Consider the following 55,056-nt stretch of genomic DNA (forward strand, 5'->3'; position numbering starts at 1 on the left):
ACCCCACACACCCCCTCAAAAAACAACCTAAAAAACCCCCCCCCCCCCCCCCCCCGCGGGCGCCGCGGGGGGGGCGGGGGGCGCCCCCCCCCGGGCCGTGGGCCGGTCGCGGGCGACGCACTACCGCCAACACCCGCGGTCGCCAAGACCACCGTCATCGCCGCGGCCCCGGCCGGAGCCGGCGAAGCAGCCGCGCGCGCTGACCGAGCTGGAGTGCGCCGCTGTTCTGGAGATGCTGCGGTCCAAGCGGTTCGTGGATAAGGCGCCGGCGGAGATCCAGGCGATCCTCCTCGACGAGGGCACATACCTGTGCTCAGTGGCGACGATGTATCGTCTGCTCCGCGCCCACGGCGAGACCGGGGAGCGTCGTGCTCAGGCCGAGCACCCGGCACGCATCAAGCCCGAACTCATCGCGACGGGACCCAACATGACCTGGTCGTGGGACATCTCGAAGCTCAAGGGTCCGGCCAAATGGTCGTACTTCCACTTGTATACGATTATCGACATTTACTCGCGGTACGTCGTCGGGTGGATGGTCGCCACCAGGGAATCCGCCGAGCTGGCTGAGCGGCTCCTGCTCGACACGATCGAGAAGCAGAACATTCGCCGTGATCAGCTGACGATCCACTCCGACAACGGGTCCTCGATGGCGTCGAAACCCGTCGCGTTTCTGCTTGCCGACCTGGGCGTGACCACGTCGCACTCCCGCCCACATACGAGTAATGACAATCCATTTTCCGAGTCGCATTTCACGATTGTGAAGTATCGGCCCGAGTTCCCCGATCGGTTCTACACCCTCGCCGAGGCACGCTCATTCTGCACCGAATTCTACGACTGGTACAACGGTGAACATCGCCATTCGGGCATTGGAATGCACACCCCGTTCAACGTCCACCACGGCCGCGCACCCGCCATCCAGCACGCCCGCGCCCGCGTTCTGACGACCGCCTATGCCAAGCACCCCGAACGCTTCGTTCGGAAGCTCCCGCAGCCGCCAACATTCCCGACGAAGACGTGGATCAACGAACCCGAAAAGGAAGGAACGAACTCAATGACCGGCTAAAGAAACTGACTCATAAAGGTTGACATCTTCCGCAGCGGCAGGCGAATTACTGGCTCGATCTGGGGGTTGACGACGCCGGTCCGAGGCTGGAACTGTAAGCGTGTCTACACTCCGCAGCCGAGTACCTAGGGGAAGAAATTGTTGGATTCACGTCGCAATAAATCTACGTTGTTGAGCGCTTTTTTACCCAGGCTGAACCCAGCCCCCCGTGTCACAGCGCTTCTGGCGGTGCTCGCCCTCGCTGCGGGCCTGGGGCTGGTGGCCCCAACAGCCGCGGTCGCGGAGAGCATCGGGACCGGAGCGGTCTCGATCAAGGGCCAAAGTTCCGAACTCGTCCCCGGGACGACCGTCGAGATCCGTCAGGGCGACTGTACCGGGGCGGCCGTGTGGCGCACCACAACCGGGAGCACCCCGAGCGCCTACGGCGCGTTCGGCATCGGCCTCACGCCAGGCCAATACTGCATCGTCACCCTCGCTGTTCCAGCCCCGTACGGCATGCCGACCGGCAACACGCTGTTTCAGATGAGCTCGGGAAACGGCAATTGGGTCACGGTCTGGCTTCCCGGACCGATCTCCGGAGCCCTTGTCGCCAAGAACTCGCTGGGATACGGCGTCAACGGCGTGACCGCCCTCATCCGCCAGGGTTCCTGCGTGTCCCAAGGTCAGGGCGTGTGGCAGAACTCGACTGCGACCAACCAATGGTCTGACGGCGGCTTTGGAATCTCCCTACTTCCCGGAACATACTGCACGACCGTCGTCGGGGCCCCGTGGGACTACTCGATTCCCGCGCCGACGGAGACGGTCGTATCCGCTCCTGGACCCATTTGGATCACCGTGTGGATGCCCTCCAAGGTTGTACAAGGACAAGGCGACGCCGTCATTCCTGTGTCCATGACATCGGATCAGAAGATCGTGGAGTTCACGTGTTCCGACTGCGACTCCAACGTGATCGTCAACGCCCAGGGACCCAATTCGAGTTATGACCTGCTCATCAACAAGATCGGGCCGTACCCGGTTGGTCGAATGCTCGTCGGTTTCCTGGACTGGGACAGTCAGAAATACGACCAGATTGTCGTCCACGCCAGCGGGCATTGGACACTGTCGATTCTAGACCTCGACATGATCAGGTCCGCTGAGTCAAGCATTTCGGGAACAGGAGATGACGTCGTTTTTCTTACGAATCCTGGAACGTTTGCCACCATATCGAACCACGGATCATCTAATTTCGTAGTGTGGGCAACGGATCCGGTTTCCGGAATTGACCTTTTCGTGAACACAATCGGCGATTACTGGGGCACAACACCGATCTCGTCTCCGTCGATAATCCAGATCACCTCTAACGGATCCTGGTCGATCACCACAGGCTAGATCACGCTTCGAGTGGGGCCGGCGCCCCCGACTCCACTCGGGGACAGCGGTCCGGACTTGGCCAGGTGCGAATTACTGACGTGTGTCAGTGACGGTTGAATTCCCTTCAGAGTCGACGGTTGAAAACTAGTCCACTCGCAGCAGCATCGGGCGCCGTAAGAATGGAAACGTTTCGAACGCCAGGCCCGAACGACCGCTGGCAGATCGACGGCACGATGGCCGCTCGGGGCGACGGTTCGAAGGTGTGGATCCGTTAACCTGCTCGATGACCACGCCCGGTACGCGATCGGCGCGACAGAGGTCAGACGCTTCACCGCGCACGCAGCTTGGAAGGCGATGGAGACAGCGATCGCTGAGCATGGCGAACCACGGCAGCGTATCAGCGACAACGGGCTGCAGTTCAACTCGAGAAAAGGGCAGAAGTCGGTGTTCCGCCCGGAGAGCCTCACCGGGTTGAACATGCACCAACTGAACTCGTGGCCCCGGCACCCGCAGACGTACGGAAAGCTTGAGCGTTTCCACTGCGCGTTTGAAGAGTTCTATGTTTACCGCGGCACCACCGCCGCGATAGTCGAGATGCAGATGCTGTGCAATGAGTTCCACTGGCACTACAACCACGAAGGACCCCCCCCGCTCCCTCGACCAGCAGACCCCCCGCAGTCGTCTATGTCACTTCACGGAAGATGACACCCCGGACGTGCGCCGTTGCGGCAACACGGGACCGCGGGTGCGGACCGTCTCGAAAAGCGGCTCGATCAAATCCCGGCAGAATAAGATCAACCTCGGAATTCGTTGTCGGGCCAGATAGTACATGTCACCGAAGCGAAAGGCTTCGTCACCGTGCACCTCGTCGTCGACGACGATCGACTGCTCCGCGAGATCGTCGACCTCGGCCCCGTCGGCACGGACCACGGTAATGGCAACATACGCGGTCGGCCACGGAGCAACCCGCAGACCAAAGCACAACAGAGGGAATATTAAGCTGCGAGGCATGTCCTGACGACGAAGTGTCATGGAATTCCCCGGGCCAAACAGTTCGCCAACTGCAATCCTGGGCAGTTCTTCGCGCAGTCCTAGCGGACCAATCTCAGACTGCGACGAGCCCGTTGAGGTACTTGCCATAGCCGCTCTTCTGCAACGGGGCCGCGAGAACGGCGAGCTGCTTGGAGTCGATCCAGCCGGCGCGCCAAGCGATCTCCTCGATGCAGCCGACCTTGTAGCCCTGCCGGTCCTCAATCACGCGCACGTACTCCGAGGCCTGCATCATCGACTTGAAGGTTCCGGTGTCGAGCCACGCGGTGCCGCGGTCGAGCACCTGCACCTGCAGCTTGCCATCGGCCAGGTACCGTTCATTAACGGTGCTGATTTCCAGTTCGCCACGCTCGCTCGGTTCGATGGACTTGGCGATCTCGATGACCGAGTTGTCGTAGAAGTAGAGGCCGGGAACGGCATAGTTGCTCTTCGGCTTGGCCGGCTTCTCCTCGATGGAGATGGCGGTCCCGTTATCGTCGAACTCGACGACACCATAGGCCTTGGGATTACTGACGTGGTAGGCGAAGATTCGCGCACCCTCCAGTTCATAGTTTCCCCGCAGGGCTGAACCGAGGCCGGCGCCATGGAAGATGTTGTCGCCGAGCACGAGGGCGACGCTGTCGTCGCCGATAAAGTCCTCGCCGATGATGAACGCCTGGGCGAGGCCGTCCGGGGACGGCTGAACAGCGTACTCAATGCGGATGCCTATGTCAGATCCGTCGCCGAGCAGCGCGCGGAACTGATCGTTGTATTCGGGGGTCGTGATGACGAGAATCTCTTTTATTCCCGCCATCATGAGCGTCGACAAGGGATAGTAGATCATCGGCTTGTCATAGATTGGCATAAGCTGCTTCGAAATGCCCTTGGTGATCGGCCACAGGCGTGTGCCTGAACCGCCGGCGAGAATAATTCCGCGCATAGTGGGTTATTTCCTGTCGTTGAGGATGTCATAGTAGGCGCGGGCTGCCGCCCACGTGGGGAGCAGGCCGCTTGCCACGGCCTCGGCCAGGCTCGGGGCATCCGTGTCTTTTGGTGAGAGCAGCAGTTCGCCGGCTTGGGGCGGAAAGACCAAGCCAACCTCGGGGTCGACGGGGTTGATGCCGTGCTCGCGGCCCGGGCTAAACGTGCTGTTGACCAGGTAGCTGACGGTGGCGTTGTCGGTCAGCGCCACGAAGCAGTGCCCAAGGCCCTCGGCAATATAGACGGCGCGGCGGTCGGTGTCGTCGAGCAGCACACTGTCCCACTGGCCAAACGTTGGCGAACCGACCCGAATATCAATGATGTAGTCGAGAACGGCGCCGTGCACGGCGGTGACGTATTTGGCTTGGCTCGGGGGAACATCCGCGAAGTGGATGCCGCGCACCGAGCCACGCTTGGAGACCGACGTGTTGGCCTGAGCCAGGTCGAGTTTGTGTCCGACCTTCTCTTCGAGCTTGTCGAAGCGGTACCACTCGAGGAACGTTCCCCGGTCGTCACAGAATTGCTTCGGGGTGATCTCGTAGGAATCGGGGATAGAGAGCTCTCGAATCTGCACGTTTGGCAGTCTACCAATTTGGGTCCGGTAGAATCACGGAGGCCACTGAAGCGAACAGAACGGTTACTCCTCTATGAAGATTCTCGTCACCGGCGGCGCCGGTTTTATCGGCTCCAACTTTGTTCGACGCACGATTGAAGACAAATATCCGGGCCTCGAGGGCGCCGAGGTCGTCGTGCTCGACGCACTGACATACTCGGGCAACCTTGAAAACCTCGCTCCGATCGCCGAGTCACCGCGCTACTCCTTTGTGCACGGCGACATTCGCGACGGCAAGCTGCTCGACACCCTGTTTCCTGGGCTCGACGCGGTTGTGCACTTCGCCGCCGAAAGCCACGTGGACCGTTCCGTGATGGACTCGACGATCTTTGTGGAAACCAACGTGCTGGGCACGCAGCAGCTGCTCGATGCCGCGCTGCGCCACAAACTGGCCCGGTTCGTTCACGTCTCCACCGACGAGGTCTACGGCTCGATTGCCGAAGGCTCCTGGAACGAAGAACGCGCGCTCGAGCCCAACTCCCCCTACTCCGCCTCGAAGGCCGGCAGCGACCTGCTCGCCCGCAGCTACCACCGCACCCACGGCCTCAACGTGTCGATCACCCGTTGCAGCAACAACTACGGCCCGTACCACTTTCCCGAAAAGGTCATTCCGCTGTTCGTGAGCAACCTGATCGACGATTTGCACGTTCCCCTCTACGGCGAGGGCAACAACATTCGGGACTGGCTGCACGTTGACGACCACACCCGCGCTATCGCCATGGTGCTCGTCGGCGGCCGCGCCGGCGAGATCTACAACATTGGCGGCGGCACCGAGCTGACCAACAGGGAGCTCACCCAGCTGCTGCTCGACTCGACCGACAAGGACTGGTCATACGTTGACCGCGTCGCTGACCGTCTCGGCCACGACCTGCGCTACTCGGTGGATATCTCAAAGATTCAGGCCGAACTCGGCTACGCCCCCGAGGTTTCGTTCGAGCAGGGCCTCGCCGACGTCGTGCAGTGGTACCGCGACAACCGCCAGTGGTGGGAACCGCTCAAGGCCCGTGCGGCGCTGAACTAGCATGACCCGCTATCTGATTACCGGCGCGACCGGCATGCTGGGGCGCGACCTGCAGACGGCGTTGGCTGGCCGCGAGGTGACGGCTCTCGGCCGCGACGACCTCGACGTGACCGACCTTGACGCGGTACGGGCCGCCGCCCTGGGCCACGACGTGATCATCAACGCCGCCGCGTACACCAAGGTCGACGACGCCGAAACGAACGAAGACGAGGCCTACCAGGTGAACGCGGTGGGGCCGCGTAACCTCGCGGCGGCGGCATCCGCTCTGCATGCAAAGCTCGTGCAGATTTCGACGGACTATGTCTTTGACGGCAGCGCCACCACGCCCTACACCGAGAACACTCCGCACAGCCCGATCTCGGCCTATGGCCGCACCAAGGCCGCCGGCGAAGACTTCGTGCTGGCGGAGACCGGCGCGCGCAGCTACATCGTGCGCACCGCCTGGCTGTATGGCAAGAACGGCCCGAACTTCGCCAAGACCATGCTGAAGCTCGCTGCCGCGCGGGACAGCCTGAGCGTCGTCAACGACCAGGTCGGCCAGCCCACCTGGACGGTGGATCTCGCCGCGCAGATCGTGCTGCTGCTCGACTCCGATGCGCCCGCCGGCACCTACCACGGCACGAATTCCGGCGTCGCGTCGAAGTTCGACCAGGCCCGCGACGTGTTTGCCCTGGCCGGACTCGACCCGGAACGCGTACTGCCCACCGATAGCTCGGCCTTTGTGCTGCCCGCGCCGCGGCCGGCCTATTCGGTGCTCGGCCACGCCTCCTGGGCTGCCGCCGGCCTCGCGCCGATGCGCAGCTGGCAGGACGCCCAGGCCGCCGCCTTCGCTGCGGGGGTCTTCGAGACAGCATGATCACTCTGCGGGTAATCGTCGACCAGATGGTCGCCCCGGTTCCGGGCGGCGTCGGGCGTTACACCGAGGAACTCACCCGCGCGCTGATTGCGACCGCGCCGGCCGAGTGCAACGTTGAGGGTATCGTCTCGTCGTCGCCGCCCGCACAGTATGAACTGATTGAGGCCGCGCTGCCCGGCCTGGCCAACCTGCACAAGACGACGCTGGCCCGCCGCGAGCTGGCCGCGGCGTGGGCCCTCGGCGTGACCGCGTCGTCGGGCACCGGCCTGATTCATGCGCCGGGATTACTCGCCCCGCTGCGCCGTCACAACCGTGCTGAGGACGGCACCCAGATTGCGGTGACCCTGCACGATGTGCTGGCCTGGACGCATCCGTCGTCGTTGACCCCAGCAACCGTGGCGTGGACCAAAGGCATGCTCAAACGCGCCCGCAAGCACGCCGACGCGATTGTCGTACCGAGCCACGCCGTGGCGCGGCAGCTGACCGAGATCATGGACCTGGGCGACCGGGTACGCGTGATCGGCGGCGCCGTGGGCCGCGGGCTCATGCTGCCGGCTATTCCCCTCGTGGAAGAGCGCCTGCAGGCTCTGGGGCTTCCGTCGCAATACATTCTGACCTCGGGGTCGCTGGACCCGCGCAAGGCCGTGACGGCGCTGATCACGGCGCTCGGGCTGCCGGGCGCGCCGGACCTGCCGTTGATCGTGCTCGGGCCGGATACCTGGGGTGAGCTGGACCTGGCCTCGGTCGCCGATGAAGCCGGGCTGACGCCGGGGCGCGTGCGCGCGTTGTCGGGGCTGAGCGACTCGGATCTGGCGGTGGTGATTGCCCGGGCAAGCGTGTTCGTCTATCCGAGCCTGGAAGAAGGCTTCGCGCTGCCGATCATTGAAGCATTCCTACTTGGCACACCGGTCGTTCACTCTGACGCCCCGGCTTTGGTCGAAGCGGCGGGTGACGCCGGCGTCGCGGTGGAGCGCTCGAACGGGAAGGATTACCCGGCGCGGCTCGTTGAGGCGGTGAACCGGGTGCTCGGCGACAGCGTGCTGCGCAACCGCATGAGCATCTTCGGTGGAGACAGGGCACGGGCGTTCAGCTGGCGGGACTCCGCCGAACGGGTCTGGCAGCTGCACGCGGATCTGTAGCCCATGCGCACCGTCATCGGCCGACTTGTGGGAGACCAGCGCGTTCGGTTTCTCGCGGTCGGCGCCACGAACACGATCGTGGGGTATCTGGTCTTTTCAGCCTTCACGCTGTGGATTTTTGCGGGGGTGCACCTCGGCTATCTGCTGAGCCTCGCCCTGTCGTACGTGGTTGGCATCACCCTCGCCTTCGTGCTGTACCGGCGGTTCGTATTTCCCGTGCACGGCCACCTGCTGCGAGACTTTGCCCGGTTCGTGAGCGTCTACCTGGTGGCGATCGGCATCAACGCGGCCGCGCTGCCGCTGCTGGTTGAAGTGGCCCACGTACCGCCGCTGATCGCGCAGCTGATTATTCTCGTGGTGACGACGGTGCTGAGCTTCTTCGGGCACAAGAAGTTCTCTTTTCGCCGAAGTGGTGCAGAGCAACCCCTTCCGGCATCGAACGCCGAATGAAACCCAGCGCGGCCAAGCAGCGTGGGTGAACCTCACGCGGTGGCCGATGCGGCGGGCAGTCCGAGGAGAAGTACGGACTGCTCACGCATCAGGTACTTCTGCACTTTGCCGGTGATCGTCATCTGAAAAGCGTCGGTGACGTGCACGTAACGGGGAATCTTGTAGTGGGCGATTTGATCGTGGCAGAACGCGCGCAGCTCCTCGGTTTCGAGCGAGGCTCCCTCACGCAGAATCACCCAGGCCATGACCTCTTCGCCGTAATGCGCGTCGGGCACACCGATCACCTGAACATCAAGAATGTCGGGGTGAGTGTACAGAAATTCTTCGATCTCACTCGGGTAGACGTTCTCGCCACCGCGAATGATGACGTCTTTGATGCGCCCGACAATGTTCAGATACCCCTCGTCATCGAGCGTGGCCAGGTCGCCGGTGTGCATCCACCCTGCGGCATCAATGGCATCCGCTGTCTTGGTCGGTTCGTTCCAATAGCCGAGCATGACCGAGTAGCCGCGTGTGCACAGCTCCCCCGGCTCACCCCGGGGCACGAGCAGGGCCGTCTCGGGGTTGATCACCTTCACCTCGATATGCGGGTGGATGCGCCCTACCGAGCCGACCCTCTTGGCCAGGGGGTCATCGACGGCGGTCTGCGCCGACACCGGCGCGGTCTCGGTCATGCCGTAACAAATCGTGACCTCGTTCATGTTCATCTCGTCGATGCAGCGCCGCATCACGTCAACCGGGCACGGCGAACCGGCCATGATTCCCGTGCGCAACGTCGATAGGTCAAAACTCGCGAGGTTCGGCAGGGCGAGTTCGGAGATGAACATCGACGGAACGCCGTAGAGCGAGGTGCACTTCTCCAGCTCAACCGCGCGCAGCGTCGCCTCCGCGTCGAACGATGCAGCCGGTATCACGATCGTGGCACCGTGCGTCGTACAGGCCAGATTCCCGAGGACCATGCCGAAACAGTGGTAGAACGGCACCGGGATACAGACCCGATCCTGCGCGGTGTATCGGGTGCCTTCACCGACAAAGAAGCCGTTGTTGAGAATGTTGTGGTGGGTCAGCGTCGCACCCTTTGGAAACCCGGTCGTTCCCGAGGTGTACTGAATATTGATCGGGTCGTCGAAGGTCAACTGGGCTTCGCGAGCGGCCAGGTCGTGCCCCCGACCCTGCTCCACCAGCTCAGGCCAGTCGCTCGTGCCGATGAACACCAAACGAGTCAGCGCGGGCAGCTGCCCACCGACCGCACGGATCATCTCCCGGTAGTCGCTGCCCTTGAACTCTTCGACGGTGAACAGCCAGCGGCAGCCGGACTGCTCCAGCGCATAGCGGAGCTCATGGGAACGATAGGCGGGGTTGATGTTCACCAGAATGACGCCGGCTCGGGCGGTCGCGTACTGCAGAACCACCCATTCCAGGGTGTTCGGCGACCAGATTCCGACCCGGTCACCGCGGTGCAGTCCGCCGGCGATGAGAGCGCGTGCGAGGTCATCGACGGCGCGATCAAATTCGTGATAAGTCAGGCGTGTCGCTGAGGGAACGTCGACGACGGCATCCGTTTCTGGCCAGCGGGCAGCGATACGGCGCAGGTTTTGGCCGATTGTCTCGCCGAGCAGCGGCACGGTTGAGACACCCTGACTGTACGAGAGTGACGAGCGGGCGGTTGTCGTGCTCGGCTGGCTGGTCTGCAACACAGTGGCCATGGGGGCTCCGTCTTTCGGGGCAGAGCGCAGGCGAACGACTTCAGGTTGCACAGCGCTGTGCCGATGAGGTTTGGGTACAGGCTGGCGCAGTCGGCGCCGGCCGGGCACCCTCCCAAGTAGGTATCAGGGCAGCAGGCCTTGCTGTCGAGCCGCACGCACCGCTTCGTAGCGGGTGTTGGACTGCAGTTTCTGCATGATCGTTCTCATGTAGCTCTTGACCGTATTCGGCGCCAGGCCCAGGCGCTCGGCGATGTCGGCATTCGACCGTCCGAGCGCTACCTCAGCCACGACGTCGACCTCGCGGGCCGTGAGAACGGATGTCGCGCCCTCACGCCCGATCATGCGCCCGCAGGCCCGCAGCACCGCGGCCCGCGTGGGCGCGTCGGCGATCGAGGCTGCCAGCACGCGCAACTCGCTGTAGATCTCCTCGATTGCCACCCCGTGTGGCGCCTCGGCCAGAATGATCGCCTCCTCGGCTCGCTCCGCGAGCGCCGCATCAACGGCGATGCGCTGTTCGAGTGCACGCGCCTCGGCGACCATGACGTCAAAGACTTTCGAGCCGAATGTCTCTTGGGCGTGCGAGGCGCCGTAGATGATGGCGACTGGGCGCCGCGCGACGATGACGGGAACGGCGACCATGGCGTGGAGGTTCTCGGCCGCGACAAAGCGGTCATACCGGTGCCGGAATCGACCGGTTGTGAGGTAATCGTCGACGGCCATCGGCTGATTGACCGCGAGTACGTGGCCGCCGAGCCCGGTCCCCGAGTCGACCTGCACACCCGACAGTGCGCCGACAGTTGCCCCGGCGAAATATTGCAACTGCAGTCGACTGCGGTGTTGCACGATGCCGCCAAACACGAGCGGCACCCCGGCCAACGAGTGGATTCGCCGCACCGTGGCAGCGACACGCGCGTCCAAATCGGCGTTCGTCATCGATGCCTCCCTGCACAGACTCACTTTTTCAGTGTATCCACACACTAGCTTTCTCAGCAGGAAACGCCGGCTTACGCGAGGCACGCAGTGATCGGCCGAGCTCGAGACCACGGTCGCGCGAGGGCTGGTCTCGACAGCTCGACCAACGAAGATGGGCTCGACCAACGGGTGTGAGGGCTCGAACGAGGCTGCTACGGGGCCGGAGTGGCGGTGGGCGGTGGGGCCAGGGCCGCGGCGACCATGGCCGAGATGGCGACGTAGTCGGGGTTTTCGGGGTCGACGCCGTTCTCGGGAATCATCGGCACCGAGATGACCGGGAGTTTTTTGGTCTTGGCGGCGAGGTTCACGAAGTAGCCGAGCATGCCCTGGGGCACATCGGTTTTCACGACGCGGGTGCCGGCGGCGGCTACACCCTGAAACTTTGCGAGCACATTCGCCGGGCTGGCCTGCGCGAGCAGGGCCTCCTGCATCTGGGTCTGGCGTTGCATGCGGTCGTAGTCGCTCGTGCCGTGCCGGGAACGGGCGAACCAGAGGGCGTGGTAGCCGTCCATGTGCTGCATGCCCGGTTCAAACCAGAACAACACCTTGGTGAAAGTCTCGTCGGTGTGCACCGGAACCCGGTTCTTCACGTCGATGTCAACGCCGCCGAGGGCATCGATGAGGTCGGAGAAGCCCTGCATGTCGATGAGCACGAAGTATTGAATGGTGAGTCCGGTGATGCCTTGCGCCGCCTCGAGCGTCGCCTGAATGCCCGGGTTACTCCCCTGCGCGACAGCGTCAGGGTAGAGGAACGACCGTTTCAACTCGGCCTCCGTATAAATGGAGTTGAGCATGCACGCCGACACGTCGCATCCGTCGATGGAGCCATAGCCCTTGGGGTACAGCTTGCCGAGCGCCGACCCTTTCGAGAACGGCACGTCTTCGAGGTTACGCGGCAGGCTGATCGTCGTGGCCTGGCCGGTCGACGCGTCGATGCTGACCACCGAGATGCTGTCGGGGCGCAGGCCGTCACGGTCGGCGCCGGCATCACCGCCGAGCAACAGAATGTTGTAGCGGCCGTCGACCGGAGGTTCACTCGGCCCGGCGACGAAGACGGAGGAGAGAAATCCGCTCGCCGATGTGGCGACGAACGCGCCATAGCCGGCGGTGCCGCAGACGATGACCATGAGCGCCGCCGAGAACGCGGCAATGAGCGGACGGGCGCCGGGCGCGGCCTTGATCAGGTTGATCAGGCTGAGGGTGTTGATAGTGAGCACGAGCCAGGTGATGGCGTAGAACGCAAACACGGCGGCGGCGGCCCACAAACCAATGCTGTTGGTGAACACGGTGAGCACGACTTCGGGCCAGAACAGGTAGCCGGCGCCGGCGGTGATCGCGAGGACCACGAGAGTGAGGGTGGCGCCAAGGCCAAAGCGGCCGAGCCGTCGGTTGCCGGCGAGGACCTGGGCCGAACCGGGGAGAACAAAATTCAGAACCACAAGCCACCACGCACGCGTCGTCATAATGCGTGCGGAGCCCACATTCGGGTGCCGGATCGGGTCTGTCACCCTGCCCTGGTTTGTCGCACTGCCCCGGCTTGTCGCGCTACTCATAATCGCGTTTGCAGGTTTCGGTTCTTCTGCTCGACCAGGTCTGCGAGCTGTACGGAATATTCTTCGAGCTTCAGCCGCAGGGTGTCATCGCTCGTGGCGAGAATTTTGATCGCGATGAGCGCGGCATTCGTCGCCCCGCCGATGGAGACGGTCGCGACCGGCACACCGGCCGGCATCTGCACTATCGACAGCAGCGAGTCGAGGCCATCGAGCAGCCCGAGCGGAACGGGCACCCCGACCACGGGCAGCGTGGTCATGGCAGCGAGCATGCCGGGCAGGTGCGCGGCTCCCCCGGCTCCGGCGATGATCACCTTGAGCCCGCGAGCCTGTGCGCTGCGACCATAGGAGAGCATCTTTTCGGGGGTGCGGTGCGCGGAGACAACCTGCACCTCGTGCGCCACCCCGAAGTCCTTCAGGGTTTGCGCGGCGGCGCTCATGACGGTGAAGTCGGAGTCGCTGCCCATGACCAGGCCGACGAGCGGCGCGCTCAGCGTCGTGGGCACGCTGAATGTCACGGCGTTTTCGGGCATGGTGTTCTCTGGCACGCAGTCGATCCTATTGCTCAGTCCTGAAAGATTTGTGCAGTGGCGCGCGCCTGGTAGGCAACTTCGTCGAGATCGTCGCCGCCCACGGTGACGTGGCCAACCTTACGACCGGGCCGGCTGGCCTTGCCGTAATTGTGCACCTTCACGAGCGGATGCTCCGCGAGAGCAGCCGGATACCGGTCGGCCAGCGAGCCTGACGCGGGTCCGCCGAAGATGTTCACCATGACCGTCCACGGGTCACGGGCACCGGTCGCGCCGAGCGGCAGGTCAAGCACGGCCCGCAGGTGCTGCTCGAACTGGCTCGTCGTGGACCCGTCAATCGACCAGTGACCGCTGTTGTGCGGGCGCATCGCGAGCTCGTTGATGAGGAGGCGCTCATCCGTTGTCTCAAACAGCTCAACGGCCAGCACCCCGGTGACGCCGATGCCCTCGGCCACGGCGATGGCGATGTCGGTGGCGACCTCGGCGAGACGCCCCATGGATTGGGGGGCCGGCGCGATGACCTCGGCGCAGACGCCGTCACGTTGCACGGTCTCCACGACCGGCCAGACCGCGATTTCGCCGCTCGGGCGACGGGCGACAACCTGGGCGAGCTCACGACTGAAGTGCACGAGCTCTTCGACCAGCAGGGCGCCGCCGTTGCCGTCTTCGGCGAGCGCCAGAAACCAGTCGTCGACGTCGTGTTCGTGGCTGACCACGCGCACGCCCTTACCGTCGTAGCCGCCGCGGGCGGTCTTGACAACGGCGCAGCCGCCGTGGTCGCTCAAAAAGTCGGCCAGGCCGGCGACATCGGTGATGCGCGCCCAGTCCGGCACGGGCAGGCCGAGTTCGGCGAGCTTGTCGCGCATGAGCAGTTTGTCTTGGGCGTAGAGCAGGGCGTCGGGGCCGGGATGCACGGTGGCACCTTCCCGCACGAGCTCACGCAGAATCTCCTGCGGCACGTGTTCGTGGTCGAAGGTGATCACGTCGACGGTCTTCGCGAAGGCGAGTACGGTGGGCAGGTCGCGGTAATCACCCACGCTGACGGCGGCCAGCCCGGCGGACATACCGTCGGCTTCGGCGAGAACCTTCAGCTCAATACCGAGGCTCACGGCCGCGGGGATCATCATGCGGGCCAGCTGGCCTGCGCCAATCACACCGACGGTCAGAGCCATCTGTTCACCATTTTCTATGCAAGCGTTCAGCAAAACGTATGTGGATACTCAGCCCGGGAATTTTCGCACGCCGTAGACTGCGAGACTTCAGTGCTTTCCTACTTTACCCACACGTCGGACGGATGCATGTCGATCACCCTGAAGCAGCGCCTGCTCAGCTTTCTGAGTCAGGGCCTCAAGTTCGGCGCCGTCGGTGCGCTGGGCTTCGTGGTGGACTTCACCGTCTTCAACCTGCTGCGCACCACCGTGCTGGATTCGGCCGACGTGCACGCCGGCCCGATCTACGCCAAGGTCATCTCCACGGTGCTGGCCATTCTGGTGAACTGGCTGGGCAACCGCTACTGGACTTTCAGCAAGAACCGGCAGAACCACACCGCTCGCGAGGGGCTGGAGTTTCTCGCGGTGAGCCTCGTTGGCATGGGCATCGGCATCGCCTGCCTGTGGTTCAGCCACTATGTGCTCGGCTACACGAGTGTTCTCGCCGACAATATCTCGGGCAACGTCGTGGGCCTGCTGCTCGGCGCGGTGTTCCGCTTCACGCTGTACCGCTACTGGGTGTTCGCACCGAGCCGGAACGGTGCGCCCGTCGCGGGCGGGGCATCCGCTGGCATCGGTGTTCCTGTTGTCACCGGTGCGGCGACCACTCGTACCGGTGCTATTCGGCTAGCGGCGACCCCAGAACGCTGACTCGCGGGCGGGGGCCGACTGCTCCTGCCGGCGCGAACCCATGACGGTACTCGCCTTCTCCATGAGGTCGTGCAGCACGCTCTGCACGAGGTCGGCGTTGGGCACGTCTTTCAAGACGAGCGGATGCTCCAGCCCCGAATTGATCAGCACCGTGCCCGAGTGGAACCCGGTCTGCAACCAGTTCTGCCGCACGCTCACGTCGTAGCCACGGCTGTGCAGCAGCTCCTGGCGGGTGCGCACGAAGAATCCGTGGCGAAAGATGATGCGGCGGGTGGTGATCGTATAGCGCTTGGTGAGCCAGGCGGCGAGCGGCAGCAGCCAGCCGAGAATGGCGAGCACGACGGCGCCGGCGAGTAGGGCCGCGTTCTGCCACGGCTCGGGCAGGTTGCCAAAAAAGTAGCCGGTGGCGCCGGCCAGGGCGAACAGAAGCAGCGTCGGCCAGGCCAACACCCGGGCATGCGGGCGCAGGCGGGCGACCACCTTCTCGGGCCGGCTCTCACGGGCATAGCCGGAGGGCTCGGTCTCGTGCGGGTCGTTCTGCTCGCTCGGCTTCTGTTTCTTCTTCATTAGATCTATTAATACCGCAGGTGGGTGACATCCCCGGCGGCGACAGACCGGTCTTCGCCATCGTCCTGGTTGACGACGTTCAGGCGGCCCTCGGCGTCGATGCCCGTGGCGGTGCCGACCAGGTCGGTGCCGCCGGGCAGTTGCACCCGCACGACGCTGCCGAGGGTGCCGCAGAGCGCGGAGACATCGGCGTGCAGGCCGCTTCGTTGTGCGTCGCCGTTGGCGCCGACGAAGGCCCGGTACAGCGCGACGAGTTCGTGCAGGTAGGCGGCGAGCACTTTATCGGGGTCGGGCGCGGTTCGGGTGACCAGCAGCAGTGAGGTGGAGGTGAGGGTGGGCAGGTCGTGTTCGTCGAGGGAGAGGTTGAGGCCGGCGCCGATAATGATTCCGGAGGCGTCGGGCAGCAGCTCACACAGAATGCCGCACACCTTGTAGCCGTCGATGAGTACATCGTTGGGCCACTTGAGGGTGACATCATGGCGGGGATCCTCGGCCTCTTTCACGCCCTCGACCGGCTGCATGCTGGCCTCGACCACGCCGCGCACGGCCCGCGTCATGGCGGCGCCGGCCAACAGGGGAAACCAGCCCAGCTGATGCGGTGCCAACGAGTCCCCGGCGGGGGTGCGCGGACGCAGGAGCACGGAGATCGCCAGGGCTTTGCCGGTCGGGGCCAGCCAGACACGGCCGAGCCGGCCACGCCCCTGAGTCTGGTTGTCGGTGACGACCGCTGAGAGGTCGGGCCAGGCGGCGGCATCCGCTACGGCACGTTCTTTGAGCACGTCGTTGGTGGAGGCGGCCTCGGAACGGTATTCGAACCGGCTCACCTCGGTGCGGCTGAGCGAAAACTCCATCGTGGGTACCCTCTCGTGGTGTGTCTCCTGCAATTCTCCCGAATCTGGCCGCAAATCACGCATTGAGGGCCGTTTTTGGCCAGGCTGCAGGAGTGAGGCCCGCACAAGCGGGCATTCAGAGGGGGAAACGTGCAGTGTCACGGGGCAAAGTTGTTAAACATCGTCAACGGGGAGCGGCCCAAGGGTGCCGGTAGAGTGAAACGGTGATTGACAAGACGCCCGCCGCGGCACCCGACCTGTATACGACGGCGGGAAAACTCGCCGACCTCAAGCTGCGCTATCACGAAGCCGTGACCGCCAGCGGGGCCACCGCCATCGAGAAGCAGCACGCCAAGGGCAAGATGACCGCTCGCGAGCGCGTCGATCTGTTGCTCGACCAGGGTTCCTTCGTGGAGCTGGACGAGTTCGTGCGGCACCGCACCGTGGCTTTCGGCATGGAGAAGAAGCGGCCGTACGGCGACGCCGTTGTCACCGGAACCGGCACCATTCACGGCCGCCAGGTGGCCGTATACTCGCAGGACTTCACCATCTTCGGCGGTTCGCTCGGCGAGGTCGCCGGCGAAAAGATCATCAAGGTGATGGATCTGGCCCTCAAAACCGGTGTGCCCATCATCGGTATTCTCGACTCCGGCGGAGCGCGCATTCAGGAGGGCGTCGTCGCCCTCGGCAAGTATGGCGAGATCTTTCGCCGCAACACGGCTGCATCCGGCGTCATTCCGCAGATCTCCATCATCTGCGGCCCGGCCGCCGGCGGCGCGGTCTACTCCCCCGCCCTGACTGACTTCGTAATCATGGTCGACAAGACCAGCCAGATGTTTGTCACCGGCCCCGACGTGATCAAGACCGTCACGGGCGAGGACGTGGGCATGGAAGAGCTCGGCGGTGCCCTCACCCACAACAAGGTGTCGGGCGTGTCGCACTACCTCGCGAGCGACGAGCCCGACGCGCTCGACTTCGCCCGCGCCCTGCTCAGCTACCTGCCCGACAATAACCTGGCCGAGCTGCCCGTGTTCGACAGCGAGGTGGAGCTCGAAACAACGGATGCCGACCGCGGGTTGAACACGATCATCCCCGATTCGCCCAACCAGCCCTACGACGTGAAAACGGTCATCGAGCACATCGTTGACCACGGCGACTTTCTCGAGACGCAGCCGTTGTATGCACCGAACATCGTCGTCGGGTTTGCCCGGGTCGAGGGTCGCTCGATCGGCATCGTCGCCAACCAGCCCAACGCCATGGCCGGCACGCTGAACATTGAGGCGGGCGAGAAAGCCTCGCGCTTCGTGCGGTTCTGCGACGCATTCTCCATCCCCATTCTCACCCTCGTCGACGTGCCCGGTTTTCTGCCCGGCACGGACCAGGAGTGGACCGGCATCATCCGTCGTGGCGCCAAGCTGCTGTACGCCTACGCCGAGGCCACCGTGCCGCTCGTCACCGTCATTCTGCGCAAGGCCTATGGCGGCGCGTACATTGTGATGGGCTCCAAGCAGCTCGGCGCCGACATCAACCTGGCCTGGCCGACCGCGGAGATCGCCGTCATGGGCGGCCAGGGTGCCGTGAACATTCTCTACCGCGCCGAGATCAAGGCGGCCGAGCAGGCCGGCGAAGATGTTGCCGCCGTGCGCACGCGCCTCGCCAACGAGTACACCTACAACGTGGCCAGCCCGTTTCTCGCCGCGGAACGCGGAGAGCTCGACGGGATCATCGAGCCGGCCGCCACGCGAGTGTCGATCATCAAGGCGTTGCGGGCCCTGCGCACCAAGCGGGCGACCCTGCCCGCCAAGAAACACGGAAACATTCCCCTCTAATGACGACCAAACCCTCAGAGTTCGACCCGTCGGAGCTGGTTTTTGTGACCACCCGCGTGAGTGACACCGAAGTGTCGGCGGTGAGCGCGCTCATCCGGGGTCTGTTGCGGGAGGAATCCGACGAGCGTCGGGCCGCGCCCGAACACCACCAGAGTGCGTGGCAGCAGAACCAGCGCTCCATTCGCCGGCCGGTGCACCCGGGCGCCGGGCGCTGGCGCGGCTTCAGCGGCTAGGCCCCCGGTTTCGCCCCGTCTTCTTGTTCCGGGCCCGGGCCTGGAAACAGGGCGGCTGAACGGGGTGGGGGCAGGGTGGGTGCAACCACAGGTCGGTCTGTCCTCGTAAATGCCGACTGTGCGGGCGGGAACGGTGGTACAGACTGTAAGTGCTCGGTGACGCTCCTGGAGTGTCACCACCAATCATTCGCTGACTAGGGTAAGCGAGCGAATGTTTTTGGGGGCGAGAACGGATGGCATTCGGGTTGTCGTCCTTTCTCGAAAAGTCGTTAGGGGATCAGCTTCGGCTGATCCCCTTTCGCGTTCCTGCAGGCGTCAGGCGACGGGCGCGCCCTGCCGGGGGATTTCCATCCACAGGTCCACCTCCTCACCGGAGGAGTCCGGCCCCAGGGCGCTCACGGCCGGGTCAGGGCTGCTCAGGCCCACCACGGTGACCGCAATGGTCGCACTGTCGGCAGACGTGCGGGCGATGATCTTGTCGGCGCTCGTGCGGCCAATGGCAATCGCGAGGGTGTTGAGCACGATCGCCAGGTCGGCCCCGTTGAGATCGTCGATACCACCCTCGTCGAGCAGGGTGACGCTCGCGCCACGTCGTCGGGCGGCCATGACCTGTTCGCGCACCGCGTCGTTGAGCAGGCGCCGTCCGCGAATCTCATCACGAATGGCCGCTTCGAGCAGCCGGCACTCCCGACGTTCGGCCTCAGTGAGCTGCCCGTTGCTCTCGCTGATGCGTCGCAGCATCGGCATGGCCAGGCGCATGGTCTGCGTCAGCCGCACCTGGCGCTCGTATAGGTGGGCCTCCTGGGCGGCGTGCCATCCGCTCGCCTCCCGCTCTGCTCGCGAATACTGGCGGGCATCGCGGCTGGCCTTCACGAGAGCACGCGAGAGCAGCCCGGCGGCCACCACCCAGACGACGCTGCCAATGACGCCCATGTTCCCCAGCTCGCCCACGCCGGCCCACAGCACGCTGTGCACCACGAGGGCGCCGACACCCAGCAGCGCCAGCTGCAGGCGTTTGCGGGTAGCCGTGATCGTCATCAGGGTACCGATGGCGGCGACGTACCATGTTTCGTAGCCGAGGTTGCCCGAAGAACCGTCGAGCTGGCTGCCCACGATCAGCGGAATCGCAACGGCGACCGCCACGTTGAACAGGGCCAACGGCAACGCCATGCGCATGGGGCTGGAGGGCCACAGGCTCGCGACCGTCGCCACAATGTACAGCCCCATGGCCATCAGGATCGGCACCGATGAGTGCGGCTCGTTGAGCGAATACACACCGAGCAGCACGTGGTAGCCCGAGAAGAAGGTGGCCACGACGAGGATCAGGGCGCGGGAGACGACCACGACGCCGGTCATCGTCGACCACCCACGGGGTTGCCGTCGAGCCCGGACCGTGTGCCGTCGCCGTCGCCGGCGGTGGCCAGGCCGGCGCTCGAATCGCGGTCTGCGTCCGGATGCGGCCAGGTGAGGGTGATGGTGGTGCCGTGGCCGGGGCTCGTGCGTAGCACCGCGATACCGCCGGCGCTGGCGACCCGGTCATGGATGGATACCCGCAAGCCCAGCCGTGCACTGCCGACGCTGGCGTCGAAACCGCGGCCGGTGTCGCTGATTTCGATGGTGCATCCGCTCTGGTCGTTGCCGCCCACCGTGAGCCGGCGTGATTGTGCGGGGCCGGCGTGCTGCACACTGTTGACCATGGCCTGCACGCTGGCCGAGTAGAGCGCCTCAGCGGCGTGCTCCGGAATACTGAGGCCCTCGACGCACCGTTCGGTCACGGTGAACACTCCGGTCGCGGTCGCCGCCGTGCGAATGCGCGCGGTCAGTTTACTGACGGCGACCATGGCATCGTCGAGGTTACGTTCGCCACTGGCTTGCTGCAAGCGGATGATGGCGCTGCGAGCCATCATCGCCGCCAGTTCAGCACCCTTGGCATTGCGCACCCCGGCCGCGGAGAGCAGCGTGGCGAGCACAGTGTCGTGCACGATGGAGTCGACCTCGACCCGTTCCACTTCGGTGGCGTGATGGCGTACCGCCACGGAGTACTGGGAGAGTGCATTGGACTGGGCGGTGTCGACCTTGGCCGTGGCCTCGCGCAGCACGTAGATGATGATGAGCACGACACCGCCGAGCAGCATGGCGTAGCAGGTGTCGAGCACGGCGAGCAGGTTCTCGGCGCTACCGCCGGAGGGGAGTACCCGAACAAGCCCGAAGGCGACCGGGGCGATCACGGTGTAGACGGCGGCCGAGACCAGCGGCAGGGCGATGGCCGCGCACGAGGTGGCAACGGTGCAGAGATACCAGAGCCACGGCTTGCTCGCGAGCACCAGCGTGGAATCAATCATGAGCAGCGGCCAGATCAGCAGCGCAATCAGGTAGAGGCCGCTCACGACGGCGGCGGCAGTGCGGATGCCGCGCCGGATGAGCGTACTGACCACGAACACCAGAATCGAGAGGGCGAGCAGGCTCGCGACGAGGATGGCCGCCTCGGTTTTGCGGTTTGACAGCTGCTCCAGCATGAGCGGCAGGGTCTGCACGGCGAAGATCACCGCGACTCCGGCCACCGATCGGGACAGCACAATTTCGATCTGCGCGTGGCTGATCGGATTGCGCGGCTGCCGGGCGCGGCCAAACGGGCTGCCCTCGGGCTCACGATCATCGTCACGGACGGTGGCAAACGGCTGGGTTATGGTGGACACCGGGATGCCCGGGATGCTGCTGCGGTCGCCCCTGCGGGCGGCCCGTTTAGACACCACGGTCAGCTTCGGTGGCGTCGAGCCCGGGCAGAATTCCGTCTTCGACGGCACGGCGCAACAGGTCGACCTTGGTTGGCGCGGGGCGGCCGACCTCGACGTACTTCACCCGAATGCGGTCGAGGTATTCGCGGGCGGTGGAGTGCGCAATGCCGAGCTGCATGGCGACCATTTTGAGCGGAAGGCCCGAGGCGTAGAGGTGCAGCACGTCGCGTTCGCGCCGCCCGAGCTGCGCCTTGGCGAAGTCCCGGTCGGCGTCGATGGCGGTGGCCCATTCGAGGTTGTTGAGTACGTCGCCGCGGGCGACGGAGGCGACGGCGGCCATCACCGTGGTGGTCGGCGACGACTTGGGAATGACCCCGGCCGCTCCGGCGGCGAGGGCCTCCCGCACCGAGGCGACGCGGTCGGCGATGCTGTGCACGAGCACGGCGGAGCCGGTGGTCTGCACGAGGTGCACGTTGTCGGTCACGAGCGAGCCGTCGCCGAGCGAGAGGTCGAGCACGATCACGTCGCACTGACGACCAGCGAGGCCGTCGACGAGGGCTTGCGCCGTCGCGGCCGCGAACAGGACCTCGTAGCCGGCGTTCTCGCAGGCGGCCTGCAAGCCCAGTCGTACCGACTCGTGGTCGTCGACGATACCGACGCGAACGGGGGTCTTTGCGGGGGTGGATGGTACGGAATCAGTTGCTGCGTGGCTCACGATGTGGCTACCTTCGGGTTGTCTGGTGTCAACGATAGCTATTTACACAGCAGTGCGACGGCTTCGACGTGATGGGTATTGGGGAACAGGTCGAAGGCGCGCAGGGTGCGCAGCTCGTACCCCTGTTTCTGGAACAGCGCGATGTCGCGAGCCAGAGCCACCGGGTCGCAGGCCACATAGACGATTTGTTGCGGCGCGAGGGCAACGAGCTGGTCAACGACGGCCTTGCCGGCCCCCGAGCGCGGCGGGTCGAGTACGACGGTGGCGGCGGCGAGACGGGCGCGCTCCGCGGAATCCGCTTCGCGCAGCAGGCGCTGCAGAAAACGGTCGACGCGGTCGGCTTCGACGGTTGCGCCGGCCCATTCCCTGAGGTTGCGGGCGGCGAAGGCGACCGCTTCGGCGTCGCTTTCCACCGAGGTGATGCGGGTCGACCGGCCGAACGTGTCGCCGACGGCCGCGGCGAGCAGGCCGACGCCGCCGTACAGGTCGAGGTTGGCGGCGCGCGGGTCGAACGTGGCTGGATCGATGATGTTCTGCACCGCGTGGTAGAGGGTGTCGGCAGCCCTGGAGTGCACCTGCCAGAATCCGGAGCGGTCGAGTTCGAACTCGCGGTCGGCGACGATCTCGTGAATCAGGCCGTGCGGCACCCGCTTGGGCTTACCGTTGGCGTCTTTGGCCGAGACCAGCACCTGCACGTCGCCCTTGCTCGGCGCGACCAGGTCAACCGAGGCGGCGTTGTGAAACAGGGTGTCGAGCGGGGCGCGCAGTTCGAGCTCGTGCTCGGCGAGCGGCAGGTCATCGACGGGAATCACCCGGTGGCTGCGCGCGGCGTAGGGGCCGATGGTTCCATCGTCGGCCACGTGCAGGCTCACCCGGGTGCGCCATCCGGTGCCGTCCATCGCATCGCCGGGGCTGGCCTTCGCGCTGACCGCGACCGGTTCAACCACAACGCCGACATCGAGTCCGGCCATGCGCTGCAGCGCGTCGGCGAGCACCTGGCGCTTGAGTTCGCGTTGAAAGCTGAGTTCGATGTGGCCGAATTCGGCGCCGCCGGCCCGGTCTTCGGGGGCGCGATCAAGGGATGCCGCACTCCAGATATGTGGTTGCCGTTCGGGGGCGGCGTCGATGACGGCGACGGTTTCGGCGCGCCAGAAGCTCTTGTGGTTGGCCTCGGTGAGGCGGGCGCGCACGCGTTCGCCGGGCAGGGTGTCGCTGACGAAGATGACGCGGCCCTCGTGGCGGGCGACGAAGATTCCGCCGTGGGCGACGTTGGTGATGTCCAGCTCAAGCTCGTCGCCGACCATCGCGGAGGTTGTCGGTGCGGGGGCCTGGGGCTGATGACTCGCGTTGCTCATCTAACGATGATCCCACACCCCCTCGCCGGCTACCGCCTGCGCGCCTGATTGGCAGGGTGGGCCTGCTTGAATGGATGCATCCGCTCCCGTTCAGCCCCGTCCCGAAGGACAGCATGCGCCTCTATTTGGCTTCCACGTCTCCGGCCCGCCTCGCACTGCTGCGCGCGGCCGGCATTGAACCGGTACTGATCAACCCCGACGTCGACGAGAAACGGGTCGTCGCCGAGACCGAGGCATTGCGCGGTGAGGCACTTGAACCGCGAGTTCTCGTGGAACTGTTGGCGCGCGCGAAAGCGGAGGCGGCGGCATCCGCTCTGCTGGCGGAGCCGCTCGATGGCCTGCTTCTGGAGAGTTTGTTGCTGGGCGGCGACTCGGTTTTCGTGCTCGACGATATCATTTATGGCAAGCCGCATACCGCCGAAGCGGCCCGCGAGCGGTGGGAACGCCAGCGCGGGCGCACCGGCACGCTGTACTCGGGCCACTGGTTGATCGAGGTCGGCGGCGGCACTCCCGGCCGGGCGATCGGGGCGGTCGCTGTGGCCGAGGTGACCTTTGCCGACGACCTCGACGACGCCGAGCTCGACGCGTATATCGCGACCGGTGAGCCCTTGTTTGTGGCGGGTGCGTTCACGATTGACAGTCTCGGCGCTCCTTTTATCACGAGCATTGTCGGCGATCCATCGACCGTGGTGGGGCTGTCGCTGCCGACGCTGCGGCGGCTGGTGCGCGGTCTCGGACACGAGTGGCCGACCCTGTGGAATCGCCCCGGGGCACTGTAGTTGTAGGGATCCGCAAGAATCTACCCAGTCTTTTTGTGGGACAGAACCAAAAGGGATCTGGGGGTGGGCAATAGGCTATGTGATTGTGTCACTCATAACGAAGGTCCTCATCGCCAACCGAGGCGAGATCGCCGTTCGGGTCATCCGTGCCGCGAAAGACAGTGGAATTCTCTCTGTCGCCGTCTACGCCGACCAGGATCGCGACTCCCTGCACGCCCGCCTCGCCGACGAGGCGTACGGTCTCGACGGCACCAGCGGCGCCGAAACCTACCTCGTCATCGACAAGATCATGTCGATTGCCCGTCGAAGCGGCGCTGACGCCGTGCACCCCGGCTACGGCTTTCTGGCCGAAAACGCCGACTTCGCCCGTGCCGTGATCGGTGCCGGACTTATCTGGATCGGGCCGTCGCCCGAAGCGATCGAGCAGCTCGGCGACAAGGTGTCGGCCCGGCACATCGCCGAAAAGGTCAACGCACCCATGGCGCCCGGCACCCTGAACCCCTGCCTTGACGCGGCCGAGGTGCTCGCCTTCGTTGACGTGCACGGCCTGCCCGTGGCCATCAAGGCTGCCTTCGGTGGCGGCGGACGCGGCCTCAAGGTCGCCCGCACCCGCGACGAGGTTGCCGAGATGTTCGACTCCGCCACCCGTGAGGCCATCACCGCCTTCGGTCGCGGCGAATGCTTCGTCGAGAAGTACCTCGACTCCCCCCGACACGTCGAAACCCAGTGCCTCGCCGATATGCACGGCAACGTCGTCGTCGTGTCGACCCGCGACTGCTCTCTGCAGCGTCGGCACCAGAAGCTCGTGGAAGAGGCGCCCGCGCCTTTTCTCACCGAAGCTCAAACCACCGAACTGTATCGGGCGTCCAAGGCCATCCTCAAAGAGGTCGGCTACCTCGGCGCCGGCACCTGCGAGTTTCTCATCGGCCAAGACGGAACGGTGTCGTTCCTCGAGATCAACACCCGGCTGCAGGTCGAGCACACCGTCTCCGAAGAGGTCACCGGCATCGACCTGGTGCGCGAACAGTTCCGCCTCGCCGAGGGTGGCGAGCTGACCTACGGCGACCCCGTCGCATCCGCTCACTCCTTTGAGTTTCGTATCAACGGAGAGGATGCCGGCCGCGGCTTTCTGCCCGCGCCCGGCCCGATCCACGTGTTCAAGCCGTCGGGCGGCCCCGGCGTGCGCGTCGACACCGGCGTGCAGTCCGGCGACGTCATCAGCGGTTCGTTCGATTCGCTCATTGCCAAGCTCATCGTCACCGGCGCGACCCGCGAAGAAGCCCTTGAGCGCTCGCGCCGGGCCCTCGACGAGTTCGAGGTCGCCGGCCTGCCGACCGTGCTGCCCTTTCACCGCAAGGTCGTGCGCGACCCCGCCTTCGCGCCGACCAATGGTAAGCCCTTCACCGTCTTCACCCGTTGGATCGAGACCGAGTTCGAGAACGACATCGAACCGTGGAGCGGCAGCATGGAAGACGCCGTCGGCCCGCAGAAACGCCACAGCATCGTCGTCGAAGTGGAGGGACGCCGCATCGAGGTGACCCTGCCCACCCGACTGCTGCCCGGCGGCGCGAGCGCCCGGTCGGTCGGTCCCGCCCCCAAACGTCGCGGCGGCCTGCACTCCGTCGATACCGCCACCGGAGACGCCATCAAGGCGCCGATGCAGGCGACCATCGTCAAACTGCTCGTCGCCGAGGGTGACCTCGTCGTCAAGGGTGACCTGCTGCTCGTGCTCGAGGCCATGAAAATGGAGCAGCCGCTCGTCGCACACCGCGACGGCACGGTCGGCAACGTCAGCGCCGTCGTCGGCGAGACGGTCTCCTCCGGCTCCATTTTGCTGACGGTCTCCGACGCCGCCGCATAGTCTCAACAGTGGGGCTGGGGACAGGGCATTCGCTCCTCAGCTCGAACACTGGGGGTTTCCGCGGCCCACCTCGAGAACGAAAGCTAGAGAACGACGTGCATCGCCCGGGCCGCATCGGTGATCGAACCGGTGAGCGAGGGGTAGACCGGAAACGTGCGAGCAACCTCGTCGACCGTGAGCCGGTGTTCCACCGCGAGCGCGAGCGGAAAGATGAGCTCGCTCGCCTTCGGGGCCACGATGACGCCGCCGATGACCGTGCCGCTGCCGGTGCGGGCGAACAGTTTGACGAAGCCATCCCTGATCCCCATCATTTTTGCCCGCGGGTTCGACGACAGCGGCAGCTTGTAGATGTCGCCCTGGGCGAGGCCGTCTTCGATCTGCTTCTGGGTGTAGCCGACGGTGGCGATTTCGGGCTGGGTGAAGATGTTCGCGGCCACGTTGCGAATCTCAATCGGGTTGACGGTGTCCCCCATGGCGTGGAACACCGCGGTGCGGCCCATCATCGAGGCAACGGATGCCAGTGGAATCTCGGTCGTGCAGTCACCGGCCGCGTAGATGTTCGGAATCGAGGTGCGGGCGACCCGGTTGACCTGGATATGACCGGAGTCGGTGATCTGCACGCCGGCCTGTTCGAGGCCGATGTTGGCGGTGTTGGGAACGGAGCCGACGGCGATGAGGCAGTGGCTGCCCTCGACCGTACGACCGTCTTCGAGGGTCGCGACGACGCCGGTCGTGGTGCGCTCCACCGAGGAGGCCCGCGATTTGGAGAGCACGGTCATGCCGTTGCGCTTGAAGACGTTCTCGATCACGTTGGCGGCGTCGGCATCTTCCCCGGGCAGAACCTGGTCGCGGCTGGAGATGAGGGTGACCTTCGCGCCGAGGGCGCGGTAGGCGGAGGCGAACTCGGCCCCCGTGACACCGGAGCCGACCACGATGAGGTGTTCGGGAATCGCCTTGAGGTTGTACAGCTGGGTCCAGGTGAGAATGTGCTCACCGTCGGGCAGCGCGGAGGACAGCACGCGAGGACTCGCCCCGACCGAGACGACGAGGGTGTCGGCGTCGATGCGATCGAAGTCGGTGGCCGTCGCGTCGCCGGAGGTGGCGACGATGATACCGGTAGTGCCGTCGAGGCGGCCGTGGCCCTGCACGTAGCGCACGCCGGCACGAATGAGTGAGGCCTTCATGTCTTCGGACTGCTGGCGGGCGAGGGCAAGCAGACGTTTGTTCACGGCGGCCAGGTTGATGGCCACCTCCGGGCGCAGCGGCTTGCCGGTTTCGCCGCGCACGAAGAACTGCACACCGAGATCGGTCGCTTCGCCGATCGAGTTCGAGGCCTCGGCCGTGGCGATGAGGGATTTGGAGGGAACGACATCCGTTATCACGGCGGAACCGCCGACACCGACGCTCTCGATGAGGGTGACATCGGCACCCTGTTGTGCTCCGGCGATGGCCGCTTCATATCCGCCGGGCCCACCGCCCAGTACTGCGATGCGCTGCTTGCGTTCGAACTCATAGGCCATGTACTCCATTCTCTCAACCCGCGCAGCCCCCGCCAAACCGCTTCCGTGCCCGCACAGCCCGGTTCGTAGCCGAAATGAGCAAATTCGAGCCGAATGGCCGTCTCGGCGCCCGTTCGGCGCGCCGATGAGCAGAATTCGCGCAGAATCTCCGCACCGTTGGTGGGGGTTCTAGAGTAGTGAAATGTTCACGAACGAGATCAACCCGTTAGACCTGCCCGGCACTGATCCGTTTGAGGCAGCACGGTCGGCCGCCGCGGAGATCGCCGGCATCACGGGCGTACCCCGGCACGACATCGCGCTCACGCTCGGCAGCGGCTGGGCCAAGGCAGCCGACCTGATCGGCGAGACTACCCACACCGTGACCGCCGCGGACATCACCGGGTTCAGCGCCCCCGCACTGGTCGGCCATGCCGGCACACTGCGCTCCATTCTGCTGCCCGGCGGCAAGCGCGCGCTCGTGATCGGCGCACGCACGCACTACTACGAGGGCCACGGCGTGCGCCGGGTCGTGCACAGTGTGCGCACGGCGGCGGCGACCGGAGCGACGACGATGATCCTGACCAACGGGGCTGGCGGCATCCGCGAATCGTGGACGCCGGGCACCCCGGTGCTGATCAGCGACCACATCAACCTGACCTTTGATTCCCCGCTCGAGGGTGCGACCTTCGTCGACCTGACCGACCTGTACTCGAAGCGGCTGCGCGATCTCGCGCGCGGCATCGACCCGACACTCGACGAGGGCGTGTACTGCCAGTTTCGCGGGCCGCACTACGAGACGCCGGCCGAGGTGCAGATGGCCAAGGCCATCGGCGGCCACATCGTGGGCATGTCGACCGCGCTCGAAGCCATCGCGGCCCGGCAGGCCGGCATGGAGGTGCTGGGACTCTCGCTCATCACCAACCTCGCCGCCGGCATTCAGAAGACTCCGCTCAGCCACGACGAAGTCATCGAGGCCGGCGCGCTGGCCGAACCGGTGATCAGCGCGCTCCTCGCGCGGATCGTGGCCGCACTGTGACCGGCACCGACCGCCACGACGAGAGCGGCGCCGACCATCACCACGCGAGCGGTTCCGAGCATCACGACGAGACCGGTTCCGAGGTCCACGACGGGATCGGTTCCGAGCATCACGACGAGACCGGTTCCGAGGTCCACGACGGGACCGGCGAGCAGCCGGTCGAGCGCACCGGCGGTCGCCACTCCGGCCCGCCAGTGGATGCCGCTGCGCCCGTCACCCCGCCCGTCACCCCGCCCGTCACCCCGCCCGTCACCTCGCCCGTCACCTCGCCCGTCACCGACACCGATCTGACCGACGAGATCCAGACTCCTACCCAGGCCCTGCCGGTCGTGCAGGACACCGACGATGCCGCCTCCGAACCGACGGTCGCCATTCAGACGATCACTCCCGATGGTGCGGTCATCGACGACGACGACCTCGCGACCGCGCCGGTCGCCCAGGAGACCCCGAACGTCCCGACCGACCGCACCGCGGCGCTCCTGCAGGCCGCCCGGGCGTGGCTGAACCAGGATCCCGACCCGGAGACGCAGGCGCAGCTGCGCGTGCTCATCAACGCCGTCGACGACGGCGACACCGCGGCCCTGTCCAACCTGCACTCGCGGTTCGATACCCGGCTCGCCTTCGGCACGGCCGGGCTGCGCGGCGAAATCGCCGCCGGGCCGAACCGCATGAACCGCGTGCTCGTCTCGCAGGCCGCGGCCGGCCTGGCCACCTACCTGCGTCGGCATGCCGCGCCCGGGGTGACGCCGTCGGTGGTCATCGGTTACGACGGACGCAAGAACTCGCACGTCTTCGCGACCGACACGGCGGCGATCATGGCGGGCGCGGGGGTGCGAGCCATCCTCTTGCCGCGTCTGCTGCCGACGCCGGTGCTCGCCTTCGCGGTGCGGCACCTCGACGCGAGCTGCGGTGTGATGGTGACCGCCTCGCACAACCCGCCCAACGACAACGGCTACAAGGTATATCTGGGCGGCGCGAACAATGGTGCCCAGATCGTCTCCCCCGATGACAAAAACATCTCGGATGAGATTCTGCGCGTCGCCGCCGACGAACACGTGCCGCACCTGCCGCGCGGCAGCTACGAGACCGCCGACGAAGACGTCGTGCACGCCTACATCAAAGCGACCGCCGGCATTGCCCACACGCCGCGCGCGCAGGTGAACGCGGTGTACACCGCCATGCACGGCGTCGGCTGGGACACCACCCGCCGGGTGCTCGAGAAGGCAGGATTCGACCTGCCGACCCTCGTCGACGCGCAGATCGCCCCGGACGCCGCCTTTCCGACCGTCGCGTTCCCGAACCCGGAAGAGCCTGGCGCGATGGACCTCGCCTACGAGACCGCGCGTGAGGTGAGCGCCGAGCTCATCATCGCGAACGATCCGGATGCCGACCGCCTCGCCGTGGCCATCCCCGACTTGTCCAGCGCGAGCGGGTACCGCCGGCTGAGCGGCAACGAGGTCGGCGCTATTCTCGGGTGGCGGGCGGCCGCGCTGGCTCCCTCCCCCGATCTCGACGCTCCTCTGACCGACAGCACCGGCACGCTGGCCTGCTCGATCGTGTCGTCGCCGGCCTTGCACGCGGTAGCGGATGCCTACGGCCTGCGTTTCACAGAAACCCTCACCGGCTTCAAGTGGGTGTCCCGGGTGCCGAACCTGGTTTATGGCTTCGAGGAGGCGCTCGGCTATCTGGTGAATCCGGGCACCGTGCGCGACAAGGACGGCATCTCAGCCGCCGTCGCGCTGCTCTCGCTCGTGAGCGACCTCAAGTCGGAGGGGACGACCCTCGCCGGGTATCTGGACCTCTTCAGCGAGAAGTTCGGACACTTCGCGTCGGGGCAGATCTCGGTGCGGGTGAGCGAACTGTCCACGATTGCGCTGGTCATGACTCGCCTCCGGGAGTCGCCGCCGACGCACGTGGGCCGCATTCGGGTCGATGAGATCGATGACTTTCGCTGGGGGTTGGGTGAACTGCCTCCGAGTGACGTGTTGCGCATCCGCTTGACCGATGGATCACGCGTCATGGTGCGTCCGAGCGGAACCGAGCCGAAGCTCAAGGTGTACATCGACACCCGCAGCACGGTCGGTACCCTGGTGGAGCGTCGTGCGGCCGCGCAGGCCGCCCTGGACGAGCTCGACCGCGGTATGCGCGCCCTGATCGCCTAGCGGGCGGCATCCGCTTCACCGAGCCGTGAGTTTGAGCCCCTTTTTTAGCGGAATAGCGCTCAAAACTCACGGCTCGGCGAGCGGGGCAGCCCACGATCTGACCTGGGCCCGCTTTCCGGGCCCGGAGAGCTTCGGACGACGGGGCTACGAACCCAGAGCGATTTCGAGCTTGGCGAACAGTTCGTCGACGTCGAAGTAGTTGTTGATGACGATCACGTCGGCGTTGGTCTTGCCGATCGCATCGACGAGTTCCGACGACGTCAAAATAACCTGGGCGTCGGCTGCGGCGGCGCGCACGCCGGCGACATTCGTGGCCTGCACGCTCGCCTCGATGTCGAGGCGTTCCAGGGCGCGCTCGGCGTTGACCTTGAGGATGGCCGAGGTGCCCAGGCCGATGCCGCACATCACGACGATCTTCATGAGGCGGTCTGACCGAACACGCTCTGCACGAATTCTGCGGTGGTCGCGCCGGCCAGGGCGGGAATCACCGCGGGGTCATTGAACACGTTGGCGAGTTCGGCGACGAAATGCAGGTGGGCGGCGGCGCCAGCCACGGCCAGGCCGACGATCACACTGACCGGGTCGTTGTGCGGGTGTCCGAAGGCCACCGGCTCGGCGAGGGTGACGACGCAGAGTCCGTCGGCGAGAACATCCGCTCCGGGGCGGGCATGCGCGAGCGCCAGTCCCGGCGCGATCACGATGTAGGCGCCGAATTCGCGGACCACCGCGATCATGCGGTCGGTGTAAGCGGATGTGGCGGCGCCGGAACGCACGAGGGCGTCTCCGGCGGCCGTGATGGCAGCTGGCCAGTGGTCGACGTGCGCGCCGATCGTGATGGCGTCAAGCGGGAGATGCGGCAGTGGCATGGTCACTTTCAGTTCTACGGGGTCGAACGGGGTGAACCTGCACGGGTGTCAGCCGACTCGTCGAGCCAGCCCCGCCCAGCAGACCGGCGTCAGGCGTCGCCGAAGCCGGCTTCGATGGCTTCGACGAGCTCTTCGCGATCCTCCAGCGGCAGGAACGCGGCGTGGGCTGCGTTGAGCTGGAAGGTCTCGAGATCGCCGAGGTCGTAGCCGAAGGCATCGGAGAGCAGGGCGAGCTCCTGGGTCAGGGTTGTGTCGCTCATCAGCCGGTTGTCGGTGTTGACGGTGACCTTGAAGCCGAGCTGGTAGAGCAGGTCGAACGGGTGGTCGAACAGTTCCTCACCCCAGGCGGCGACCGCTCCGGTCTGCAGGTTCGAGGAGGGGCTCAGTTCGAGCGTGATCTCACGGTCACGCACCCACTGGGCCACCGGGCCGAGGGTGACGAAGGTGTTGTCGTCGTCCTGGCGTTCGATGGTGACGTCCTCGGCGAGGCGCACACCGTGGCCGAGGCGCAGCGCGCGGCCGTCGAACAGGGCGCCGCGGATGCTGTCGAGCCCGTCGGCCTCGCCGGCGTGCACGGTGACCGGCATGAATTCCCGGGCGAGCAGGTCGAAGGCGGCGCGGTGTTTACCGGCCGGAAAGCCGGCCTCGGCGCCGGCGATGTCGAAGCCGACAACACCGTCGAAGCGGTAGCGCACGGCGAGTTCGGCGATTTCGAGACCGCGGTTCGCGTGACGCATGGCGGTGATGAGCTGACCGATGCGGATGCTGCGGCCCGACTTCTCGACGTTTTCGATACCGGCTTCGATGCCGTCCTGTACGGCTTCAACGACCTCGTTGAGGGTGAGGCCGCGGGCCAGGTGCTGCTCGGGAGCCCAGCGAATCTCGCCGTAGATGACACCGTCGTCGGCGAGGTCTTCGACGAATTCGCGGGCGACCCGGCTGAGGCCCTCACGGGTCTGCATGACGGCGGTGGTGACATCGAAGGTCTTGAGGTATTCCACGAGCGAGCCGGCATTGGCCTGGTCGGCGAACCATTCGCCGAGCGCGTCGGCATCCGTTGTGGGAAGCATAAATCCGATGGAGTCGGCCAGCTCGATGATGGACTGCGGGCGCAGGCCGCCGTCCAGGTGGTCGTGCAGGGAGATCTTGGGCAGTGTATTGATGCTCGTGCCGCCGCCGGGCATGAGGAATTCCTCGATCAAAGTCATACGAACAAACTCCTCGGTACGGGGGCGGGTGTGAACTACAACCGCGCGATCAGCTTATCGGAGCCGCTCTGGACGGGCCATGAGAAGGTCTGCCTTTATGCACCGTCACGCGCCGGGCCCGGGAGCGGGGGCGCGGGCCGAGGACCTACCCTGAAGCGTGCCCACCAAAATCATTCTTGACTGCGACCCCGGCCACGACGACGCGATCGCGTTGTTGCTGGCCCACGGCAATCCGAACATTGAGCTCGTCGCCGTGACCACCGTGATGGGCAACCAGACCCTCGCCAAGGTCACCCGTAACGCCCGGTCCGTCGCCCGGGTGGCCGGCATCACCGGAGTACCGTTTGCGGCCGGATGCCCCCGCCCGCTGGTGCGGCAGCTCGAGACGGCGCCATCGATTCACGGTGAGTCGGGCCTGGACGGCCAGGTGCTGCCCGAACCGACGCTTGAACTGGACAATCGCCACGCCGTCGACCTCATCATCGACACGATCATGGCGCACGAGCCGGGCGAGATCACGCTCGTGCCCACCGGCGCCCTGACCAACATCGCACTGGCCGCGCGCAAGGAGCCGCGCATCGTCGAACGGGTCAAGCAGGTCGTGCTCATGGGCGGCGGCTATCACGTGGGCAACTGGTCGGCCACGGCCGAGTTCAACATTGTCATCGACCCCGAAGCCGCCCACATCGTGTTCAACGAGAAGTGGCCGCTCACCATGATCGGGCTGGATCTGACCCACCAGGCCCTCGCCACCCCCGACATCGTCGCCCGCATCGCCTCCGTCGGTACGGCTCCGTCCCGGTTCGTCGGCGAACTGCTCGCGTTCTTCGCAAAGACCTATCGGGATGCCCAGGGTTTCGACCATCCGCCGGTGCACGACCCGTGCGCCGTCGCCTATGTGATCGACCCGACCGTGATCACGGTGCGCAAGGCTCCGCTCGACGTGGAATTGGCCGGTACCCTCACGCTCGGCATGACCGTGGCCGACTTTCGAGCGCCGGCTCCGGCCGATTGCACGACGCAGGTGGCCGTCGATCTGGATCATGAGAAGTTCTGGGCGCTCATCGTCGACGCGCTCGAGCGCATCGGCGACCCGGCGCAGGAATAGGAGCTCGGGCCTGGAGAGAACTCCCGCGCAACGCGAAATCGCAGCCCCGCCACGAGCTGGCCGGCCCGGTCGCGAATCGGAAATGGCGATGCAGCCGTAACCGGCGGTGACCCCATCAACCTGGCTGGCGTATCCGCTCCCCCGAATCTGCCCGAGCAGGCGCGTACTCGAGCCTGCGGGCGCAAACGGGTCGGTCAGGCCAGAAGCCGACCCGTGCGCGGCTGAACCGTGCGAAATGAAACCCTGTGCAGAAACCGACCCGAGCGAAACGGATGCCGCGGCGCGGCTCCGCTCCGACACGAGCAGCCGCCCCATCGCCGAGGATTCGAGCCGGGCGAGGATCACGACCCGAGTGCTCGGCAAAAAATCCGGGTCGGGATCGATCACGCGCAGACCGTCCTGCTCGAACCGTACGAGGTGGATACCGCCCCAGATACCGCCCCGCAGGCGATCAAGAATCGCGCGCACAGCCTCGGGCGGGCGGGCGGCGGGTGGTGTGACGAGGTTGGCCAGTTCGACGACCCGGCCCCGGCGAGCGCGAACATTGCGATGAAGCCGTACCCGAGTAGTAGGGCTACCCCGGTGACAAAGGAGGCCAAAGGAGGCCGTTCGGCCCAACCCACGGGCACAAAGGTGTACAGCGAGCCGGTCGCGGCGATGCGTTTGGTGAACTGGTCCACGGTCGACGCGACGAGGAGGGCGATCAGCAGGCCGCTCGCGAGCGCCCAGACCGGCGCGCCACCGGCCGAGGCGATCAACAGGGGGATGGTTGTGGCGGCTGCCGAGGGAGCCACCGTCGACACTGATTGCCCGAGCACGTCGAGAAACTCGACGCGGCACCGGTCCAGGCCGTCCACCCGGGAACGGTCGGCGAATCCGCGTACCGGTTCGGGGTGCCGAATCGCTCGCTGCAGGTCGGTCATGGGCCCTCCGGGTGAAATTTGTCGACCGAGGCATCCGCTGGCGTGGCTAGGGATGCGCCGAGGCTACCGGGCAGTCGTTGCCGCACTGATTCGGGTATGTTTCCGGCTCGTGCCGCCCGAATGAGACGAAAATTCGCGCTGGTCTCATTCGGCGGCGTGCGGCCCTCAGCGCAGAGAGACCGCCCGGCACCAGGGCGTCGACAGAATTACCACACAGCGCCAACCCTCGACTCACCACCCTGGAGCTGCCATGACCGCCACCCAACGCTCCGCGACCCGCGCGGGCACCGCCCCGGCCGCACGGTCACTGACCGGAACCCTCGGCACCACCGCGATCGTAATGATGGTCGTCGCGGGGCCGCACCGCTCACCGTCGTCGGCGGAGCCGCACCGCTGGGTATCCTGCTCGGTGACGGTGTCGGCTTTTCGGCCATGTACGCCATCTCCGGACTCGTTCTCTTTCTCTTCGCCGTGGGACTGTCGGCAATGACCCGGCACGTTCCCAAACCGGATGCCTTCTTCACCGTTGTCGGCTACGGCTCGGCAAACCGGCCGGCCTTGCGACCGCGTTTCTCGCCCTGCTCACCTACCCGGCCATCCAGGTGTCGGTGCACGGTTACGTCGGCTACATTCTGAGCGTCACCGTCACCGTCACCGTCGCCGGACTCGGCGGCCCCGACCTGCCCCGGTACCGGTACTCACCACTGACCATCGCACTCGTCGGCTTTCTCGGCTACCGCCACATCGACGTGAGTTCCACGGTGCTCGGGGTTCTTCTCGTCGCCGAGGTCGCCATCGTGCTCGCGCAAGCCGCCGAGGATCCGGGTGCGATGATTCTCATCACCACGCTGACGTACCTCGGCCCGATCGGCGAGATCATCATGAACGTGCTGCCGATCACGAGCATGTCCGCCTGCGTGCTCTCGTTTCACAGTGTGAACACCCGCTACCAGCACTCCATGTCGAACGCGAAGGTACTGCCGAACGTTCTCGGCTCGGTGCACCACAAGCATGTCGCCCCGTACGTGTCGTCGGTCGTGCAGACGATGACGGCGGTCGTTCTCATCGTGAACTTCGCCGTACTCGGCCTGGCCGGTTCGGCCGTCGTCATCGCGGCAAACTTTCCGATGCTCGTCAGCGACGTGAATGCCCGGGGCCTGCCGGTCTTCGGCACCATCAGTGCCGTGCTGCTCGGCCTGATCATGCTCTTTCCGGCGGTCGGCCTCGTGCAGGCTGCCGTCCTCAAGCGCACCGACCGGGCCGCCTACGACAACATGACGGATGCCATCAGCGGCTAACCGAGACTGCTCACCCCCACCTGCCCCACAACCACCTGCCCCACAGCCACCTGCCCCACACCCACCCCTCTCCGTTTCCGTTTCCGGAGGAACAATGACCAGCACCGGCCGGGATCTGCCCGCTGCCACTTCCACGCCGGGCGAGCCGGCGCATCCGCTCTCGAGCCTGAACGCCGCCGAATTCACGGCCGTGCGCGACATTGTCACCGCGTCGTCGACCTTCACCGACAGCGCCCGGTTCGTCTCTGTCGGCCTCGAAGAACCGCGCCAGCGCGGCGTGCTCGCCCGGCAGGCCCGCACCGGACCGCTGCCGGCATCGTCGCTGAAGACCCACGTTGGATCGCCGCTCTCGAAGCCCGCGGCACGAGCGTCGCCGAGGTCGTCGTCGTGCCGCTCTCGGCCGGCTTCTACGACTATCCCGAAGAGGTCGGCCGCCGCATCGTGCGGGTGCTCGCCCTTCGCCAGGATTACCCCGAGGACCACCCATGGGCACACCCGGTCAACGGCGAATGGGTGACCTGGGCGAACGGGAAGTTTCCGGTGGGCTTTGACACCCGCGAGGGTCTCGTGCTGCGCCAGCTGTCCTTCTCGGACGAGGGCGAGGAACGCCCGATCATCTACCGCGCCTCGATCAACGAGATGCTCGTGCCCTACGGCGACCCGTCGCCTGTGCGGTTCTGGCAGAACTACTTCGATACCGGCGAATACCTCTATGGCCGGTTCAGCAACTCGCTCGCCCTCGGCTGCGACTGCGTCGGCGAGATCAAATACTTCGACGCCGTGCTGGCCGACGAACTGGGTAACCCGTTCACCATCAAGAACGGCATCTGTATGCACGAGGAAGACGTGGGCACCCTCTGGAAGCACGGCGACATGTTCACCGGCAGCAACGAGGTGCGCCGTCAGCGCCGCCGGATGATCAGCTTCTTCACCACCGTCGGCAACGACGACTACGGCCTCTACTGGTATCTCTCGCTCGACGGAACCATCGAGTGTGGGGCCAAGCTCACCGGCATTCTCTTCACCTCCGCCTACCCGGAGGCGGCGCCGAGCCTCATGGCCGATACCGGTTCGGGCGTTGCGTAGCGGGCCGAGTTCGCCACGAAGCACCTGTTCGTCACGCCGTACGACCCGGCCGAGCAGTGTGCTGCCGGCGATTTCGTGCACCAGGATCCGGGCGGGACGGCGTGACCAAGTACCTCGCGGGCGACCGGTCGATCGATGGTGCGGACATCGTGCTCTGGCACACCTTCGGACCGACGCATTTTCCGCGCGTTGAGGACAGGCCGGTGATGCCCGTGGATTCTGCCAAGTTCACGCTCAAGCCCTACGGCTTCTTCGGCAAGAACCCGGCCATGAACGCGCCGGGGGACGCCCTGCACCTGTGCCACGCGCTCGGGCTCGTCGTGCTCGCCGCGTCGCGCGGGACCTGCGCCGCTGCGCCCGAGTTGCGCATCCCGCGCAGCGGCGCAACTCCCGCCCGGCGTGAGATCACCGCCGTGGTCAACCGTGAATCTGCCCGGGGCCGCCGCCCGCGGCGTGACTTCCACAGACCGAGCGGGTTGGATAGAGCTCCACGACCAACCGGGAGCCCCATGTCGAAGACCACCCGCGCCAGCAGGAGCAAAACCCTTCCCGACATCCATGTTCCCGATCTGCACGGCAAACTCGCCGTCGTCACCGGCGCCAACAGCGGCCTCGGATTCGGCCTCACCGGGCGCCTCGCCCGGGCCGGCGCCGAGGTGATCCTCGCCGTGCGCAATGAGCAGAAGGGGGCCGAAGCCGTGGCGCGCATTCTGGAGCAGATCCCGGAGGCGTCCCTCAGCATCCGTCACCTCGATCTGGCCTCGCTCTCCAGCGTCGCCGGTTTCGGCGAGGAGCTCGCCCGCGAGGGGCGGCCGATCGACATTCTGCTCAACAACGCCGGCATCATGATGCCGCCGGTGCGTGACGAGACCGAAGACGGGTTTGAGCTGCAATTCGGGACCAACCACCTCGGCCATTTCGCGCTCACCGCGCACCTGCTGACACTGCTGCGCGCGGCCGGAACGAGCCGGGTCGTGAGCCTCTCGAGCCTGATCGCCCGCACCGCACGCCTCGACTTCGACGACCTGCACAGCCTGCGCTACCGCGCACACCGCGCCTACGGAATCTCCAAACTCGCCACACTCATGTTCGCGCGCGAACTCAACCGGCGCAGCGTCACCGGAGGATGGGGCGTGCGCAGCGTCGCCGCGCACCCGGGCGCGACCGTGACGAACCTGCAGATCACCGGCCCCACGCACAACGGCGCGTCGGCGCGGGTCTTTCTCGCCGCGAACGAGGCCTCCCACCGCATCGGCTGGATATGGCAGCAGATCGACCAGGGCATCCTGCCCGCACTCTACGCGGCGACGAGCCCCGCGGCGGGCGGCGGCGGCTATTACGGCCCGGGCGGATTCGGCGAGTTCACCGGCGCCCCCGCTCCCGCCACGTTGCCGCCGCGATCGCTCGATGAAGCGGATGCCCGCCGCCTCTGGTCGATCTCCGAGGAGCTCACGGGCGTGACCTACCCGGCCGTGTAGCTCAGCTGTCGATGACCTTCACGAGCACCCGGGCCAACCGCTTACGAATGATGTGGTCGTTGGCCTCGACGCGGTGCATCGTGACGTGGCGCATCCGCTCGATGACGGTCATGCTGCCCTGCGCGATGAACGCGTCGAGCGCGCCGTAGATCACGTCGACCGGCACCGTGAGGCTCGCAATGTCGCTCACCACGGTCTGGGATTCGATGCAGTGTTCCATCGACTTGATGAACGGCGTCCAGGTCTTCTCGGTCAGTTCGAAGATGCCCTTGGGCAGCAGGCGCGACATGATCGCGGCGTTGGCGAGCGTGAACTCCTTGTTGGCGCGCAGAAAATCGCAGGCGCGCAGGTAGGCGCTGACCCGCGCCCGCACCCGCGGATCGCCGATATCACCCGGCGTGAGATACACCGGCGGCCCCACGAGCACCATGCGCGAGACCGGTCCTCGGCCGGTCAGCCGGCGCCACGCGGTCGCCAGTCGACTGTGCCGTTCCATGGCTGCGTAGCGGGTGCTGATCAGGCTGCCGAGCGAATGCCCCACCAGCACAAACGGTTCCCGCAGCTTCAACGAGCGGATGGTCCCGGCCAGCGCCCCGACATGATCCTCCAGCCGGTACTCACAGCCGTCCGGTGCCGGGGACTGCCCGAACCCGAGAATGTCAACCGCGATCACGCGGTGATGCGGGGTCAGCATCGGAATCACCTCGTAGAAGGTGACCGAGGACGAGGCGATGCCGTGCACGAGAATCACGACCGGACCGGTACCGGCATCCGTTGCGACATGCAGAAGCGGCGGGCGTCGCCGATGCGTCATGCGCATCAGCTCCGCCCACCAGGTCATACGCTAATTATCGTTGCGCAGGGTGGCCTTGAAATCATTCTTGGCCTCGGTGGTGGTGCGCTCGGCTTCGGCGTGTTTCACGTCTGCCTCGGCCTTCTTCACCTTGGCGTCGGCCTGGGCCTCGTCGGCCTTGTCTTCGACGCGGTCTTTGGCGTCATCCACCGCCCGGCCGATCTTTTTGCCGGTGGCGCCGAGTGCATCCTTGGCATCGTCGATGAATCCCATGCTGTCCTCCTGGTCGTGATGAGTCGGGTTGAACCTCCAACTCCACGACCTTACTTCGGGGGGCAGACTTCGAGTCCCAATTGTGATCCGACTCCCAGACTGCCTCCAGTCAGCGACACCGGCGGGCCCATACAGTGAGGCATGAGACGAACGTGGGCTGTGATCGCGGTTCTTCTGACGTCGGTGCTGATGGCGGGGTGCACGGCGAACAGCAATGGTTCGGGGAGCACCGACTCGTCGGGGAGCGTGTCGGGCGGTGTCGTTCCGGCCGAGGGTGGCAAGGCCGTCGTCGGCACCACCGGCGACGTGAACACGGCAAACCGTGATGTCATCACCACCGGATCCCTCTCGATCACGGCGACCGACCCGGTCGCGGCGAGCGAAACCGCCGTCACGATCACCGAACAGGCCGGTGGCCGGGTTGACAGTCGCAGCGAAAACCCGGCCACCGACATCAAACCGGCGAGCGCGAGCCTCACCCTGCGCATTCCCTCCGATGAACTCGACCGCACCCTGGCCCAGATCAAGAAGCTCGGCCGAGTCAACGTCGTCTCGCTGACCGCGCAGGACGTGACCCAGCAAAGCCAGGACCTCGACGCCCGCATCACCGCCCTGACCACCTCGGTCGACCGGCTGCTCGCCCTGATGGCCTCGGCCACGACCACGGCCGACCTGATCAGTATCGAAAGCGCCCTGTCGAGCCGGCAGAGCGAGCTCGAAAGTATGCAGTCCCAGCGGGACTACCTCGCTGACCAGATCGACTACTCGACCGTACAACTCGAACTCGTCGCGGAGGGCACCGTCGCCGCGGGCGGCCCCGACAGCTTCTGGAGCGGCATTGTGACCGGCTGGACCGCGCTCGTGACCGCGCTCGGCGGCCTGCTGGTCGGACTCGGCGTGGCCCTGCCCTGGCTGGTCGCACTGGCTATTTTCGGAGCAATTGTGCTCCTGACCGTGCGGTTGTTCGCGCGGCGTCGCAAGGCTGCATAGGCTTGTCGGTGTGACCGAGTTTCTCCCTGCTGCAGCCCTGCCCGATACGTCTCCGGCAGCGCCCGTTTTTGCACCCGCAACCGATAAAAACGAGGCGGTGGGAGCCCCCGAACAGACCCAGCAGCTGCTGTCTGACGAGCTGCTGGCGGGCATCCGCTCGCGGGCCGCCGGGTATGACCAGGCCAACTCGTTCTTCACCGACGACCTCGACGAGCTCGTCGCCGCCGGCTACCTGCGCGCCCTGGTGCCCACACACTTCGGCGGACTCGGCCGCACCCTGCAGCAGACGGCGCGCGAGCAGACGCGGCTCGCCGCGCACGCCCCGGCCACCGCCCTCGCCGTCTGCATGCACCTGATCTGGACCGGCGTCGCCACGAGCCTGCACGCGCAGGGTGATCACACGCTCGATTTTCTGCTCGAAGAGGCCGGCCGCGGCGAAATCTTCGGCTTCGGCGTGAGCGAACCCGGCAACGACCTCGTCTTGTTCGGCTCGAGAACGGATGCCCTCCCCCAGCCCGACGGCGGCTACCGGTTCACCGGTACCAAGGTCTTCACCTCGCTCTCCCCCGCCTGGACCCGGCTCGGAGTGCTCGGCCTGGACCAGGCGAACCCGGCAGAGCCCGCGATCGTCTGGGCGTTTCTCGACCGAGCGGATGCCGGAATCCGCGTACTCGAGGACTGGAACACCCTCGGGATGCGCGCCAGCCAGAGCCAGAGCACCGTGCTGGAGGGAGCACGGGCCCGCCCCGACCGCGTCGTTAGGCGCCTGCCCGTCGGCCCGAACGCCGACCCCCTCGTGGCCGGCATCTTCGCCAACTTTGAGATTTTGCTCTCCGCCGTCTACACCGGCCTCGGCCAGCGTGCGCTCGAACTCGCCGTCGAGGGCGCACACCGGCGCACGTCGCGGAAGAACGACGGGCGCACGCACGCGCACGATCCGGTCGCGCGCTGGCGGGTAGGCGATCTCGTCATAACGATGGACGGTATCTACCCGCAGATCGACGCGCTCGCTCGCGCGGTCGACGAGCAGAGCTGGCAGGTCGGGCCGGCCTGGTTCGCCCAGTTGTCGGGGCTCAAGTATCGGGCCACGCAGAACGCCAAGTTCGTCGTCGACACGGCCGTGCAGGTCGTCGGCGGTTCCGCCTACAATGCGAACTCTGAACTCGCGCGGCTCTACCGCGACGTGCTCGCGGGTTTCTTCAACCCCTCCGACGCGGACTCCGCGCACGCGACCGCCGCAACATCCGTTTTGGGGCCACTCGATGTTTAGCAAGACCACCGCCATCTCCCTCGACCACGCCGGCTACACCCGCGCCGTGCTCGATTTGACCATGCGCCTCGCCGAGGTCATCTTCACGGCCGGCGCCGGCGCCGAAGACGCGACCGCAGCGATGGTCGCGCTCACCCGCGCCTACGGGCTCAAGGGCACCGACGCGAACATCACCCACACCATCATCACGCTCACCCAGGAAGACCCGTCGACACACGAGTCGATCACCCGTAGCCGCAACGTGAAGTACCGCACCCTCGACTATTCCAAGCTCACCGCCACGTCGGAGCTGATCGCGGACATCATCGAGAAGCCGATCGACGTGGCCGACGCGCGCAAGATTCTGGCCACCATCGTCAGCTCGAAACCGCAGGTGCCCAAGCACTGGCGCCGCATCGGCTGGAGCCTCGTCGGTGCGGGAGCCGCCGTGCTGATTGGCGGCGGACCGACGGTGATCATCGCCGCGTTCATCGCCACCTGGAGCATCGACTGGATCACCTCGGTGCTCGACCACCGCCAGGTTCCGCTGTTCTACCAGACCGTTCTCGGCGGCGCCGTCGGCCCGATCGTCGCCGCGATCGTCGGGGTGATCGACCCCACCGCCAATCCCTCGCTCGTGGTCGTCGCGACCATCATCATGCTCCTCGCCGGGGTCACGACCTTCGGCGCCGTGCATGACACCCTGTCGGGGTTCTACCTCACCGGCACGGCCCGGCTGGTTGAAGCGCTGCTGATCACGGCGGGCCTGGTCACCGGCGTGTCCGGATCCGCGCTGTTCCTGGCCCGGTTCGGCCTGCTGCTCGAGATTGATTCGAACCCGATCGTGACGCTGGCCGTGCTGCCGGTGCTGCTCGTGGCATCCGTTGTGATTGTGGTCGGTTTCGCGCTCGCCGTTCAGGTTCCGTGGCGCGCGATCTGGGTGGTCTGCGTGCTCGGCGCTCTCGCCGAATTTCTGTTCGTCGCCGCGATGGCCGGCGGGTTCGGCCTGGTCTGGGCCTCGGCCGCGAGCGCCCTCGGCGTCGGCCTGCTGGCTGCGGTCGCAGCGCGCGTGGTGCGCACCCCCCCGCTTGTGATCATGGTGACGGCCCTGGTGCCGCTCGTGCCCGGTCTTACTCTGTTTCGCGGGCTGCTCAAGCTCTCGGAGGGCGACATCAACGGCCTGCTCGCACTGCTCACCGCGGCGGGCATCGCGATGGCCCTCGCGGCCGGCGCCCTGCTGTCGCAGTACGTCGTGCAGATCGTCTGGGGTCCGGCTCGGCGCTTGCAGCGCCGTTTCGTCGGACCGCTCATGGCCCTGCCGGTGCGGCTCGGCCGCGACGCCACCAAGCGCATCTAGAACGGCTGGCACGCCTGGCCGCCTGGTACGCCTGGCAGAACCGCTGGCCTCGGCACGAATCGATCGACATCAGCTGCAACCGGATGCCGCCGTGACGTACCGAGGCCGGCGCGAGTCGTCAGTTGGGAACGTCGGCCTCGCCATCAACTTCGACGACGTCTTCCTCGACGAACCGGTACGGGATGGGCTCGTCGGTCTCGCGACCGCGCTTATAGGTGCGAGTGATCGTTTCAGTGTCTTCGACCGACTCGAGCACGATGACGTCCTGATAGGCATCATCGATATATTCCAGCTCCACCTCGGTTCCGGCGGCAATCGGGTTCGGTCCAAAGAGAACTGCCCTGTAGGTGGCGCTATGACTCATGACGATGACCTTTCGACGAGGTGAGGGTTGAGTACAGCGCCAGCATACGACACACCGGCAGTCGCGCACAGGGCGACTCGGGCCGGGTTGACCGTGGAGATGCCGTTTGCGCTAAACCCGCGTATTCTCATGGTGACGGAGCCCCACGGCTCGGCGCGAAGGAGTACACAATGGCTGACAAATCACCGAAAAAGGATGCAACCAAGAAGGTTGCCGACAAGTCCCTCAAGGAAAAGAGGGCCGACAAGAAGGCGAAGTCTGAAGAGACCGCTTCTCGGGCCCGCAAGAGCTAGGTTCTGCATCTTCTCGGTACCAGGTTTTCTGATACCACGCGCTGAATAGGTAGCACTGACCAACACGCGCGCGAGGTGCCGCCACGATCGTGGCGGCACCTTTTTTCTCGCCGCGTTTTTCGCGCACCACAGCACCTCGCCGCGTTTTCTCGCACCACAGCATCCGCTTGACCGAACTACGTGACCGACGCAACCGCTCGACCGACAGCATCCGCTCGAAAGGACCAGCCATGACCCTGCCCACCGAAGACACCCGTGTGCTCTACCCGAGCGGCGCTGTCGACGCGCAGGCGACCGTGCTGCACACCGAGCCGCTGAGCGATGGACGCTCGGCCGTGTTGCTCGACGCGACCTGTGTGCATCCAGTCGACGCGGGCTGGCCCGACCAGGGCCCCGATCTGGCCCTGCTGCACCACGGCGCCGCGTTCTGGCCGGTCGAGGATTGCATCGTGGGCGCCACCGATGGATCGATGCTGTATATCGGCGACGACATCCCCGTGGCAAAGGGAACGCCCGGTTGGGCCTTCGTCGTGGTGCACGTGGTCGATGCGGCCGGACTGAACCCCGGCGACACGGTCACCGTCGAGGTCGACGAAGGCCTGCGCGATGCCACGAGCGCCGGGCACACGAGCTGCCACCTCGCCTCCCTCGCCCTCAACGACGCCCTCGCCGACCGCTGGAAGAAGGAAGTGCGCCCCGATGCCCTCGGCCACCCCGACTTCGACGGTCTGGCCATCGACGAGTCACTGATCGGCCCGAATGCCTCCGTCGACACCTACCGGCTCGGCAAGTCGCTGCGCAAAAAGGGCTTCTCGGTCGAGGGCGTCGCCGAGGCGCTCGCGTCGATCGCCGCGACCGTCAACGCAACCCTCGCCGAGTGGACCACAACGGATGCCGCGGTGCGCATCGACCGTGACGGCGACCTGCTCACCGATCGCCGGTATTGGGTCTGCGAGTTGCCCGGCACGAGCGTGCGCATCCCGTGCGGAGGCACCCACGTAGAGTCGCTCGGCACGCTCGGCGCCCTGACCGTGGCGCTCGCCCTGCACGACCTGGACGGCACCCCGGTTCTCACGATGAACACGTCCGCCACGCGCTGAGCCCGGTCTTCGTCGCCGCCACCGGCCCTCCCCACCTCACCTAAACGCACCCGCCCGTCGCCGAACCGTGACTTCTGGGGCGTTTAATCGTTCAAATTGGCCCGAAACTCACGGGTCGACGTCGGGGCCGGCCGACCGCGCGCCTCGTGGACTCAACTCATGGGCTGGAACCATTTTGCGCATTGGGGGCAATCTGAGGGGCCCGCCGGGCCACAGGATACGCACTGTGCACGGTCTTCGCGCGGGAGATTGCGCAATTCCTCTCATTGGCGCACACTTCAGGTGTACCAGGTCAGAGAGGACCCGCCATGAGCATTGTCGTTGACAGCCCGCAGATCGGCAGCACCGATACGGATGCGCCCAGCCCCGAATTTTTCACCGGGCCCACCACCGATTTTCTCTCCTACCAGGATCTCCTCACCCCCGAGGAGCAGCAGTTACTCGCCAACGCCCGCGAGGTGTTCGAGCGCGACGTGCGCCCGGTCGTCGCCGAGCATTGGAACAACGCCACGTTCCCGTTCGAGATCATCCCCGCCCTTTCCGCCCTCAACCTCGTTGATCTCTGCGCGCGCGGCAATAACTTCTTGCTGCACGGGTTCATGACGGTCGAGCTCTCTCGAGTGGATGCCTCCGTCTCCACCTTCGTCGGCGTGCACAGCGGCCTGTTCGCGGCGGCCGTTGCTCAGCTCGGCACCGACGATCAACGTGAACGCTACCTGGCCGACGCCCTCGCGCTGCGCAAAATCGGCGCGTTCGCCCTCACCGAGCCGGAGCACGGCTCGGACGTCTCGCGCAACATGCAGACGACGGCAACACGCACCGGAGACGTCTGGACCTTGAACGGCGTCAAACGGTGGATCGGCAGCGGAACCTTCGCCGCCAACGTGCTCGTCTGGGCGCGCGACACCGCCGACGACCAGATCAAGGGCTTCATCGTCGACGCGACGTTGCACGGGTTCACGGCCGAGGCGATCGAGAACAAGATCGCCCTGCGCATCGTGCAGAACGCCACGATCACCCTCGACAATGTCGTGGTCGCCGAGCGCGACCGACTGCCCGGCGCCACGAGCTTTCGCGACACCAACCGGCTGCTGACCAATTCCCGGGTCTGGGTGGGCTGGCAGACCGTGGGACTGCAGTTCGCCGCCTACGATTATGCGCTGCGCTACGCGCTCGAACGCCAACAGTTCGGCAAGCCGATCGCGTCGTTCCAACTGGTGCAAGAGAAGCTGGTGCGCATTCTGGAGAATGCGACAACCTCGCTCGGGCTGATGGTGCGCATTGCCCAACTGCAGCAGGCCGGCACGCTGCGGCCGGAACACGCCGCGATGGCCAAGGCGTCTGCCAGCGCGCGCATGCGGGAATCCGTGGCGCTCGGCCGCTCGGTACTCGGCGGCAACGGAATCTCCACCGACTTCGGCATGGCCCGCGTCTTCGCCGACGCCGAAGCTCTCTACACCTACGAGGGCAGCTACGAGGTCAACACGCTCGTGGTCGGGCGGGCCATCACCGGCATCTCCGCGTTCCAGTGATTCGCCGCCGCCGAGCCGTGAGTTAGAGGCTCATTCTTGGCGAAAAACGGCCCGAAACTCACGGCTCGGCGCAGGTTCAGGTGCCCTTGTGGATAACATTTACGCCCGATCGCGATTCCCGGCATGATCGCTGCATGTCCACCTCATTCGAACGTGCGGCCCTGTCGTTCCGGCGGATGCGTGGCGACCGGGCGCGGCCGGCATCCGCTTTCGAGTTGGCCCGCGCCTATGCCAAACGGATGCCCGCCACGCACGCTTTTAGCCATGCCACTGCAGCTCTGATTCACGGAGTGTGGTTACCCGGTCGTCTCGAAGCAGATCGACGCCTGCACGTCACTGTGCCGGCGGGCACCCGGGCTCCGCAGATGACGGGCATCGTGGGGCATGAGTGTGCGGGCGCATCGATCCAGCGGGTGAATGGCCTCCCCGTGACGAGCCTGCTGCAGACGTGGTGTGATCTCGGCACGCTGCTGACCCGGGTTGAACTCGTCGCTGCCGCGGATTTTCTGTGCAGCGGCCGTAATCCGTGGCACACCCCCGCCGAACTTCGCTTGGTCGTCGCCGGCCTGACCGGGCGACGCGCCTGCCGCGCCCTACGTGAGGCGGCCGCACTCGCTCGATCCGCGGTCGACTCGCCGCAGGAGACCAAAACGCGCCTGTTTCTCGTGGATGCCGGCATTCCGGAACCGGTCGTGAACTTTGAGATCCGCGATGCTGAGGGCTACTTCGTGGCCCGGGTCGACCTGTCGTGGCCGCGTTTCAAGCTCTGTATCGAATATGAGGGCGACGGGCACCGCAGCGATCCGAGGCGATTTCGCGCGGACATCACCCGGCGCGAGCGGGTCGAGGAGCAGGGCTGGCGCATGATCCGCATCACCGATGACGACCTGAAAAATAATGGCCTCGAACTCTTGCGGCGGGTGCGCGCCGCCCTGGTCGCGCGAAGCGCACACTGGTAACGCCATCGAGTCCGGTGCGTTCGATCAGCGCCCGAATGAGCGCGGTGGGCACGCCGACGAGGCCGAAACCGCCGCCGAAACGCGCGCCCGTCCCCGCCCACAATGCTCAGCCGCTGCGCCGACCTCAACAACTCGGCCGTCTGCTGCAGCCGCTGCGCCGGCGGATGCTGCGCCTGACGCCTGACGCCTGGTCTTGGCCGCCATCGCCCCGGCGCGGGCGTAGCGATCGGCTGTGTAACCGGCGCCCTGCTCGTGCCGCGGTGTCAGGTGTCGAATGGCTGAGCCGGCCAGCGCTCGGTAGATCCGAAGATTGTGCGTGCCCAAAATGCCGAACACGAGGTCGACGCCCTGCTGTTCGATCGACACGGACACCGGCTTGTCTTTGAGGCGGGCGAGCATCCGCTGCACCACCCCGGTCACTCCCTCGGTCTCGACCCCAGGCCCCGCGATGATCGCGAACCCGAGCCGGGCATCATCGGTCAGGTCCTGACAGCGAGCCTGCACATCGGCATCCGTGGGCTTTTGGACAGCTGTCAGGACCTGACCGATCGTGTGGACCGATCGAGTCAGGGGTCGATCGTGCCAAGGGTCGAGCGAGCCCTGGGCTACGGCGCGGGCGTCAGCACCCAGAGCACTTCGCACTCCTCGAGGTCTGAGGAATTGCGCCAGGTGTGCGGGTCGCGACCGCGAAAGGTCATGGCGTCACCCGGGCCCAGCACGAAGGCGTCCTCACCGATGGTGAGACTGAGCGAGCCGCGCATGACGAACACGAACTCAACGTCGCAGTCGAGCACATACATGTCGACACCAGCCGTGCCGCCGGGTTCAATGACCGACTGGATGACCTCGACCTGACTCTGCGTGCCGGGCGTCATGAGGTACTCGGCCGCGCCCCGACCACCGAAGTTGATCGGCGAACCCTGGCCGGCGCGCACAATCTGCGTGGTCGGCGGTTCGAACAGGTCGCCGACCCGCAGGCCGACGGCGTCGCAAATAGACACCAGGGTGGCAACCGAGGGCGACACCTGGTCGCGCTCCAGCTTGCTGACGAAGCCCTGCGTGATGCCCGCGATCGTTGCAACCGCCTCGAGGGTGAGCCCCTTGTTCAGCCGCGCGGCGCGGAGCCGGAGACCGATCGGAACCTGACGAGCCATGGTGTCCCTACGCTTCGAACTCGAGCGCGACCGCACGAACGGGTGCACCATCGGCTGCTTCAAAGGCTATCGGCAGAAGTGAGACGAGCGGCCGCGCGAAGTCGATCGCCGCGAGGTTGGTGAGATTCTCACTGATCACCCCGGCGACGTCGGCGATGAGGTGGTGCACCGGAAACCCCACCCCCGGGTGCGTCTCGTCGGGGGTCTCGTCGATATTGATGGCGTCGATGCCGAAGGTACGCACTCCGAGCTCGATCATGCGACGGCAGGCCGTCGCATCGAGATAGGGGTTTTCGAAGTACTGCGCGGTGCCGTAATGCTCGCTCCAGCCGGTGTGCAGCAGCACGATCACACCCGGTTCGAGCTGGTCGGCAACCGGTTCAACGTGCTCCCAGGTGATAACGCCCCGCGCGCCAAGGCCGCGAGCGTCGACGATGACACCGCGGCCGACGAACCGGTCGAGCGGCAGCTCGTCGATCTTCGGGGCCGACTCGTCGAAGTGATATGGAGCGTCGACGTGAGTGCCGGTTTGGGAGCCCATGCTCACGCTCAACAGGTTGAATCCGTCGCGTTCAATCGTGCTGTGCACGAGAAAACGCGCCTCGGGGTCGCCCGGGTAGGTCTGGGTGTGGGCATTGATGACCAGTGACAGATCAACAACCTTGCTTATCCTCATAGTCAAAAACTATTGCACATTGGTCAAGTTCGGCGCTAGGGTCACTTCCAGCCTGTTCAGAACTCGCCCTCAAACCCGAAAGTAGCACCATGAGCGACTACAACGACGTTGTCCCCGGCACCGAGACGGTCGTGCTGAACGCCCGGCCCAGGGTGACCGAGGTCGAACAGCACGGCATCGACACCATCCCCGACGCAGACCGCACCTCGACCTGGGTCGACCTGCTGCGCATCCAGTTCGGCGGGGCAAACACGTTCGCGACCGTGCTGCTCGGCACGTTTCCGATCGTGCTCGGACTCTCGTTCTGGCAGGCAGTCATCGCCACGGTCTGTGGGGTTCTCGTCGGCACCCTTTTTCTCATGCCGATGGGGCTGTTTGGGCCAAAAACCGGCACCAACAATGCGGTTTCCTCCGGTGCTCTCTTCGGCGTGCGGGGCCGGGTCGTGGGCTCTTTTCTCTCACTGCTGACGGCGATCGCCTTCTACTCGATCTCGGTCTGGGTCAGCGGTGACGCCCTCGTCGGGGCGCTCACCCGGCTCGCCGGCGTGCCCGACTCGATCGGGCTGCGCACCCTCGTCTACGGGGTGATCGGTGTCATCGTCATTGTCGTCGTGGTCTACGGGTTCCAGTTCATGCTGCTGGTCAATAAGACCGCCGTCATCGCCAACACGACCCTGATCCTGCTCGCCGTCGTCGCATTCTCGGGCACCTTCGACGCCGGTTATGACCCCGGAGTGGATGCCTACGCCCTCGGCGGGTTCTGGCCCACGTTTGTCGCCGCAGCCCTCATCGTGATGAGCAATCCGATCTCGTTCGGTGCATTTCTCGGCGACTGGGCACGCTACATTCCGAGGAGCACTCCGCCACGCAAGCTATTGCTGGCCACATTTCTCGGCCAGCTGCTCACGCTCATCCCATTCTTGTTCGGCGTCGCCACCGCGACGATCGTGGCCGGGCAGGTTGACTACGTGTTCGCCCTGATTCAGGCGTCACCGATCTGGTACGCCGTGCTGCTCATGCTCGTCGCGTTCATCGGGGGGCTCTCGACCGGAACCACCTCGCTCTACGGGACCGGGCTCGATTTCTCGTCGGTGTTTCCCCGGTTCACCCGGGTGCAGGCCACGATCGGCATTGGCGTCGTCGCGTTCGGGTTCATCCTGACCGGGCGGCTGTTCTTCGACCTGCTCGGTGCCGTGTTCGCGTTCGCCGGCGCGATCATCGTGACTACGACCCCGTGGATCGTCATCATGGCGATTGGCTACTTCGTGCGCCGCGGCCACTTCGATGCCCGCAACCTGCAGGTCTTCAACAAGGGAGAGGTCGGCGGCATCTACTGGTTCAGCAGCGGCGTGAACTGGCGAGGAATGGTTGCCTGGATCGGCGCAGCAACGATTGGGCTGCTGTTCGCCAACTATCCGCCGGTGATCGTTGGCCCGCTCAGCGGCCTCGGCGGCGGCATGGACCTCAGTCTGATCGTCGCCGTCGTCGCCGGGGCCGTTCTTTACCTCGGTGCCCTGTGGATCTTTCCGGAGCCGCGGTATGTCTTCGGTCCCGACGGTTCGCGGCTCATCCCCTCGATTCCAGGAATCCCGCAGGCCATTGAAACGGACCACGATTCGACCGCGGCCAAGGTTGCCGAGCTTCGAAGCCGCAGGCCGTGAACGTCGTCACTCCGGCGGCCAACGCTCAGGCCGAAGCCGCGGCCCTCGCCGCCGTCGATGCGATCATTGACAACTTCAGCCGACACCAGACCCGGGCCTACTTCGACGGTTTCGCCACGGATGCCACCTTCCTGTTTCACAGCACGCCGCACCGCCTCGAGAGCCGCGCCGACTACGAAGACCTCTGGACCGAATGGGAGCAGACCGCTGGCTTTCGCGTGCACGGCTGCACGTCAACGAATCGCCGCCTGCAGGTGTTCGGCCGGGTGGCCATCTTCAGCCACGACGTTGAAACGACCCTCGAACTGCAAGGCACGACCCAGACCCTTGACGAACGCGAGTCGATTGTCCTGGAGTATCGCCACGGCACCTGGCTGTGCGTGCACGAGCACCTGTCTGTGCTCGACACGAGTGCGGCCGAAAAATGACCGAGAAATGACCCAGAAATGACCGAGAAATGACACCCCCACCTGGTTCCCGCGAAACGATTGTGACGATCTCCCCGGATCTCGGCGCGGGCGCCAGCCAGGGCGACGCCCACTACGCTGCAACGAAAAAATCCATCGGGGGCGTCAGCCACAGTGTCGCCCTCGACGTCGGCGCTGCCTGCATCGGCCCGGCCATTTCCCGAACGCCCGAACGCCGATCTCATGGGCGCACAGACAGAACCCGTGGGCCCGACACCATCGAGGCGTGGGATCGCTCGGAGAATAACCCGGTCGGAGGCTGGTATGGCCTCAAGAACGGGTTCCGCGGCCGCGTTTGGCAGCACGATACGAGTTGGGCCAATTTGCCACAAACTGTTGCGGGGATTGTTGAACAATCATAGGCTTTCTCACATTCAGTGACCGCCGGCGCTGACTTTCATCCCAGAGAAGTGAGCAGCGCCCATGGCTCCGACCGTCCTACCCGCAACCGCGAAACGATCGAAAAAACTCCAGAGCAAACACCGCGGCGCACTGCTCGGTGCCATGTTTCTCATGGCGACGAGTGCGGTCGGCCCCGGGTTCATCGTGCAGACCACAACGTTCACGGTGCAGCTCGGCGCCGCCTTCGCGTTCGCCATTGTGGTGTCGATCCTCGTCGACATCGCCGTGCAGCTGAACGTGTGGCGGGTGATCGGGGTGAGCGGCAAGCGCGCCCAGGAACTCGCCAATACCGTACTGCCGGGAGCCGGCTGGTTTCTGGCCGCGCTCATCTGCATCGGCGGGCTGGTCTTCAACGTCGGCAACATCGCCGGGACCGGCCTGGGCATCAACGTTCTGTTCGGCATCGACCCGAAGATCGGCGGGCTCATCTCTGCCGCCGTCGCCATCGCCATCTTCCTGAGCAAGCGCGCCGGCCTGGCCCTCGACAAGATCGTGGTCCTGCTCGGCGCCGTCATGATTCTGCTCATCGGCTACGTGGCGATCGTGTCGCAGCCGCCGCTCGGCGAAGCGCTCAAGAACGCCGTCATTCCCGACAACGTCGACTTTCTCATCATTACGACCCTCATCGGCGGCACGATCGGCGGGTACATCACCTATGCCGGGGCGCACCGCATGATCGACGCCGGCGTCTCCGGGCATGAAAACGTCGGCGAGATCACCCGAAGCTCTATTCTTGGCATCATCATCACGGGCGTCATCCGGGTGCTGTTGTTCCTCGCGATTCTCGGCGTCGTCGCGGGCGGTGTCGCGCTCACAAGCGATAACCTCGCCGCTGAGGCTTTCCAGTCCGCGGCCGGAGACATCGGACTCACGCTGTTCGGCGTAATCCTCTGGGCCGCCTCGATCACCTCGGTGATCGGCGCCGCGTACACCTCGATCTCGTTCGTCACGACCGCCAAGACCTCGCCGCGGGTGCGCAGCATCGCCACCTGCGTGTTCATCGCGGTGTCGGCGACGGTCTTCACCCTGCTCGGCCAGGCCCCGGCCACCCTGCTCATCATGGCCGGCGCCGTGAACGGGCTGATCCTGCCGGTGGGTTTCGCGGTCATTCTCTGGGTGGCCTGGCGTCGCCGCGACCTGCTCGGCGGCTACGTGTATCCCAAGTGGCTGCTCGTGATCGGTGTCGTCGCCTGGCTGCTCACCCTGTATCTCGGCTATCGCTCGCTCGGCGGCCTCGTGCAGCTGTGGGCGTAGCGGCCATCGACCGGGCCGACCTCACTCCCGCGCAGGCCCGCGCGTTGTTTCGCGACGGGCTCGCGGTGCCGACCGCAGGCTGGTCGAGCGGGTTCACCCAGGCGAATCTCATCATCGTGCCGCGCGAGCAGGCCTTCGACGTGCTGTTGTTCGCCGAACGTAATCCCAAGCCGTGCCCGATCCTCGGGGTGCTCGAGGCCGGGGAGACGACCGGCCCGCTGCTGGTCGGCGGCGATATTCGCACCGATCTCGGCCGGTACACGGTCTACCAGAACGGTGTGCTCGTCGATGAGCCCACCGACCTGTCGGCCTGGTGGCGCGACGACCTGGTGACCTTCATCGTCGGTTGCAGCTTCACCTTCGAGGCGGCGCTGCACGATGCGGGCATTCCGATCGCCCACATTGAGCAGGGCCGGAACGTACCGATGTACCGCACGAACCGGCGCTGTGCATCCGCTGGCAGCATGGCGGGGCCCCTGGTCGTGTCGATGCGCCCGATCGCCGCTGACCGAGTGGCGGATGCCGCGCGCATCACTGCGCGCTACCCCGCCGTGCACGGCGCGCCGGTGCACATCGGGGATCCGGCCGAGCTGGGCATCCATGACCTCGCCAGCCCCGACTTCGGTGACCCGGTCACCCTGGCTGACGGCTTCGTTCCGGTGTTCTGGGCCTGCGGAGTGACGCCGCAGGCGGCCGTGATGGAGTCACGCCCGCCGCTCGCGATCGGTCATGCTCCCGGCCACATGCTCATCACGGATGCCCGCGACTCCGACTATCTGGTGCCGTGAGCCGGGCGCGCCCTGGCCGCTACCCGCGCGCGTGCGCCTCGAGCAGCTGCTCCTCGGCGCGTCGCAGGTAGTCGACCATGAGAGCGGCCGCCGCAAAGCGTTCGCCCGCCTCGAACTTCTCGAGAATGACCGCGTTGTCGTCGATGTAGGGCGCGTGGAAGAGCGGAGTGGCCACCATCGAGTGGAAGACCAGCCGCATCTCGGCGAGCACCTGCGTCATCTGCAGCTTGAGGCGGTCACTGTCGGTCAGGGCCACGATTGCCGCGTGAAAGTCCTGGTTGGCGCTGGCCATGCCCGGCACCGAACCGGCGCTGCGAGCGACGCGGGCGCGCGCGATGGCGGCGTGGAGGGCATCCGTTTTCGGCTCGGTCGACCAGGTGAGCGCTGCCGGTTCGAGAAAACGCCGCACCCGGTAGATTTCGCGTATGTCGTCGACGGTCGGCCGGGTCACGAAGACACCGCGATTGGGGATGCGCGTGACAACGTGCTCGCGGGCCAGGGTCGCGAAGGCCTCGCGCAGCGTATTGCGTGAGACGCCGAGCACCTCGCAGAGCGGTTCCTCCGACAGCTTGGCGCCGGGCGCGAGCTGCCCGGCCGAAATGCGTTCGCGCAGCATCGACGCGACCCACAGGCCGGTTTCGGCGTGGCGAACGTCGACGCTCTGGCGACGCAGGTCGGGGAGAATCTCGTCGAGGGTCATAACCTCACAGTATCGACTCTCGTGCGCGGGTCAGGCCTCGATGCCGGCGACGACCGCGTGCAGGGTCACCGTGTCGCCGGGAACCACGAGCAGTCCAACGACGATGCCGGAGCGGTGCGCGACGACGGTTGACTCCATTTTCATGGCCTCGAGCACCAGCAGCGCATCACCCTCGGCCACCGTGGCGCCGTCCTCGACGAGCCATTTCACGACGGTGCCGCTCATGGTGGAGCGGAGCGCGGCCGGATCCGGCACCCGGGGCGCGGCGCCCTCCGCGCACCGGGGCGCCGGTGCAGGCCCCCCGCCGCGGCCCAGGCCCGCCGGGCGCGTTTCGGGTTCACCCCCCGCCCACCCGGC

Annotated in this window: 56 protein-coding genes and 1 pseudogene; 29 read left to right on the plus strand and 28 right to left on the minus strand. The window is 65.9% G+C overall.

Annotation, left to right across the window (positions count from 1 at the left end; translation table 11 throughout):
- Window positions 1-97: 97 nt before the first annotated feature.
- Together LH475_RS04740 and LH475_RS04745 are read left to right on the plus strand one after the other, a co-directional pair.
- Window positions 98-1,063 carry an IS3 family transposase gene (locus LH475_RS04740; RefSeq protein ID WP_297412991.1) on the plus strand — a complete coding sequence of 322 codons (966 nt, stop codon included), beginning with the start codon at window positions 98-100 and terminating at the stop codon, window positions 1,061-1,063.
- A 171-nt stretch (window positions 1,064-1,234) separates the two neighbouring features.
- Window positions 1,235-2,431: a hypothetical protein gene (locus LH475_RS04745; protein ID WP_297412992.1), complete on the plus strand. Its 1,197-nt coding sequence runs from the start codon at window positions 1,235-1,237 to the stop codon at window positions 2,429-2,431.
- Window positions 2,432-2,557: 126 nt separating this feature from the next.
- Here the strand turns inward: LH475_RS04745 and LH475_RS04750 are convergent, their stop codons facing one another.
- The 4 genes from LH475_RS04750 to rfbC all read right to left on the minus strand — a co-directional run bounded on the left by LH475_RS04750 (window position 2,558) and on the right by rfbC (window position 4,997).
- Complete coding sequence (locus LH475_RS04750; RefSeq protein WP_297412993.1) at window positions 2,558-3,034, minus strand: hypothetical protein; 477 nt, start codon at window positions 3,032-3,034, stop codon at window positions 2,558-2,560.
- A 66-nt stretch (window positions 3,035-3,100) separates the two neighbouring features.
- A complete protein-coding gene (locus LH475_RS04755) occupies window positions 3,101-3,445 on the minus strand; it encodes a hypothetical protein (RefSeq protein ID WP_297412995.1) in 345 nt (114 codons plus the stop codon).
- A gap of 73 nt (window positions 3,446-3,518) precedes the next feature.
- Window positions 3,519-4,382: a glucose-1-phosphate thymidylyltransferase RfbA gene (gene rfbA, locus LH475_RS04760; RefSeq protein WP_297412997.1), complete on the minus strand. Its 864-nt coding sequence runs from the start codon at window positions 4,380-4,382 to the stop codon at window positions 3,519-3,521.
- 6 nt (window positions 4,383-4,388) lie between these two features.
- Window positions 4,389-4,997 (minus strand): dTDP-4-dehydrorhamnose 3,5-epimerase, encoded by a 609-nt coding sequence (rfbC, locus tag LH475_RS04765; protein ID WP_297412998.1) that lies wholly within the window; start codon window positions 4,995-4,997, stop codon window positions 4,389-4,391.
- A 73-nt stretch (window positions 4,998-5,070) separates the two neighbouring features.
- Between rfbC and rfbB the strand changes: the two genes are divergently transcribed.
- From rfbB to LH475_RS04785, 4 genes are read left to right on the plus strand one after another with little or no spacing between them, the layout of a single operon-like run.
- Window positions 5,071-6,057: a dTDP-glucose 4,6-dehydratase gene (gene rfbB, locus LH475_RS04770; RefSeq protein ID WP_297412999.1), complete on the plus strand. Its 987-nt coding sequence runs from the start codon at window positions 5,071-5,073 to the stop codon at window positions 6,055-6,057.
- A gap of 1 nt (window position 6,058) precedes the next feature.
- Complete coding sequence (gene rfbD / locus LH475_RS04775) at window positions 6,059-6,913, plus strand: dTDP-4-dehydrorhamnose reductase (RefSeq protein ID WP_297413000.1); 855 nt, start codon at window positions 6,059-6,061, stop codon at window positions 6,911-6,913.
- Entirely contained in the window at window positions 6,910-8,052 is a 1,143-nt protein-coding gene (locus LH475_RS04780; protein WP_297413002.1) for a glycosyltransferase family 1 protein, read from the plus strand. Before rfbD ends, LH475_RS04780 begins: the two co-directional genes overlap by 4 nt.
- 3 nt (window positions 8,053-8,055) lie before the next feature.
- Window positions 8,056-8,502: a GtrA family protein gene (locus tag LH475_RS04785; RefSeq protein ID WP_297413003.1), complete on the plus strand. Its 447-nt coding sequence runs from the start codon at window positions 8,056-8,058 to the stop codon at window positions 8,500-8,502.
- A 32-nt stretch (window positions 8,503-8,534) separates the two neighbouring features.
- Here the strand turns inward: LH475_RS04785 and LH475_RS04790 are convergent, their stop codons facing one another.
- The 5 genes from LH475_RS04790 to LH475_RS04810 all read right to left on the minus strand — a co-directional run bounded on the left by LH475_RS04790 (window position 8,535) and on the right by LH475_RS04810 (window position 14,432).
- Window positions 8,535-10,208 carry an AMP-binding protein gene (locus tag LH475_RS04790; RefSeq protein WP_196844398.1) on the minus strand — a complete coding sequence of 558 codons (1,674 nt, stop codon included), beginning with the start codon at window positions 10,206-10,208 and terminating at the stop codon, window positions 8,535-8,537.
- A 123-nt stretch (window positions 10,209-10,331) separates the two neighbouring features.
- Entirely contained in the window at window positions 10,332-11,141 is an 810-nt protein-coding gene (locus LH475_RS04795; RefSeq protein ID WP_196844399.1) for a LuxR C-terminal-related transcriptional regulator, read from the minus strand.
- A 191-nt stretch (window positions 11,142-11,332) separates the two neighbouring features.
- Complete coding sequence (locus LH475_RS04800; protein ID WP_297413004.1) at window positions 11,333-12,619, minus strand: LCP family protein; 1,287 nt, start codon at window positions 12,617-12,619, stop codon at window positions 11,333-11,335.
- Between the two features lie 110 nt (window positions 12,620-12,729).
- The gene (gene purE / locus LH475_RS04805) at window positions 12,730-13,263 is read right to left on the minus strand and encodes a 5-(carboxyamino)imidazole ribonucleotide mutase (protein ID WP_196844470.1); all 534 of its coding nucleotides are present in this window, start codon (window positions 13,261-13,263) and stop codon (window positions 12,730-12,732) included.
- Between the two features lie 32 nt (window positions 13,264-13,295).
- Window positions 13,296-14,432: a 5-(carboxyamino)imidazole ribonucleotide synthase gene (locus LH475_RS04810; protein WP_196844401.1), complete on the minus strand. Its 1,137-nt coding sequence runs from the start codon at window positions 14,430-14,432 to the stop codon at window positions 13,296-13,298.
- Window positions 14,433-14,558: 126 nt separating this feature from the next.
- On the opposite strand from LH475_RS04810, the gene LH475_RS04815 reads away from it, so the two are divergent.
- Complete coding sequence (locus LH475_RS04815) at window positions 14,559-15,119, plus strand: GtrA family protein (protein ID WP_196844402.1); 561 nt, start codon at window positions 14,559-14,561, stop codon at window positions 15,117-15,119.
- Here LH475_RS04815 and LH475_RS04820 read toward each other — a convergent pair.
- Complete coding sequence (locus tag LH475_RS04820) at window positions 15,096-15,686, minus strand: PH domain-containing protein (RefSeq protein ID WP_196844403.1); 591 nt, start codon at window positions 15,684-15,686, stop codon at window positions 15,096-15,098. The two genes, LH475_RS04815 and LH475_RS04820, sit on opposite strands and share 24 nt — an antisense overlap.
- An 8-nt stretch (window positions 15,687-15,694) precedes the next feature.
- Window positions 15,695-16,537: a biotin--[acetyl-CoA-carboxylase] ligase gene (locus tag LH475_RS04825; RefSeq protein ID WP_196844404.1), complete on the minus strand. Its 843-nt coding sequence runs from the start codon at window positions 16,535-16,537 to the stop codon at window positions 15,695-15,697.
- Between the two features lie 203 nt (window positions 16,538-16,740).
- Here LH475_RS04825 and LH475_RS04830 point away from each other — a divergent pair, with 203 nt between their 5' ends.
- On the plus strand, window positions 16,741-18,345 hold the full coding sequence (locus tag LH475_RS04830) for an acyl-CoA carboxylase subunit beta (protein ID WP_297413005.1): 1,605 nt from the start codon (window positions 16,741-16,743) through the stop codon (window positions 18,343-18,345).
- Complete coding sequence (locus tag LH475_RS04835) at window positions 18,345-18,578, plus strand: acyl-CoA carboxylase epsilon subunit (protein ID WP_196844405.1); 234 nt, start codon at window positions 18,345-18,347, stop codon at window positions 18,576-18,578. The genes LH475_RS04830 and LH475_RS04835 overlap by 1 nt, the downstream gene beginning before the upstream one ends.
- Before the next feature lie 315 nt (window positions 18,579-18,893).
- Here LH475_RS04835 and LH475_RS04840 read toward each other — a convergent pair whose 3' ends face one another.
- From LH475_RS04840 to LH475_RS04855, 4 genes are read right to left on the minus strand one after another with little or no spacing between them, the layout of a single operon-like run.
- Window positions 18,894-19,934, minus strand: a complete 1,041-nt coding sequence (locus LH475_RS04840) for a hypothetical protein (RefSeq protein ID WP_196844406.1) — start codon at window positions 19,932-19,934, stop codon at window positions 18,894-18,896.
- The gene (locus LH475_RS04845) at window positions 19,931-21,328 is read right to left on the minus strand and encodes an ATP-binding protein (protein ID WP_297413006.1); all 1,398 of its coding nucleotides are present in this window, start codon (window positions 21,326-21,328) and stop codon (window positions 19,931-19,933) included. Before LH475_RS04845 ends, LH475_RS04840 begins: the two co-directional genes overlap by 4 nt.
- Window positions 21,321-22,028 (minus strand): response regulator transcription factor, encoded by a 708-nt coding sequence (locus LH475_RS04850; protein WP_196844408.1) that lies wholly within the window; start codon window positions 22,026-22,028, stop codon window positions 21,321-21,323. Before LH475_RS04850 ends, LH475_RS04845 begins: the two co-directional genes overlap by 8 nt.
- 38 nt (window positions 22,029-22,066) lie before the next feature.
- On the minus strand, window positions 22,067-23,383 hold the full coding sequence (locus LH475_RS04855; RefSeq protein ID WP_297413007.1) for a TRAM domain-containing protein: 1,317 nt from the start codon (window positions 23,381-23,383) through the stop codon (window positions 22,067-22,069).
- A gap of 113 nt (window positions 23,384-23,496) precedes the next feature.
- On the opposite strand from LH475_RS04855, the gene LH475_RS04860 reads away from it, so the two are divergent.
- Together LH475_RS04860 and LH475_RS04865 are read left to right on the plus strand one after the other, a co-directional pair.
- Complete coding sequence (locus LH475_RS04860) at window positions 23,497-24,162, plus strand: Maf family nucleotide pyrophosphatase (protein WP_196844409.1); 666 nt, start codon at window positions 23,497-23,499, stop codon at window positions 24,160-24,162.
- 85 nt (window positions 24,163-24,247) lie between these two features.
- A complete protein-coding gene (locus LH475_RS04865) occupies window positions 24,248-26,023 on the plus strand; it encodes a biotin carboxylase N-terminal domain-containing protein (RefSeq protein ID WP_196844410.1) in 1,776 nt (591 codons plus the stop codon).
- 83 nt (window positions 26,024-26,106) lie between these two features.
- On the opposite strand, the gene LH475_RS04870 is transcribed toward LH475_RS04865, so the two are convergent.
- The gene (locus LH475_RS04870; protein WP_196844411.1) at window positions 26,107-27,543 is read right to left on the minus strand and encodes an NAD(P)H-quinone dehydrogenase; all 1,437 of its coding nucleotides are present in this window, start codon (window positions 27,541-27,543) and stop codon (window positions 26,107-26,109) included.
- Between the two features lie 181 nt (window positions 27,544-27,724).
- Here LH475_RS04870 and LH475_RS04875 point away from each other — a divergent pair, with 181 nt between their 5' ends.
- Together LH475_RS04875 and LH475_RS04880 are read left to right on the plus strand one after the other, a co-directional pair.
- Window positions 27,725-28,558: a purine-nucleoside phosphorylase gene (locus tag LH475_RS04875; RefSeq protein ID WP_196844412.1), complete on the plus strand. Its 834-nt coding sequence runs from the start codon at window positions 27,725-27,727 to the stop codon at window positions 28,556-28,558.
- Between the two features lie 479 nt (window positions 28,559-29,037).
- Entirely contained in the window at window positions 29,038-30,720 is a 1,683-nt protein-coding gene (locus tag LH475_RS04880) for a phospho-sugar mutase (protein WP_297413019.1), read from the plus strand.
- Window positions 30,721-30,864: 144 nt separating this feature from the next.
- Here the strand turns inward: LH475_RS04880 and LH475_RS04885 are convergent, their stop codons facing one another.
- From LH475_RS04885 to LH475_RS04895, 3 genes are all read right to left on the minus strand, one after another.
- Window positions 30,865-31,140, minus strand: coding sequence for a PTS sugar transporter subunit IIB (locus LH475_RS04885; RefSeq protein ID WP_196844413.1), 276 nt, complete (start codon window positions 31,138-31,140; stop codon window positions 30,865-30,867).
- Entirely contained in the window at window positions 31,137-31,586 is a 450-nt protein-coding gene (locus LH475_RS04890; protein ID WP_297413008.1) for a PTS sugar transporter subunit IIA, read from the minus strand. The genes LH475_RS04885 and LH475_RS04890 overlap by 4 nt, the downstream gene beginning before the upstream one ends.
- A gap of 89 nt (window positions 31,587-31,675) precedes the next feature.
- Window positions 31,676-32,794: an adenosine deaminase gene (locus tag LH475_RS04895; protein WP_196844415.1), complete on the minus strand. Its 1,119-nt coding sequence runs from the start codon at window positions 32,792-32,794 to the stop codon at window positions 31,676-31,678.
- Window positions 32,795-32,951: 157 nt separating this feature from the next.
- Here LH475_RS04895 and LH475_RS04900 point away from each other — a divergent pair, with 157 nt between their 5' ends.
- A complete protein-coding gene (locus tag LH475_RS04900) occupies window positions 32,952-33,902 on the plus strand; it encodes a nucleoside hydrolase (RefSeq protein WP_297413009.1) in 951 nt (316 codons plus the stop codon).
- A 383-nt stretch (window positions 33,903-34,285) separates the two neighbouring features.
- On the opposite strand, the gene LH475_RS04905 is transcribed toward LH475_RS04900, so the two are convergent.
- Window positions 34,286-34,825: an APC family permease gene (locus LH475_RS04905; protein ID WP_196844417.1), complete on the minus strand. Its 540-nt coding sequence runs from the start codon at window positions 34,823-34,825 to the stop codon at window positions 34,286-34,288.
- Window positions 34,826-35,427: 602 nt separating this feature from the next.
- Between LH475_RS04905 and LH475_RS04910 the strand changes: the two genes are divergently transcribed.
- The 3 genes and pseudogenes from LH475_RS04910 (at window position 35,428) to LH475_RS04920 (ending at window position 38,687) form a co-directional block, all read left to right on the plus strand.
- The gene (locus LH475_RS04910; RefSeq protein ID WP_297413010.1) at window positions 35,428-36,123 is read left to right on the plus strand and encodes a hypothetical protein; all 696 of its coding nucleotides are present in this window, start codon (window positions 35,428-35,430) and stop codon (window positions 36,121-36,123) included.
- A gap of 94 nt (window positions 36,124-36,217) precedes the next feature.
- Window positions 36,218-37,490 (plus strand): annotated as a pseudogene (locus LH475_RS04915) (hypothetical protein); the annotation flags it as partial.
- 228 nt (window positions 37,491-37,718) lie between these two features.
- A complete protein-coding gene (locus tag LH475_RS04920) occupies window positions 37,719-38,687 on the plus strand; it encodes an SDR family oxidoreductase (protein WP_196844474.1) in 969 nt (322 codons plus the stop codon).
- 1 nt (window position 38,688) lies between these two features.
- On the opposite strand, the gene LH475_RS04925 is transcribed toward LH475_RS04920, so the two are convergent.
- Both LH475_RS04925 and LH475_RS04930 read right to left on the minus strand, forming a co-directional pair.
- On the minus strand, window positions 38,689-39,528 hold the full coding sequence (locus LH475_RS04925; protein ID WP_196844418.1) for an alpha/beta fold hydrolase: 840 nt from the start codon (window positions 39,526-39,528) through the stop codon (window positions 38,689-38,691).
- Between the two features lie 3 nt (window positions 39,529-39,531).
- Entirely contained in the window at window positions 39,532-39,753 is a 222-nt protein-coding gene (locus tag LH475_RS04930; RefSeq protein WP_196844419.1) for a hypothetical protein, read from the minus strand.
- A gap of 141 nt (window positions 39,754-39,894) precedes the next feature.
- Between LH475_RS04930 and LH475_RS04935 the strand changes: the two genes are divergently transcribed.
- The 3 genes from LH475_RS04935 (at window position 39,895) to LH475_RS04945 (ending at window position 43,349) form a co-directional block, all read left to right on the plus strand.
- On the plus strand, window positions 39,895-40,743 hold the full coding sequence (locus LH475_RS04935; protein ID WP_196844420.1) for a DUF4349 domain-containing protein: 849 nt from the start codon (window positions 39,895-39,897) through the stop codon (window positions 40,741-40,743).
- 97 nt (window positions 40,744-40,840) lie between these two features.
- On the plus strand, window positions 40,841-42,013 hold the full coding sequence (locus LH475_RS04940) for an acyl-CoA dehydrogenase family protein (protein WP_297413020.1): 1,173 nt from the start codon (window positions 40,841-40,843) through the stop codon (window positions 42,011-42,013).
- Window positions 42,006-43,349: a threonine/serine exporter family protein gene (locus LH475_RS04945; protein ID WP_196844421.1), complete on the plus strand. Its 1,344-nt coding sequence runs from the start codon at window positions 42,006-42,008 to the stop codon at window positions 43,347-43,349. Before LH475_RS04940 ends, LH475_RS04945 begins: the two co-directional genes overlap by 8 nt.
- Before the next feature lie 118 nt (window positions 43,350-43,467).
- Here the strand turns inward: LH475_RS04945 and LH475_RS04950 are convergent, their stop codons facing one another.
- Entirely contained in the window at window positions 43,468-43,713 is a 246-nt protein-coding gene (locus LH475_RS04950; RefSeq protein ID WP_196844422.1) for a hypothetical protein, read from the minus strand.
- Between the two features lie 170 nt (window positions 43,714-43,883).
- Between LH475_RS04950 and LH475_RS04955 the strand changes: the two genes are divergently transcribed.
- From LH475_RS04955 to LH475_RS04970, 4 genes are all read left to right on the plus strand, one after another.
- Entirely contained in the window at window positions 43,884-44,006 is a 123-nt protein-coding gene (locus LH475_RS04955; protein ID WP_255408738.1) for a hypothetical protein, read from the plus strand.
- Window positions 44,007-44,236: 230 nt separating this feature from the next.
- Window positions 44,237-45,106, plus strand: a complete 870-nt coding sequence (locus tag LH475_RS04960) for a metal-dependent hydrolase (protein WP_196844423.1) — start codon at window positions 44,237-44,239, stop codon at window positions 45,104-45,106.
- 308 nt (window positions 45,107-45,414) lie between these two features.
- On the plus strand, window positions 45,415-46,638 hold the full coding sequence (locus LH475_RS04965; RefSeq protein WP_297413011.1) for an acyl-CoA dehydrogenase family protein: 1,224 nt from the start codon (window positions 45,415-45,417) through the stop codon (window positions 46,636-46,638).
- A 134-nt stretch (window positions 46,639-46,772) separates the two neighbouring features.
- Entirely contained in the window at window positions 46,773-47,597 is an 825-nt protein-coding gene (locus LH475_RS04970) for a hypothetical protein (RefSeq protein WP_297413012.1), read from the plus strand.
- A gap of 24 nt (window positions 47,598-47,621) precedes the next feature.
- Here the strand turns inward: LH475_RS04970 and LH475_RS04975 are convergent, their stop codons facing one another.
- The 3 genes from LH475_RS04975 to LH475_RS04985 form a co-directional block, all read right to left on the minus strand.
- Window positions 47,622-48,101 (minus strand): thiamine pyrophosphate-binding protein, encoded by a 480-nt coding sequence (locus LH475_RS04975; protein WP_297413013.1) that lies wholly within the window; start codon window positions 48,099-48,101, stop codon window positions 47,622-47,624.
- A gap of 101 nt (window positions 48,102-48,202) precedes the next feature.
- Complete coding sequence (locus LH475_RS04980) at window positions 48,203-48,751, minus strand: XRE family transcriptional regulator (RefSeq protein ID WP_196844426.1); 549 nt, start codon at window positions 48,749-48,751, stop codon at window positions 48,203-48,205.
- Between the two features lie 7 nt (window positions 48,752-48,758).
- The gene (locus LH475_RS04985; protein ID WP_297413014.1) at window positions 48,759-49,427 is read right to left on the minus strand and encodes a cyclase family protein; all 669 of its coding nucleotides are present in this window, start codon (window positions 49,425-49,427) and stop codon (window positions 48,759-48,761) included.
- A gap of 89 nt (window positions 49,428-49,516) precedes the next feature.
- Here LH475_RS04985 and LH475_RS04990 point away from each other — a divergent pair, with 89 nt between their 5' ends.
- From LH475_RS04990 to LH475_RS05005, 5 genes are all read left to right on the plus strand, one after another.
- The gene (locus LH475_RS04990) at window positions 49,517-51,088 is read left to right on the plus strand and encodes a cytosine permease (protein ID WP_196844428.1); all 1,572 of its coding nucleotides are present in this window, start codon (window positions 49,517-49,519) and stop codon (window positions 51,086-51,088) included.
- Window positions 51,085-51,516, plus strand: coding sequence for a nuclear transport factor 2 family protein (locus LH475_RS04995; protein WP_196844429.1), 432 nt, complete (start codon window positions 51,085-51,087; stop codon window positions 51,514-51,516). The genes LH475_RS04990 and LH475_RS04995 overlap by 4 nt, the downstream gene beginning before the upstream one ends.
- 29 nt (window positions 51,517-51,545) lie before the next feature.
- Entirely contained in the window at window positions 51,546-51,917 is a 372-nt protein-coding gene (locus LH475_RS14510; protein ID WP_366145586.1) for a DUF6855 family protein, read from the plus strand.
- Between the two features lie 61 nt (window positions 51,918-51,978).
- Complete coding sequence (locus tag LH475_RS05000; RefSeq protein WP_297413015.1) at window positions 51,979-53,211, plus strand: NRAMP family divalent metal transporter; 1,233 nt, start codon at window positions 51,979-51,981, stop codon at window positions 53,209-53,211.
- Window positions 53,202-53,999 carry a putative hydro-lyase gene (locus LH475_RS05005; protein WP_297413016.1) on the plus strand — a complete coding sequence of 266 codons (798 nt, stop codon included), beginning with the start codon at window positions 53,202-53,204 and terminating at the stop codon, window positions 53,997-53,999. The genes LH475_RS05000 and LH475_RS05005 overlap by 10 nt, the downstream gene beginning before the upstream one ends.
- A 19-nt stretch (window positions 54,000-54,018) precedes the next feature.
- On the opposite strand, the gene LH475_RS05010 is transcribed toward LH475_RS05005, so the two are convergent.
- Window positions 54,019-54,699, minus strand: a complete 681-nt coding sequence (locus LH475_RS05010; RefSeq protein WP_297413017.1) for a GntR family transcriptional regulator — start codon at window positions 54,697-54,699, stop codon at window positions 54,019-54,021.
- Window positions 54,700-54,729: 30 nt separating this feature from the next.
- Window positions 54,730-55,056 (minus strand): acetyl-CoA carboxylase biotin carboxyl carrier protein subunit (locus LH475_RS05015; protein ID WP_297413018.1); only part of this gene is annotated, 327 nt, incomplete at its 5' end.

Origin of the sequence: Cryobacterium sp., from assembly GCF_026786305.1 — a bacterium.
Lineage (GTDB): Bacteria > Actinomycetota > Actinomycetes > Actinomycetales > Microbacteriaceae > Cryobacterium.

What these genes read in the sequence shown, in the direction of transcription:
- LH475_RS04970 (WP_297413012.1), top strand. Translation starts at nt 46,773, where the DNA reads ATGTCCACCTCATTCGAACGTGCGGCCCTGTCGTTCCGGCGGATGCGT.
- LH475_RS04825 (WP_196844404.1), bottom strand. Translation starts at nt 16,537, where the DNA reads ATGGAGTTTTCGCTCAGCCGCACCGAGGTGAGCCGGTTCGAATACCGT.
- LH475_RS04795 (WP_196844399.1), bottom strand. Translation starts at nt 11,141, where the DNA reads ATGACGAACGCCGATTTGGACGCGCGTGTCGCTGCCACGGTGCGGCGA.
- LH475_RS04945 (WP_196844421.1), top strand. Translation starts at nt 42,006, where the DNA reads ATGTTTAGCAAGACCACCGCCATCTCCCTCGACCACGCCGGCTACACC.
- LH475_RS04835 (WP_196844405.1), top strand. Translation starts at nt 18,345, where the DNA reads ATGACGACCAAACCCTCAGAGTTCGACCCGTCGGAGCTGGTTTTTGTG.
- LH475_RS04955 (WP_255408738.1), top strand. Translation starts at nt 43,884, where the DNA reads ATGGCTGACAAATCACCGAAAAAGGATGCAACCAAGAAGGTTGCCGAC.
- LH475_RS04855 (WP_297413007.1), bottom strand. Translation starts at nt 23,383, where the DNA reads ATGAGCAACGCGAGTCATCAGCCCCAGGCCCCCGCACCGACAACCTCC.
- LH475_RS04875 (WP_196844412.1), top strand. Translation starts at nt 27,725, where the DNA reads ATGTTCACGAACGAGATCAACCCGTTAGACCTGCCCGGCACTGATCCG.
- rfbD (WP_297413000.1), top strand. Translation starts at nt 6,059, where the DNA reads ATGACCCGCTATCTGATTACCGGCGCGACCGGCATGCTGGGGCGCGAC.
- LH475_RS04895 (WP_196844415.1), bottom strand. Translation starts at nt 32,794, where the DNA reads ATGACTTTGATCGAGGAATTCCTCATGCCCGGCGGCGGCACGAGCATC.
- LH475_RS14510 (WP_366145586.1), top strand. Translation starts at nt 51,546, where the DNA reads ATGACACCCCCACCTGGTTCCCGCGAAACGATTGTGACGATCTCCCCG.
- LH475_RS04950 (WP_196844422.1), bottom strand. Translation starts at nt 43,713, where the DNA reads ATGAGTCATAGCGCCACCTACAGGGCAGTTCTCTTTGGACCGAACCCG.
- LH475_RS04785 (WP_297413003.1), top strand. Translation starts at nt 8,056, where the DNA reads ATGCGCACCGTCATCGGCCGACTTGTGGGAGACCAGCGCGTTCGGTTT.
- LH475_RS05010 (WP_297413017.1), bottom strand. Translation starts at nt 54,699, where the DNA reads ATGACCCTCGACGAGATTCTCCCCGACCTGCGTCGCCAGAGCGTCGAC.
- LH475_RS05000 (WP_297413015.1), top strand. Translation starts at nt 51,979, where the DNA reads ATGGCTCCGACCGTCCTACCCGCAACCGCGAAACGATCGAAAAAACTC.
- LH475_RS04925 (WP_196844418.1), bottom strand. Translation starts at nt 39,528, where the DNA reads ATGACCTGGTGGGCGGAGCTGATGCGCATGACGCATCGGCGACGCCCG.
- LH475_RS04790 (WP_196844398.1), bottom strand. Translation starts at nt 10,208, where the DNA reads ATGGCCACTGTGTTGCAGACCAGCCAGCCGAGCACGACAACCGCCCGC.
- LH475_RS04815 (WP_196844402.1), top strand. Translation starts at nt 14,559, where the DNA reads ATGTCGATCACCCTGAAGCAGCGCCTGCTCAGCTTTCTGAGTCAGGGC.
- LH475_RS04985 (WP_297413014.1), bottom strand. Translation starts at nt 49,427, where the DNA reads ATGAGGATAAGCAAGGTTGTTGATCTGTCACTGGTCATCAATGCCCAC.
- rfbA (WP_297412997.1), bottom strand. Translation starts at nt 4,382, where the DNA reads ATGCGCGGAATTATTCTCGCCGGCGGTTCAGGCACACGCCTGTGGCCG.
- LH475_RS04885 (WP_196844413.1), bottom strand. Translation starts at nt 31,140, where the DNA reads ATGAAGATCGTCGTGATGTGCGGCATCGGCCTGGGCACCTCGGCCATC.
- LH475_RS04930 (WP_196844419.1), bottom strand. Translation starts at nt 39,753, where the DNA reads ATGGGATTCATCGACGATGCCAAGGATGCACTCGGCGCCACCGGCAAA.
- LH475_RS04780 (WP_297413002.1), top strand. Translation starts at nt 6,910, where the DNA reads ATGATCACTCTGCGGGTAATCGTCGACCAGATGGTCGCCCCGGTTCCG.
- LH475_RS04870 (WP_196844411.1), bottom strand. Translation starts at nt 27,543, where the DNA reads ATGGCCTATGAGTTCGAACGCAAGCAGCGCATCGCAGTACTGGGCGGT.
- LH475_RS04980 (WP_196844426.1), bottom strand. Translation starts at nt 48,751, where the DNA reads ATGGCTCGTCAGGTTCCGATCGGTCTCCGGCTCCGCGCCGCGCGGCTG.
- purE (WP_196844470.1), bottom strand. Translation starts at nt 13,263, where the DNA reads ATGCCCGAAAACGCCGTGACATTCAGCGTGCCCACGACGCTGAGCGCG.
- LH475_RS04965 (WP_297413011.1), top strand. Translation starts at nt 45,415, where the DNA reads ATGAGCATTGTCGTTGACAGCCCGCAGATCGGCAGCACCGATACGGAT.
- LH475_RS04990 (WP_196844428.1), top strand. Translation starts at nt 49,517, where the DNA reads ATGAGCGACTACAACGACGTTGTCCCCGGCACCGAGACGGTCGTGCTG.
- LH475_RS04755 (WP_297412995.1), bottom strand. Translation starts at nt 3,445, where the DNA reads ATGACACTTCGTCGTCAGGACATGCCTCGCAGCTTAATATTCCCTCTG.
- LH475_RS04905 (WP_196844417.1), bottom strand. Translation starts at nt 34,825, where the DNA reads ATGACCGACCTGCAGCGAGCGATTCGGCACCCCGAACCGGTACGCGGA.
- rfbB (WP_297412999.1), top strand. Translation starts at nt 5,071, where the DNA reads ATGAAGATTCTCGTCACCGGCGGCGCCGGTTTTATCGGCTCCAACTTT.
- LH475_RS04820 (WP_196844403.1), bottom strand. Translation starts at nt 15,686, where the DNA reads ATGAAGAAGAAACAGAAGCCGAGCGAGCAGAACGACCCGCACGAGACC.
- LH475_RS04860 (WP_196844409.1), top strand. Translation starts at nt 23,497, where the DNA reads ATGCGCCTCTATTTGGCTTCCACGTCTCCGGCCCGCCTCGCACTGCTG.
- LH475_RS04960 (WP_196844423.1), top strand. Translation starts at nt 44,237, where the DNA reads ATGACCCTGCCCACCGAAGACACCCGTGTGCTCTACCCGAGCGGCGCT.
- LH475_RS04840 (WP_196844406.1), bottom strand. Translation starts at nt 19,934, where the DNA reads ATGACCGGCGTCGTGGTCGTCTCCCGCGCCCTGATCCTCGTCGTGGCC.
- LH475_RS04810 (WP_196844401.1), bottom strand. Translation starts at nt 14,432, where the DNA reads ATGGCTCTGACCGTCGGTGTGATTGGCGCAGGCCAGCTGGCCCGCATG.
- LH475_RS04920 (WP_196844474.1), top strand. Translation starts at nt 37,719, where the DNA reads ATGTCGAAGACCACCCGCGCCAGCAGGAGCAAAACCCTTCCCGACATC.
- LH475_RS04890 (WP_297413008.1), bottom strand. Translation starts at nt 31,586, where the DNA reads ATGCCACTGCCGCATCTCCCGCTTGACGCCATCACGATCGGCGCGCAC.
- LH475_RS04935 (WP_196844420.1), top strand. Translation starts at nt 39,895, where the DNA reads ATGAGACGAACGTGGGCTGTGATCGCGGTTCTTCTGACGTCGGTGCTG.